Origin of the sequence: Myroides sp. C6-3 (genome assembly GCF_050522425.1) — a bacterium.
In the GTDB taxonomy this organism is placed as follows: Bacteria; Bacteroidota; Bacteroidia; order Flavobacteriales; family Flavobacteriaceae; genus Flavobacterium.
Window position 1 is genome coordinate 1 of record NZ_JBMVQP010000029.1, and the last position, 48,229, is coordinate 48,229.

General features: G+C 35.5%; 49 protein-coding genes, 1 other RNA gene and 1 pseudogene. 20 read left to right on the top strand and 31 right to left on the bottom strand.

Annotated features, from left to right (window positions below; all coding sequences use genetic code 11):
• Positions 1–1,236, bottom strand: a pseudogene (locus ACPDG9_RS12045) (hypothetical protein); the annotation flags it as partial.
• An 889-nt stretch (positions 1,237–2,125) separates the two neighbouring features.
• On the opposite strand from ACPDG9_RS12045, the gene ACPDG9_RS12050 reads away from it, so the two are divergent.
• From ACPDG9_RS12050 to ACPDG9_RS12060, 3 genes are all read left to right on the top strand, one after another.
• Positions 2,126–3,199, top strand: a complete 1,074-nt coding sequence (locus ACPDG9_RS12050; protein ID WP_430527995.1) for a branched-chain amino acid aminotransferase — start codon at positions 2,126–2,128, stop codon at positions 3,197–3,199.
• Positions 3,200–3,298: 99 nt separating this feature from the next.
• Positions 3,299–3,484: a hypothetical protein gene (locus ACPDG9_RS12055; protein ID WP_255493670.1), complete on the top strand. Its 186-nt coding sequence runs from the start codon at positions 3,299–3,301 to the stop codon at positions 3,482–3,484.
• Between the two features lie 30 nt (positions 3,485–3,514).
• Positions 3,515–4,627, top strand: coding sequence for a hypothetical protein (locus ACPDG9_RS12060; protein WP_430527996.1), 1,113 nt, complete (start codon positions 3,515–3,517; stop codon positions 4,625–4,627).
• A 40-nt stretch (positions 4,628–4,667) separates the two neighbouring features.
• Here the strand turns inward: ACPDG9_RS12060 and kdsB are convergent, their stop codons facing one another.
• Together kdsB and ACPDG9_RS12070 are read right to left on the bottom strand one after the other, a co-directional pair.
• Complete coding sequence (gene kdsB / locus ACPDG9_RS12065; RefSeq protein ID WP_430527997.1) at positions 4,668–5,405, bottom strand: 3-deoxy-manno-octulosonate cytidylyltransferase; 738 nt, start codon at positions 5,403–5,405, stop codon at positions 4,668–4,670.
• 80 nt (positions 5,406–5,485) lie between these two features.
• Positions 5,486–6,925: an ATP-dependent DNA helicase gene (locus tag ACPDG9_RS12070; protein WP_430527998.1), complete on the bottom strand. Its 1,440-nt coding sequence runs from the start codon at positions 6,923–6,925 to the stop codon at positions 5,486–5,488.
• A gap of 132 nt (positions 6,926–7,057) precedes the next feature.
• Here ACPDG9_RS12070 and ACPDG9_RS12075 point away from each other — a divergent pair, with 132 nt between their 5' ends.
• Together ACPDG9_RS12075 and rsmD are read left to right on the top strand one after the other, a co-directional pair.
• Complete coding sequence (locus ACPDG9_RS12075; RefSeq protein WP_430527999.1) at positions 7,058–7,849, top strand: DUF3822 family protein; 792 nt, start codon at positions 7,058–7,060, stop codon at positions 7,847–7,849.
• Positions 7,846–8,421: a 16S rRNA (guanine(966)-N(2))-methyltransferase RsmD gene (gene rsmD / locus ACPDG9_RS12080; protein ID WP_430528000.1), complete on the top strand. Its 576-nt coding sequence runs from the start codon at positions 7,846–7,848 to the stop codon at positions 8,419–8,421. Before ACPDG9_RS12075 ends, rsmD begins: the two co-directional genes overlap by 4 nt.
• Before the next feature lie 46 nt (positions 8,422–8,467).
• Here rsmD and ACPDG9_RS12085 read toward each other — a convergent pair whose 3' ends face one another.
• From ACPDG9_RS12085 to ACPDG9_RS12095, 3 genes are all read right to left on the bottom strand, one after another.
• On the bottom strand, positions 8,468–9,442 hold the full coding sequence (locus tag ACPDG9_RS12085; protein ID WP_430528001.1) for a M12 family metallopeptidase: 975 nt from the start codon (positions 9,440–9,442) through the stop codon (positions 8,468–8,470).
• A gap of 332 nt (positions 9,443–9,774) precedes the next feature.
• Positions 9,775–10,090, bottom strand: an RNA gene (gene rnpB, locus ACPDG9_RS12090) — RNase P RNA component class A.
• 61 nt (positions 10,091–10,151) lie between these two features.
• Positions 10,152–10,991, bottom strand: coding sequence for a 1,4-dihydroxy-2-naphthoyl-CoA synthase (locus tag ACPDG9_RS12095; protein ID WP_430528002.1), 840 nt, complete (start codon positions 10,989–10,991; stop codon positions 10,152–10,154).
• Positions 10,992–11,308: 317 nt separating this feature from the next.
• Between ACPDG9_RS12095 and ACPDG9_RS12100 the strand changes: the two genes are divergently transcribed.
• On the top strand, positions 11,309–12,496 hold the full coding sequence (locus ACPDG9_RS12100; RefSeq protein WP_430528003.1) for a serine hydrolase domain-containing protein: 1,188 nt from the start codon (positions 11,309–11,311) through the stop codon (positions 12,494–12,496).
• Between the two features lie 73 nt (positions 12,497–12,569).
• Here the strand turns inward: ACPDG9_RS12100 and ACPDG9_RS12105 are convergent, their stop codons facing one another.
• The 8 genes from ACPDG9_RS12105 to ACPDG9_RS12140 all read right to left on the bottom strand — a co-directional run bounded on the left by ACPDG9_RS12105 (position 12,570) and on the right by ACPDG9_RS12140 (position 19,955).
• Positions 12,570–13,253: a potassium channel family protein gene (locus ACPDG9_RS12105; RefSeq protein WP_430528004.1), complete on the bottom strand. Its 684-nt coding sequence runs from the start codon at positions 13,251–13,253 to the stop codon at positions 12,570–12,572.
• 14 nt (positions 13,254–13,267) lie between these two features.
• Positions 13,268–15,058 carry a TrkH family potassium uptake protein gene (locus ACPDG9_RS12110; RefSeq protein WP_430528005.1) on the bottom strand — a complete coding sequence of 597 codons (1,791 nt, stop codon included), beginning with the start codon at positions 15,056–15,058 and terminating at the stop codon, positions 13,268–13,270.
• A gap of 2 nt (positions 15,059–15,060) precedes the next feature.
• Complete coding sequence (locus ACPDG9_RS12115) at positions 15,061–15,435, bottom strand: DUF3037 domain-containing protein (protein WP_430528006.1); 375 nt, start codon at positions 15,433–15,435, stop codon at positions 15,061–15,063.
• The gene (locus tag ACPDG9_RS12120) at positions 15,422–16,216 is read right to left on the bottom strand and encodes a HipA family kinase (RefSeq protein WP_430528007.1); all 795 of its coding nucleotides are present in this window, start codon (positions 16,214–16,216) and stop codon (positions 15,422–15,424) included. The genes ACPDG9_RS12115 and ACPDG9_RS12120 overlap by 14 nt, the downstream gene beginning before the upstream one ends.
• 164 nt (positions 16,217–16,380) lie before the next feature.
• Positions 16,381–16,779 (bottom strand): hypothetical protein, encoded by a 399-nt coding sequence (locus tag ACPDG9_RS12125; RefSeq protein WP_430528008.1) that lies wholly within the window; start codon positions 16,777–16,779, stop codon positions 16,381–16,383.
• A 118-nt stretch (positions 16,780–16,897) separates the two neighbouring features.
• On the bottom strand, positions 16,898–17,320 hold the full coding sequence (locus ACPDG9_RS12130) for a hypothetical protein (protein WP_430528009.1): 423 nt from the start codon (positions 17,318–17,320) through the stop codon (positions 16,898–16,900).
• Positions 17,321–17,502: 182 nt separating this feature from the next.
• On the bottom strand, positions 17,503–19,191 hold the full coding sequence (gene ettA / locus ACPDG9_RS12135; RefSeq protein ID WP_430528010.1) for an energy-dependent translational throttle protein EttA: 1,689 nt from the start codon (positions 19,189–19,191) through the stop codon (positions 17,503–17,505).
• A 272-nt stretch (positions 19,192–19,463) separates the two neighbouring features.
• Positions 19,464–19,955 carry a hypothetical protein gene (locus tag ACPDG9_RS12140; RefSeq protein WP_430528011.1) on the bottom strand — a complete coding sequence of 164 codons (492 nt, stop codon included), beginning with the start codon at positions 19,953–19,955 and terminating at the stop codon, positions 19,464–19,466.
• Positions 19,956–20,158: 203 nt separating this feature from the next.
• Between ACPDG9_RS12140 and ACPDG9_RS12145 the strand changes: the two genes are divergently transcribed.
• Positions 20,159–20,347: a hypothetical protein gene (locus ACPDG9_RS12145; RefSeq protein WP_430528012.1), complete on the top strand. Its 189-nt coding sequence runs from the start codon at positions 20,159–20,161 to the stop codon at positions 20,345–20,347.
• Positions 20,348–20,518: 171 nt separating this feature from the next.
• On the opposite strand, the gene ACPDG9_RS12150 is transcribed toward ACPDG9_RS12145, so the two are convergent.
• Together ACPDG9_RS12150 and holA are read right to left on the bottom strand one after the other, a co-directional pair.
• A complete protein-coding gene (locus tag ACPDG9_RS12150) occupies positions 20,519–20,707 on the bottom strand; it encodes a CAL67264 family membrane protein (protein ID WP_430528013.1) in 189 nt (62 codons plus the stop codon).
• 7 nt (positions 20,708–20,714) lie between these two features.
• Entirely contained in the window at positions 20,715–21,719 is a 1,005-nt protein-coding gene (gene holA / locus ACPDG9_RS12155; protein WP_430528014.1) for a DNA polymerase III subunit delta, read from the bottom strand.
• A gap of 52 nt (positions 21,720–21,771) precedes the next feature.
• Here holA and ACPDG9_RS12160 point away from each other — a divergent pair, with 52 nt between their 5' ends.
• From ACPDG9_RS12160 to ACPDG9_RS12175, 4 genes are all read left to right on the top strand, one after another.
• Positions 21,772–22,230 (top strand): type I restriction enzyme HsdR N-terminal domain-containing protein, encoded by a 459-nt coding sequence (locus ACPDG9_RS12160; RefSeq protein ID WP_430528015.1) that lies wholly within the window; start codon positions 21,772–21,774, stop codon positions 22,228–22,230.
• 4 nt (positions 22,231–22,234) lie between these two features.
• Positions 22,235–23,242, top strand: coding sequence for a glycosyltransferase family 2 protein (locus ACPDG9_RS12165; protein ID WP_430528016.1), 1,008 nt, complete (start codon positions 22,235–22,237; stop codon positions 23,240–23,242).
• Positions 23,243–23,318: 76 nt separating this feature from the next.
• On the top strand, positions 23,319–24,152 hold the full coding sequence (locus ACPDG9_RS12170) for an OmpA/MotB family protein (RefSeq protein WP_430528017.1): 834 nt from the start codon (positions 23,319–23,321) through the stop codon (positions 24,150–24,152).
• A 171-nt stretch (positions 24,153–24,323) separates the two neighbouring features.
• Entirely contained in the window at positions 24,324–25,280 is a 957-nt protein-coding gene (locus ACPDG9_RS12175; protein ID WP_430528018.1) for a metallophosphoesterase, read from the top strand.
• Here ACPDG9_RS12175 and ACPDG9_RS12180 read toward each other — a convergent pair.
• Positions 25,277–26,248, bottom strand: a complete 972-nt coding sequence (locus ACPDG9_RS12180) for a DUF4421 family protein (RefSeq protein ID WP_430528019.1) — start codon at positions 26,246–26,248, stop codon at positions 25,277–25,279. The genes ACPDG9_RS12175 and ACPDG9_RS12180 overlap by 4 nt on opposite strands.
• Before the next feature lie 8 nt (positions 26,249–26,256).
• Positions 26,257–27,735, bottom strand: coding sequence for a hypothetical protein (locus tag ACPDG9_RS12185; protein WP_430528020.1), 1,479 nt, complete (start codon positions 27,733–27,735; stop codon positions 26,257–26,259).
• 125 nt (positions 27,736–27,860) lie between these two features.
• Here ACPDG9_RS12185 and ACPDG9_RS12190 point away from each other — a divergent pair, with 125 nt between their 5' ends.
• Together ACPDG9_RS12190 and rfbA are read left to right on the top strand one after the other, a co-directional pair.
• On the top strand, positions 27,861–28,265 hold the full coding sequence (locus tag ACPDG9_RS12190; RefSeq protein WP_430528021.1) for a hypothetical protein: 405 nt from the start codon (positions 27,861–27,863) through the stop codon (positions 28,263–28,265).
• 148 nt (positions 28,266–28,413) lie between these two features.
• On the top strand, positions 28,414–29,298 hold the full coding sequence (gene rfbA / locus ACPDG9_RS12195) for a glucose-1-phosphate thymidylyltransferase RfbA (RefSeq protein WP_430528022.1): 885 nt from the start codon (positions 28,414–28,416) through the stop codon (positions 29,296–29,298).
• A 4-nt stretch (positions 29,299–29,302) separates the two neighbouring features.
• Here the strand turns inward: rfbA and rfbB are convergent, their stop codons facing one another.
• From rfbB to ACPDG9_RS12225, 6 genes are all read right to left on the bottom strand, one after another.
• Complete coding sequence (gene rfbB / locus ACPDG9_RS12200; protein ID WP_430528023.1) at positions 29,303–30,325, bottom strand: dTDP-glucose 4,6-dehydratase; 1,023 nt, start codon at positions 30,323–30,325, stop codon at positions 29,303–29,305.
• A gap of 114 nt (positions 30,326–30,439) precedes the next feature.
• Positions 30,440–31,558, bottom strand: coding sequence for a DNA polymerase III subunit beta (dnaN, locus tag ACPDG9_RS12205; RefSeq protein WP_002986677.1), 1,119 nt, complete (start codon positions 31,556–31,558; stop codon positions 30,440–30,442).
• Between the two features lie 80 nt (positions 31,559–31,638).
• Positions 31,639–33,327: a gliding motility-associated ABC transporter substrate-binding protein GldG gene (gene gldG / locus ACPDG9_RS12210; protein WP_430528024.1), complete on the bottom strand. Its 1,689-nt coding sequence runs from the start codon at positions 33,325–33,327 to the stop codon at positions 31,639–31,641.
• The gene (gene gldF / locus ACPDG9_RS12215; RefSeq protein ID WP_430528025.1) at positions 33,327–34,046 is read right to left on the bottom strand and encodes a gliding motility-associated ABC transporter permease subunit GldF; all 720 of its coding nucleotides are present in this window, start codon (positions 34,044–34,046) and stop codon (positions 33,327–33,329) included. The genes gldG and gldF overlap by 1 nt, the downstream gene beginning before the upstream one ends.
• 15 nt (positions 34,047–34,061) lie before the next feature.
• Positions 34,062–34,358 carry a putative quinol monooxygenase gene (locus ACPDG9_RS12220; RefSeq protein WP_430528026.1) on the bottom strand — a complete coding sequence of 99 codons (297 nt, stop codon included), beginning with the start codon at positions 34,356–34,358 and terminating at the stop codon, positions 34,062–34,064.
• A 16-nt stretch (positions 34,359–34,374) separates the two neighbouring features.
• Positions 34,375–35,202, bottom strand: coding sequence for an SAM hydrolase/SAM-dependent halogenase family protein (locus ACPDG9_RS12225; RefSeq protein WP_430528027.1), 828 nt, complete (start codon positions 35,200–35,202; stop codon positions 34,375–34,377).
• A gap of 96 nt (positions 35,203–35,298) precedes the next feature.
• Here ACPDG9_RS12225 and ACPDG9_RS12230 point away from each other — a divergent pair, with 96 nt between their 5' ends.
• Complete coding sequence (locus ACPDG9_RS12230) at positions 35,299–36,285, top strand: PhoH family protein (RefSeq protein WP_430528028.1); 987 nt, start codon at positions 35,299–35,301, stop codon at positions 36,283–36,285.
• A gap of 38 nt (positions 36,286–36,323) precedes the next feature.
• Here the strand turns inward: ACPDG9_RS12230 and ACPDG9_RS12235 are convergent, their stop codons facing one another.
• The 3 genes from ACPDG9_RS12235 to ACPDG9_RS12245 all read right to left on the bottom strand — a co-directional run bounded on the left by ACPDG9_RS12235 (position 36,324) and on the right by ACPDG9_RS12245 (position 39,230).
• Positions 36,324–37,097 (bottom strand): hypothetical protein, encoded by a 774-nt coding sequence (locus ACPDG9_RS12235; RefSeq protein ID WP_430528029.1) that lies wholly within the window; start codon positions 37,095–37,097, stop codon positions 36,324–36,326.
• A 691-nt stretch (positions 37,098–37,788) separates the two neighbouring features.
• Positions 37,789–38,265, bottom strand: coding sequence for a hypothetical protein (locus ACPDG9_RS12240; RefSeq protein ID WP_430528030.1), 477 nt, complete (start codon positions 38,263–38,265; stop codon positions 37,789–37,791).
• 11 nt (positions 38,266–38,276) lie between these two features.
• A complete protein-coding gene (locus ACPDG9_RS12245; protein WP_430528031.1) occupies positions 38,277–39,230 on the bottom strand; it encodes a cytochrome P460 family protein in 954 nt (317 codons plus the stop codon).
• Positions 39,231–39,496: 266 nt separating this feature from the next.
• Here ACPDG9_RS12245 and ACPDG9_RS12250 point away from each other — a divergent pair, with 266 nt between their 5' ends.
• The gene (locus tag ACPDG9_RS12250) at positions 39,497–40,369 is read left to right on the top strand and encodes a LytTR family DNA-binding domain-containing protein (protein WP_430528032.1); all 873 of its coding nucleotides are present in this window, start codon (positions 39,497–39,499) and stop codon (positions 40,367–40,369) included.
• A gap of 185 nt (positions 40,370–40,554) precedes the next feature.
• Here the strand turns inward: ACPDG9_RS12250 and ACPDG9_RS12255 are convergent, their stop codons facing one another.
• Positions 40,555–40,791 (bottom strand): hypothetical protein, encoded by a 237-nt coding sequence (locus ACPDG9_RS12255; RefSeq protein WP_430528033.1) that lies wholly within the window; start codon positions 40,789–40,791, stop codon positions 40,555–40,557.
• 307 nt (positions 40,792–41,098) lie between these two features.
• On the opposite strand from ACPDG9_RS12255, the gene ACPDG9_RS12260 reads away from it, so the two are divergent.
• The 3 genes from ACPDG9_RS12260 to ACPDG9_RS12270 all read left to right on the top strand — a co-directional run bounded on the left by ACPDG9_RS12260 (position 41,099) and on the right by ACPDG9_RS12270 (position 43,594).
• Positions 41,099–42,046, top strand: coding sequence for an isopenicillin N synthase family dioxygenase (locus ACPDG9_RS12260; protein WP_430528034.1), 948 nt, complete (start codon positions 41,099–41,101; stop codon positions 42,044–42,046).
• A 316-nt stretch (positions 42,047–42,362) separates the two neighbouring features.
• Positions 42,363–42,710, top strand: a complete 348-nt coding sequence (locus ACPDG9_RS12265; protein WP_430528035.1) for a translation initiation factor — start codon at positions 42,363–42,365, stop codon at positions 42,708–42,710.
• 11 nt (positions 42,711–42,721) lie between these two features.
• Positions 42,722–43,594, top strand: a complete 873-nt coding sequence (locus tag ACPDG9_RS12270; protein ID WP_430528036.1) for a nucleoside phosphorylase — start codon at positions 42,722–42,724, stop codon at positions 43,592–43,594.
• Between the two features lie 41 nt (positions 43,595–43,635).
• Here the strand turns inward: ACPDG9_RS12270 and ACPDG9_RS12275 are convergent, their stop codons facing one another.
• Positions 43,636–44,337, bottom strand: coding sequence for a pseudouridine synthase (locus tag ACPDG9_RS12275; protein WP_430528041.1), 702 nt, complete (start codon positions 44,335–44,337; stop codon positions 43,636–43,638).
• 104 nt (positions 44,338–44,441) lie between these two features.
• Between ACPDG9_RS12275 and ACPDG9_RS12280 the strand changes: the two genes are divergently transcribed.
• On the top strand, positions 44,442–45,857 hold the full coding sequence (locus tag ACPDG9_RS12280) for an MATE family efflux transporter (protein ID WP_430528037.1): 1,416 nt from the start codon (positions 44,442–44,444) through the stop codon (positions 45,855–45,857).
• Positions 45,858–45,947: 90 nt separating this feature from the next.
• Here the strand turns inward: ACPDG9_RS12280 and ACPDG9_RS12285 are convergent, their stop codons facing one another.
• Together ACPDG9_RS12285 and ACPDG9_RS12290 are read right to left on the bottom strand one after the other, a co-directional pair.
• Complete coding sequence (locus tag ACPDG9_RS12285; RefSeq protein WP_430528038.1) at positions 45,948–46,406, bottom strand: GNAT family N-acetyltransferase; 459 nt, start codon at positions 46,404–46,406, stop codon at positions 45,948–45,950.
• An 80-nt stretch (positions 46,407–46,486) separates the two neighbouring features.
• Positions 46,487–47,203 (bottom strand): CPBP family glutamic-type intramembrane protease, encoded by a 717-nt coding sequence (locus tag ACPDG9_RS12290; RefSeq protein ID WP_430528039.1) that lies wholly within the window; start codon positions 47,201–47,203, stop codon positions 46,487–46,489.
• A 271-nt stretch (positions 47,204–47,474) separates the two neighbouring features.
• Between ACPDG9_RS12290 and ACPDG9_RS12295 the strand changes: the two genes are divergently transcribed.
• Positions 47,475–48,182: a hypothetical protein gene (locus ACPDG9_RS12295; RefSeq protein ID WP_430528040.1), complete on the top strand. Its 708-nt coding sequence runs from the start codon at positions 47,475–47,477 to the stop codon at positions 48,180–48,182.
• Positions 48,183–48,229: the final 47 nt, after the last annotated feature.

Here is a 48,229-nt window from a genome sequence, read left to right on the forward strand (position 1 = left end):
TCCTTTTGGACCACGTAAACCTTCTAATTGCTCCGGTGTAAAGTCCTCATAAGTAAAATCTTTCCCCGCGTCTCCGTCTTCTCCTTTTGGACCACGTAAACCTTCTAATTGCTCCGGTGTAAAGTCCTCATAAGTAAAGTCTTTTCCTGCTTCTCCGTCATCTCCTTTTGGACCTGCTGCTAAATCAACCGTTACCGTTTGGTTTGCTTCGTTTGTATACGTAATTGTTCCATCTCCATTATCAACCAAAGTTGTAAGGGTTTCATTTTCCTTTACAATAGTATTGGCATCTAAATTATGTTGGAAGTCATTTTCATCTGTATAAACAATTTGTCTTGTTGTCGTATTATAAATCAGGGATGTAATCGATTGTTCTACCTTAACTAACTGTTTTAAAACTTGATACAAGTCAAGGTCTGTTCTATTTTGAATTACTTCTGTCAAGTCTCCAATTACATTGATATTGGTTAGCACACCTGCTTCATTGGTATACGTGTATTTACCTGGTTGTGTGCGCACCAACGTTGTAATAGTTTCTCTTTCGCTAAAGAATGTTTCTAAATTCAGCGTTGTGGTTGCTCCACGCTCATCAACAAAAGAAATAATCCCAGTAGTCTGATCTAACGCAATAGAGGTAACTGTTTCGAATGATTTGACAGCGCCTTTTATATCAACTGATACGACTTGATCTTCCTCATTGGAGTAAGTCAACATACCAGTTGTAGAGTCATACCCCAAAACAGTTACGGTCTCATATTGCTCAACGATATCCTCAAAGTTTATTACAACTTTAATTCCATCGTCATTGATGTAATATAATTTATCCCCTTCATAAATTACATTACCTTCAGTTGTTCGAACGATATTTTTAATTAGGTTTTTCACCTTATCGCCTTCCATATTTAAAATCTCTTCGAAATGTTGTACAACGAGAGAAGGAACATCATTTCCGTTTACTAAACGCTGCCAAGCGTCATTATACCAATAGTAATAACCAGGCGTAATAAGTGCATTAGCCGTTGTATTGAATACCATTAAACTATTAAGGTTACCATTCGTTATTGTCGTCTTATCTGTTGCATTTGTCAAAGCAACATTAGGAATTAATAATCCTCGGTTCGTAGCTTCAATCGTCAATTCCGCAGATTTATTTGGGCTATTGGTTCCAATACCCACTTGCGCGTTTGCTGATACTGCCCCCATTAATAGAGCAATTGGTATTAATCTTTTTTTCATAATAATAGTGATGTGTCTAACATTCTTGTGTATAGTAAATGCTAATGCATTATTTCAATACCAAATTTTCACTCTTTATTTCAAATCTAGGATTCAAAAAATTGGCGCAAACTATTTTTTAGTGATTCTAAAAAAACTAAACTCGTCGATTTTAAAAAAGACCATAAATCACAACAATCTAATAAACAAGAAGATATCAACTAAAAAACCTAGACTATCCCCAACCTTTTGGGTAAGTAAAAACTATCCTTTCTTTTTGGTAAGAATGAAAACAATCCAACTTTTTACTGTACTTTTTTGAAGTAAAAAGAGACATTTCCCCCCCTAGTAATTCGGAGAAAAAGTTAAACAAAAGTGAAGTAGCGCCCTTTTGAGCGTTAAATAAATCCAAAAAACAAGAAAAAAAGCGAGAAAAATGAACCTTTATTTCGGCCCTCAAAAATCAATCTATTTAACTAGATAACAATACGCTTTCTTATTTTGGATCAGCTAGCGCTCCAATTCTATTTCAATTATCAAGTGTCTTTCGCTTCCCTTGAAACTAAAATTACCTGACCGTTTCTCTATTGGTTGTACAACCTATGCTATAACCGATATAGAATAAAAAAGAAAAAACTAGAGGAGTTTGAGAAAACAAAAAGAAAGTATACCTCAGTAAATCAAAAAAATAAACTAAAAACAAAGCGTTTACACAAATAAATTCAAAGTATCCTATATTTTCCCAAGTTTTTTTTTGATAATATAATATTTTCTTCAGCTACGTAAATAATCTTTAAATTTAATTGATAAACAGTGAGTTTTTTTGCTATTTTTGTAAGGCAGTAATTCAAAAAAAACTGCATCAACGTTTTATTTAATACAACAACAACTTTTAAAAAAATACTATAAAATGAGTTTAGAAACAAAATTTGAACTTTCTATTGATAAGATAGAAAAGTCTAGAGTCGATTCAATTGATTTCGAGAATGTAAAATTTGGATCTATTTTCACGGATCATATGTTGGTTTGTCATTATAAAGATGGGAAATGGGGAAAAGTGGAAATCAAGCCTTATGGACCGATGAGCTTTGCTCCTTCAATTAATGTTTTCCACTACGGACAAGCTATTTTCGAAGGAATGAAAGCATACAAAGACAATAATGATGACGTATGGTTATTCCGTCCACGCGAGAACTGGGCTCGTTTTAATAAATCTGCAGAACGTATGGCTATGCCACACATTGATGAAGAGCGATTTATTGACGGTTTAAAAGCACTTTTAGATTTAGATAGAGAATGGGTAAGAAAAGGAGAAGGAAATTCTTTGTATTTACGTCCTTTTATGGTTGGTACACACGAAGGTGTTGTAGCTGGTCCTTCTAGCGAATTTATGTTCTGTGTTATTTGTTCTCCTGCACGTACCTATTACTCAGGAAAAGTAAAAGTACAAATTGCAGAGCACTTTAGCCGTGCTGCAAATGGTGGTGTAGGATACACTAAATGTTCTGGAAACTACGGTGGACAATTCTACCCTACGCAATTAGCTCAAAAAGAAGGTTACCAACAAGTAATCTGGACAGATGACGCTACACACACAAAATTAGAGGAAGCGGGTACAATGAACGTATTCTTCCGTATTGGAGATACTTTAATTACTGCTCCTACAAGTGAGCGTATCTTAGATGGTGTTACAAGAAAAAGCTTAATCGATATCGCGAAAAGCAAAGGAATTAATGTTGAAGTTCGCTCTATCGTTGTTCAAGAGTTGTTAGATGCACATGCTAAAGGTGAATTATTAGAAATCTTTGGTGCTGGTACTGCAGTTACAATCGGACAAATTGAAGGTTTTGCTTACCAACAAAAATACTACGAATTACCAAATGTAACAGATGAAGATTCTTATGCTGTCTTGTTAAAAACAAACTTACAAGGTATTCAACAAAAAGCAATTGAAGATACATTCAACTGGACAGAAAAAATATAGTGATCCCTTTTGGACACAATTTCAAGAACGGCAGTAACCCTGCCGTTTTTTTATGCACTATATTGAAGGTTTTTACTTATTTTTGCTAAAATCTTTATTATGTTTACAACAGGTCAAATTCAATTCGCACTTTTTTTTATTATCACATTTACGATCATTTTAATTATTATGTATCGCAAAGACCTCAATCTTCACCGTAAATACTACAAGAATAGATTGTGGATTTTACTTGCGTTTTTGGCCTTTATTGGTTCGCTATTTATCCTCAAAAATGTGTTGAAATAATGCTTTAATCCTTAGTGTCGATTGCTAATTATGAAAATTCTTAAGTATTTCCTTCTTCTAGTTGCTTTGCTATGCGTTTCGCTAGTTGTCTTTGTATTAACTCAAAGTGGCACTTTCAAAATCACAAAATCTTTTGAGCTTGACGCACCTCAACCCATTGTATATCAATACATACAAGATTTAAACAATTGGAATGATTGGATTGAAACTGAACATAACTCCAATGGAGTCTACAGCATTACCCTATCTAATATCGGAGTGTATCAAATTCGAAAAGAATATGAAAAACCGTTTGATAGCATTTCACAAGACATTCTCTACGACAATAAATTATCAAATATTGTCTGGCGTTTTAGCCCCAACGGACAAAAAACCAAAGTAGATTTCCTTTTTGAAGGTACTATCGACCTCAAAACAAAAATACTAACCTTCTTCTCGGGATCTCCAGACCAAGTTGTTGGTCAGGCCGTTGACAATAGCATCAATGCTTTGATCGTATTTTTCATCAAACAGTATAGAGAATATGATTTAGGTACTACAGGTTCAACGAACAAAGAGGCATTTAACTATATCTATTTAAATGGTACTTCAAGTTATACAGCTATCAAAACAACAATTGAAACACTTAATAAACAATTGACCGACTTCTGTTCTTCAAATAATATTACTGTTGATGCTACCCCTCTACTGATTTTAGACAACAAGCCCTTAACGGATAACTTGGAATTTCAATATGGTTTTAGACTTCGAGATTCTGTTTTTTTAAATGAAGAAGAGATCTTCAAACTAGGCCGTTTAGAAGCTACCACTTCCTTCGAAAGTACGCTTACGGGTTATTATTCTCACCTGCCAAAAGCCTTGAGAGAAATTCGTACGATTATTAGTAAATCAGAGGTTTTCACAACTAATCCGACACAGCAGATGATGATTGAATTAAACCAATCTTCACTAAATAATCGTCTACCTTCTACTTGGAAAACAACGGTTTTAATTCCGATTACACCTAACGAAAAACCCTCGGCCGTGTATGACAGTATAAGACATCCGCGTTTACCAGTGTACAAGAAACCAATACGGGTACTGGAGGACTCAACTCCTGCGACTCAAGAAACAAGCCAAACACCTCCTCCAACTGAGGAATAAACCTAAATAAAAAGAGAATCGGTCAGATTCTCTTTTTCATTTATATTCCTTTTGCTATTAGTGCTTTAGCTTCTTCTAAATCTTCTGGTGTATCAATCCCTACCCCAATGTGATGGGTAATTGCCATCTTTATCCGTTTACCATATTCTAAATAGCGTAATTGTTCTAATTTTTCAGTTGCTTCCAAAAATTTCATGGGCCAAGTTGTAAACTCGAGTAACGCCTCACGTCGGAAAGCATAGACTCCAATATGTTGGTAGTACTGTACTTGCGTTTCTTTATCGCGAGGATAAGGAATAACAGAACGAGAAAAATACAAGGCTACTTGATTTTCGTCAACCACCACTTTCACGTTATTAGGATTCTCAATGCGTTCCCATTCGTTAATAGGAGTCATTAAAGAGGCTAAATCGATTTGCTTATCCTGGTCTTCTTTAAAAATTTGAACTAACTTTTCCAAATTGTCCGTATGGACAAACGGTTCGTCTCCTTGTACATTGATTACAATATCTGCTTCAATATCAACCACTGCTTCTGCTATTCGATCACTTCCACTTTCGTGTTCTTTGATACTTCGCACCACTTTTCCGCCATGTTGTTGAATTTCGTCAAAAATCAAAGGTGAATCTGTCACAACAAATACATCATCAAAAAGTCCTGTTGCTACTGTTGCTTCATACGTTCTTCGAATAATGGTTTTACCTCCTAATTCTTGCATCAATTTAGCAGGAAAACGCGTAGAGGCATACCGTGCCGGAATAACCGCAATTACTTTCATACTGGTTTTATTTAGTCAATCAAAGATAAGAGATTTCAATAAGCTCTAACAAAAAATGCACGCTTGTTTTATCGTTTAACCTAATCCAATTGCTCTTCAAAATACTCCTCTTGAAAGCCAATCAAGTACAATTTACTTTTTGCTCGGGTTATAGCAGTATACAGCCAACGAACATACTCTTGATTAATTCCTTCTGGCAAATACGGTTGTTCAATAAAAACGGTGTCCCATTGTCCACCTTGTGATTTATGACAGGTTACGGCATATGAAAACTTCACTTGTAAAGCGTTGAAATACTCATTTTCCTTTACTTTCTGATTCTTTTTATACTTGGAAATTTCATCTTCATAATCTAGTAAAACCTCTTGATACAAGCGATTACTCTGTTCATACGTCAAGGCAGGTGATTCACTCGTCAGCGTATCCAGTAAAATAACAGTATCAAATGGAGCCATTTGATCATAGTCAATCATGCGAATGCGCACCGACGCAAATCGAAAGCCATAGAGTTCGACTGTCTTGTAAATTTGAAGAATTTCGATAATATCACCATTGGCTAAGAAATCCGTTACGGTAGAATCTTTCAACCAATAGTAATTGTTTTTCACAACCATCAACAAATCTCCTGCGGCTATTTCACTTTCTCGATCTAAAATACGCATTCTTATTTGTTGATTATAAGCATTGGCTCGCTTATTGGAGCGTACAATAAACATGGTTTCCTCAGGGCCAGCATTTGAATAGGACGAAAAAATAGCATCTTGAATATCATAACTATCTGTTAGGCGAATAATATCTTTAAATCCATAGAGATTAAACTGAAAAGTATCCATGAAATGAGAATCTAACAACAAGCGCAATTCCGTTGCATTGTAGAGAATCCCGGAATCTTCTTCTTGACGCATGACTTCATCTAACTCAATGTGCTGAATTGGCATATTGTAGTGAAAGCTCAACTGATCCGTATTCAAAGCTGGGCTGACGGTCATATTAATGGGCGGAAGCTGAGCGACATCACCAATCAAGATCAGTTTGCAATTTTGCCCCGTGTATACATAATAGATCAAATCATCTAAAAGCGATCCATGCGGATACATACTACTATCACCCGCTGAACCATCCCCTATCATGGAAGCTTCATCCACAATAAAGACCGTGTTCTTATGCTTATTTTGACGCATCGTATATTGCATTCCTCCACCGTTCTTCAAGGGTTTAGGATAATAGATATACTTGTGTATAGTAAATGCAGGACGTTGCGCATAGCTGCTAATTACCTTAGCTGCGCGTCCCGTTGGAGCAAGCATAACGGCATATTTGTGAATCGAAGGCAACTGATTGACTACGACAGATAATAACGTCGTTTTTCCTGTACCTGCGTATCCCTTTAAAACAAACAACTCGTCTTGTTGATCTGTTGTACTAAATTCCGCTATTTTCTGTAAGAAAATATCTTGTTTTAATGTCAATTCGTACGGAAATTGATGTCGTAATATCTTGTAAAATTCAGTTCCTCTCATGTTCTTATTCTCCTAAATACACCTAAAACATCAAAGATACTAAGCTTTTTAGGCCAAGACTAATATACTCCCTTAAAATTGTTTAAATTTGTCTCTCGCATTCGTTGTCAGAAATTTATAGCTCAACAAACTATGAAGCAAAGCTTAAACAAACTTATCATTCAGGTTTCCCTTCAGAAATTTACGTTTATTATTCAAGAAATTGAATCCAAACGCATTCATCATTTTGTTTCGGAAGGATTGAATCAAAACAAAACAATTGAAGATCAGTTGCATGCGCTCTTTGCTAAACATGAAATTTTAAACACACCTTTTGAGGATGTTTTAGTGCTACACGATAGTAATCTCAATACGTTTGTACCAACAGCTCTATTTGATGAGCAAGCAATGGGATCGTATTTACAATACAACACCAAAGTTTTTTCTTCTGACTTTTTTGCCTTTGATGAGTTAACGGGAAAAGACATCAATAATGTCTATATTCCCTATGTGCAAATCAACAATGTACTGTTTGAAAAACTAGGTTCTTTTACCTATCAAAATATCAACACAGCACTCGTTGAACGCATCCTAACTTTATCAACAGATGAAAGCGAAATTGAAGTTTATGCTTATGTGCAAAAAGATCACTTTGAATTAGTTGTTACCCAAAAAGGAGAACTACTCCTATTCAATTCATTTTTGTATACAACAGCACAAGACTTCATTTACTATCTCTTATTTGTGTATGAACAACTTAAACTAGATCCCGAGCATATTCGATTAAAATTAATCAGTCGAATCGAAAAAGAAGATCCGTTATTTGAACAAGCATACACTTATATTAGACACGTAGATATTTTGGAGGAACAGGCTGCCATTGCGCCTTCACTCCTCTTGCATTATCAAGTACCCAAACAACATTATATTTTATTCCATCTATGAGAATTATTTCAGGAAAATTAAAAGGAAGAAAGCTTAGCCCACCTAAAAACCTACCTGTACGTCCAACAACTGATATGAGTAAGGAAGCCTTGTTTAATATTTTAAACAACCACTTCAACTTCTCTGAACTACAAGTATTGGATCTATTTGCGGGCACAGGAAGTATTAGTTATGAGTTTGCTTCAAGAGGCGTGGAAAATATTGTCAGCATTGATGCGGATTATGGTTGTGTCAATTTTATTAAAAAAACGGCTAAAGATTTTGATCTCAATATCGTTCCCTACAAATCAGATGTGTTTAAATTTATTGAGAAACACCAAGGAACGTATGATATTATTTTTGCGGATCCACCGTATGATTTCACTCAAGAACAATTTGAAAAAATCATTACAGATATCTTAGCAAACAACATCTTAGACGAAGAAGGCATGCTTGTAGTAGAGCATTCTAAATTCACTAAACTAGAGCATATGCCTCATTTCTCTTTTGAGAAAAACTACGGAGGATCTGTCTTTACTTTTTTTGAGTACACGTTTGAGGATGAGGATGAGGATGATACAGAAGAAGAATAAAAAAATCCACACCTAGGTGTGGATTTTTTTATTCCTAACTAGTCGTTTACTGCATCGGTGGTTTTCCAGTCCCATCCCAAATTGGAGGTTCGCCGTTTAATTTTCGCTCTAAATTATCACGCTCTAATTGAGTCATCAATGAATTATCACTTTTATAAACTTGATTATCAATTAAAATTCTCGTTCCACTTGGATTCCTTTTATAAGGAATATAATATGTATTAACATAGCTCCTATCTAACTCAGATAATTGATTATTATCAAAGAAAACGGAACCATCTTTTTTAGTGAGTGTAGGTTGTCCATTTACACTAAAGGTATAGGAATCATATAACATGATTGAATTAAAATCAAATGCTCCAAGTGTCAGGTAGTTTTGGGTTACTCGATCAAAATTATGGTTATGTTCATTGGCTATGTTCGCAACATTTACATCAATATACGCATCTCGATCGGGTCTAGATTGCTCATGAAATAAACCTAAAGCATGTAATATCTCATGCATTATCGTTTTCGAATTAAAGGATACTAGATTAATTATTTGTTGTCCGCCAATACTGCCTATTTGGGAATTATTGACATTACTACTATAAAAAGTAATATAATTATAATTAACACCTAGGCTAGGATTACCTGTAGGTTCACCTGTTGCGTTATAAAATCTAACATTCGTTAGTTCTTCCAATTCATTCATCGCCTGCTGAATAGCGGCTATCTGAAGTGTATTCAAGTTAGAATCAAAAGTAAATCGAACCATTGCCCAATGGGTTCCTTGTGGCAATGCAACAACTTTAGTGTCATAAAAATCTTCCAGTTGCTTTCCGCTTTCCGATGGTAATCCCAAAGGAACTATTCCATATTCAGGTTTAAAAACTCCCTTATATCTTGGTTTATTTTTAAATGCAAAAACATCTCCATATTGATCTAAGCCTTGTAGCTGCTTCTCTGACAACACTAAATCCCCTAAATAAACATACTGATTATCCATTTTTTCAACACGGGCTCCTGATGTTAAAGTCAAAACTTTTGTATTTTCATTTTTGTCATAAACGAGATGCTTCTCTTCTTCGTAAGTGGAGCAACGAACATAAACGAGAATCAATAAAAAAAGGACAATTATCTTCTTCATAACTCATTGTTTTTTAATGTTAATTTTTTCTTTTCTAAAAATAGAACAAAAAAACACAACACTCTGAAATACAATTGAATATAGTAATAAATAGGTGATTTATATTTTATTTTTAAATACTTTTTTTAGATTTAAGTAATGTGTAGACCAAAATCTCAAGTAAGCACAAAAAAAGATTGACTTGCATGCAAGTCAATCTTTTTATTCTTATACATTAATTTAAAAATAAATGCAGATCTATAAGCCGGATTCTGTATGCACCGAAGTGCACCCTTATCATTTATCCAGGCCATCAATTACTCGATGGCTCTATCTGCCTACCCCTAAAGCATCGGGCGAGCAGCCCTCGAACGCTAAATATACATGGCATTTCACCGTATAGAGTTTACCTGATTTCACTACAGCCTTACCTGTACATCCTTTCTGTTGCACTTGTCCTCACGAATTGCTCCGCGGATGGGTGTTACCCACTATACTGCTCTATGGTGTCCAGACTTTCCTCTCGTTTATTGCTAAACCAGCGATAAGGCGATCTGCATAAGGTCGCAAAAGTACAGCTTTCCGCTCGAATGCGAAATAACTATTTACTTTATTTTATCTATTATGGAATCCACTTTTTAGGGAAATTCGGTTTGCGCTTTTCTAAAAATGCATTACGTCCTTCTATAGCTTCTTCTGTCATATAAGCCAAACGCGTTGCTTCTCCTGCAAATACTTGTTGTCCGACCATACCATCATCTGTTAAGTTCATCGCAAACTTCAACATCTTAATAGAAGTTGGTGATTTAGCTAAAACTTCTTGAGCCCACTCGTACGCAGTATCTTCTAATTCATCATGTGGAATCACGGCATTGACCATCCCCATTTCAAAAGCTTCTTGAGCAGAATAGTTTCTTCCTAAAAAGAAAATCTCTCTTGCTTTCTTTTGTCCTACCATTTTTGCCAAATAAGCCGATCCATACCCTCCGTCAAAACTAGTTACATCAGCATCTGTTTGTTTGAAAATAGCATGCTCCTTACTGGCTAAAGTCATATCACATACTACGTGTAAACTATGTCCTCCTCCGACAGCCCATCCCGGAACTACAGCAATTACAACTTTTGGCATAAAGCGAATTAAACGCTGTACTTCCAATATATTCAATCGATGCATTCCATCTTCTCCCACATACCCTTGATGTCCTCTTGCTTTTTGATCTCCTCCGCTACAAAAAGAATAAACACCGTCTTTTGGGGAAGGTCCTTCTGCCGAAAGTAGTACTACACCAATTGAAGTGTCTTCCTGTGCGTCGTAAAAAGCACGATACAACTCACTCGTTGTCTTAGGTCTAAAAGCATTTCGAACTTCTGGTCGATTAAACGCAATACGAGCTACTCCATTACTCTTTTTATAGGTAATATCTTCAAACTCGATAGCCGTTTTCCATTCTATCTTACTCATATCTTAGATTATTTGTGAGTAAAATTACTATTTTTTTACTTGATATCTATACAAAGACTTCGAGAATCCCTCTTCCTCTCTTCCCCTACCTCTAACTTTGTGTGCTCTTTCTTCTCTACCGCAAATTCAACACTTCCCTCTGCTCTTCATTTCCCTCTTCAACTAATCGACTTTTTTACATCTCCCCCTTTAAATTACGCAGTTCGCAATTATTTTAGTTGGAATGTGAAACTTTAATGGGGTTTTTCTTTGAAATTCAATAACTTTTACTAATTTGGTTTTTTCTTTAAAAAATCCCTACAAAGACAGTAAGACTAATGAATACCAAACTCACAATCGCTTTAGTTAGCTTATTAGCTTTAGCTTCTTGCAAACAACAGCAAGACGCTACGATGGATTTAGCCCTGAATATGCCCATCATCAAAGAACACAATGTCTTTATTGAAAAATCCTATGAGACCGCATTTCAAGAACTAAAACCAGAATATATCCTTGAAAAAGGACAACAAATTGAAGATTTTTACAATCAATATATCAATAAAAGTGGCTATACAGGAAGTTTTTTAGTCGCTCAAAATGGAAAAATTTTGTACGAACACTATTCGGGTTATGCCAATAAGAAACAAAATGAAGCCATTACTGAAAATACCCCGATACACGTAGCATCTGTTGGAAAGGTTGTTACGGCAATTACAATTCTTCGCTTGGTTCAAGAAGGTCTTATCCATTTGGATCAGCCAGTTTCAGAACTTATTGATGGTTTTCCCTATGAAGACATCACTATTCGCACCTTGCTAAGTCACCGAAGCGGTTTGAAATATTATGGGTATTACCCTAATGGAAAATGGAGTAGTCAAAATGTAATAACCAACGATCAAGTAATCGATGTCATTAAAAGCAAATCGGTTGCGCTAGATTTTAAACCCAATACGCGATTTACCTATAGCAATACCAATTACGTTGTATTAGCTTCCATTGCTGAAAAAGTAACCGGTAAGAAGTTCAAACAAGTGGTTCGCGATTTAATTTTTGATCCTTTAGAAATGAACCACAGCTTCGTCTTTGATGATATCACACATAAAAGAGAAGTTACGCAATCTTATAATTCAAACTATCGCGAAATGCATTGGGATTATATGGATGGAACTTATGGGGATAAAAACATTTATACGACACCAAGAGATATGCTCAAGCTGGATACAGCCATGTACTCCGATGATTTTTTAAATGCTGACCTAAAAACTCAAATGACTGAAGGTTATAGCTTTGAAAGTAAAGGTATTCGCAATTATGGATTAGGTTTGCGCTTGATCAAAATGAAAAACGATAAAAACTATACCTACCACAACGGTTGGTGGAGAGGGAATACCTCTTCTTATATTCGATTAGCGGACTCTAATGCTTGTATCATCCTCTTTTCAAATAAGTATTCCAAATTAACGTATAAAACGATCGATTTATCTCACTACTTAGGAGATTATCCCGTTGGAAATGTAGAGTTGTAAGTAATAGTACAACTCTTTTTTTTTGAAAGACGGTTAACTGTTAACAGTAATCCGTTAGCAGTTAACCGATAAGCTATTCGCTCAAAATACGCTTGATGTCTTTATTATCACCGTAAATAACCATGATATCGCCTTTGTGTAAAACCGTATCATAAGAAGCTATGCCTTGTACTTCGTGAATTTTTCGCTGTGCACCAAAGAAATTGCGATCTTCGCGTACTTTTAACGTAGTAAGTACCACTAAATTATAATTCGTTCTAAAGCCAATTTCCCCCAAAGTTTTATTGGCAAAACGATCAGAAATAGTTATTTCCACAATACTATAACGTCCATTGATTTCGTAGGAATCAACGACTCCCTTTATACACAGCTTTTTCGCCCAACGCTCTGCTGTTTCTTCTTCTGGATGCACTATTTCATCAACGCCAATTGCCTGTAATACATTCTCGTGCAAAGGGGTAATAGCCCGACTGATTAAGCGCTTAACATTCAGGTTTTTCAACACAGCTGTAGTCATAATATTAGCGCCTTGATCCTCCCCAATAGCAACAATAACAATATCAGTATTCCCCAGTGGCAACCCCGCTACTAAATACTGATCTGTTGAATCCAAGCAGATGGTATGAGATACTTTATCCTTATTGGCATCAACACGAGCCATGTTCTTATCTACCCCAATCACTTCATTTCCTTGCTCCGTTAACTTTTGTGCTAAAGATGCACCAAAATTACCTAAACCGATAATTATATATTTCATCGTAATACTTTCTATTAGTTAATCAAAATCTCTTCTGTTGGATACCTATAATTGGTCATCGTTTCTTTTTTGCTAATTGCAATCAAAAGGGTCAATATACTCACTCTCCCCACAAACATCAACATAATAAGCGTAACCTTACTAGGATCAGCTAAATTAGGTGTAATTCCCGTACTCAATCCCGCCGTACTATAGGCTGAAAAAGCTTCATATGACAGGCGAATAATATCGATATTGGGTTCAAAAAAAGTCAAAGCAAAAAGGGCAATTCCGATAACAAATAAGGATAAAAAGATAATGGCAAAAGCACGTCTTACCGCTGATTCGTCTACTTCTCTTCTATTTACTTCGATGCGCGTTTTTCCTTTGATCAAGGTCCATATGTTCAGTAATGCAATGGCAAATGTCGTGGTTTTAATACCCCCTCCAGTAGAAATTGGAGAGGCTCCAATCCACATGAGTAGCATGAGTATTAAAAAAGTTGGAACTGTAAATAAATTGTTATCCACAGAGGCAAATCCGGCAGTACGAGGCGAAGTAGCCGTAAAGAAAGCTACAACAACCTTTCCAAATCCGTGGTGCTCTGAAAGTGTGTTGTTGTATTCTAAACAATACACTAAAACTGTTCCTCCAATAATCAATCCTGCCGTGGTGATCAAAATAATCTTTGTACTTAAATTAATCACTCGAGGTACATATACACTTGCTTCTTTGAGACTAAACGGCAAAAGGCGATTAACAATTAAATGCTTGATATATTTATACACGTTGTAAACAATAGGAAATCCTAGCCCTCCCATAATAAATAGCCCTGCGATAATTAATTGCAACGGATAATTAAATCGATACTCAAAGGTGTATAAATTCTCTGGTAATGTTGAAAAACCAGCATTACAAAAAGCCGAAACTCCGTGAAATACAGCAAAGAACAATCGATCATAAAGTGAATCAAACACTTGATGTCTCACACTGATAAAAATAGCGATCATCCCAACAAATTGAATACTCCCAGAGATAATGATAATGCGTTTCAACGTAGCAAATACATCTCCTAACTTATCAATAGAAGACACGTCTTTTAAAACTAATTGATTGCCATAAGAAGCTTTTCCTCTAAAGAAATAGCTAAAATAACTGGCAATAGTCATGATTCCCAATCCGCCACATTCCATCAAAAAAATCATCACTGTTTTTCCAAACATGGTAAACTGACTTCCGATATCTACCGTAGACAAACCTGTTACACAAACAGCACTTGTTGCGGTAAAAAGAGCATCAATATACCTCATACTACCAGGAGTAACAGTTGCTTTGGGAAAAGACAACATAAAGGCTCCGATAAAAATAATCAACAAAAAACTGACGATAAACAACTGAGGGGGAGTAAGTTTTGTTTTTTTTAGGTTAAGCTGTAGCATCGAAAACTCGCGAACCAACATGAGAAAAACCGCAAAAAAGATCACAGCATTACTGTCAAAAAAGCGATTGGTATGTTCTGGAAGCCAACGAGCTACAACGAGTGTCAAAAACAATAACACACTAAAGAGATCAAAAATTCTAACCCCTAAACTCAGGTGCTTTTTTTGTCGAAAAGCGCTGTAATACCGATAGATTATTATGGTCATTCCAAAAGTTAAACACACATTATACAAATGGTGTAAATGACTGTGATAATCATTTAATGTATTAAATCCCAAGTCGAAAATTAAAGCAAACAGGGAGATAAAACTAAGCAAGAACGGCAAGCGGACTAACACATACTTGATCTTACTTAAAACGACATCTTTGAGGTAAAATAACGGCATAGCTACAAAACTAATTCTTCAAAAAGTTGGTTAAATGTTTGTTCTGCATCTTCCGTTAATCCACAATGCGTTGGAGAAACTTGGAGGCAAGAACTCTTTGTAGCGGCTAACCATCTAAATCGTTCAGCCGCATCAAAACTAGAAATGGGACTTTCTTTTGCTTCTGCTTGTGCAATAGCAATAAATGCTTGAATGTGCTTTTCTAGAACATCCATATCAATCTCCGTAGAGAAACACCCTAACTTTTCTCGATTCAAATAATAGTGTCCACGCAAGGCTCTCTTTTGCTTGCAAAATAGCAAAAGTCCAATGTTAATAAATTCCCCTCGCTCTACACGAGGAACGAATCGAATCACTGCATACTCATATACCAACATGACGTAATTTTTTTGCTTCATTAACAAATAGCATTGCATTATCGCGTCTTACTTTGAGAAACTGATAATAAACCGTTCGTATTTCTTCTGGATTTAAGTCCGATTCTTCCCAAGTCAACCAATCAACAGGGATTTGTTGTACCACTTCTTGTAATACCTCATCTGTTAATCGCTGAGTAAACGCTTCATTTACCTCCTCTAATTTAGAAGCTTTAGCTAATAAAACGTGATCCTTGATCATAGAAAAAGGCGTCAATGCACGTTCCTCCCAATTGGTAAAAGCATGGTGAAAATAAAAAGAAGCGCCGTGATCGATCAACCACAGTTCTTTATGCCAAACCAACATATTGGTATTGCGAAACGTACGATCGACATTCGTGATAAACGCATCCAACCACACTACCTTTGAAGCTAATTCCTCATCTACAGCATAGGCTTGAGGATCAAAAGTCAATGCGCCAGACAAAAAGTGCAATCCCAAATTTAACCCTTGACTAAACTTGAGCAAATCCTGTATTTCCTCATCAGCCTCAGTTCTGCCGAAAGCTTCGTCTAACGTCACAAACACCAACTCGGGCACAGGTAAGTCAAGTCTTTTTGCGAGCAGTCCACCTAATAATTCGGCAATTAATGCTTTTACTCCATGTCCGGCTCCTCTAAATTTAATTACGTACTTAAATCCGTCATCAGCATCAGCCAAAGCAGGTAAAGATCCTCCTTCTCTCAAAGGAGTAACATAGCGTGTAACCACTACACTTCTCAAATCAAGTGATGTATTCATGATTTTTGTGTTCTTGTTAGTTAAAAGACTTTATGAATTAAAAGTAAGCTTTCTCTTCCTTTTTATCAACTCAAGCCCTATGAAAAGTAAAAAAAGGGATAAATCCCTTCTTTTGTACTATTCATTCGATTGTTTTAGACGTATTGCATCCCCTTTTACAGGGTTTATTTCATTGTTATTTTCGCATCACTTAAGATCTTACGCAACTCACTTTGTTGCTCTTTTGTTTTGAGATTAAAAATTTCTCTAACCTTGCCATTATTCAATTTGACTACAGCTTTTGTAGCCAATCCTTTTGGCATCTTTACATACTTAATAGCTACTTTATCAAGGGTCTCAACTGCTGTTTTTTTGACAAAGTTCTTGTATACCAAAAACAAAAATACAGCTGCAATTATACAGAAAACATAATCCATCTCTTTCGGATTCTTTAAATCCGCCATAAATAAGCGAATCAAAGACATTCCCAAAATAACAGCAGACATCAAACGCGAAGACGTCAATCTTCCTTTATAATTATCCTGAATCAACAATTGTTTAGTTTCCTTATTAAATGACAGCATAGAAAGTGTATGTTTTTATTTCTCAATCCTACAAAGTTAAGTATTTAACTAAGATATTGTTCTTTTTTAACCTTTCCACAAGAGATTCTTTGCGAGCTAATTACTCCTTGCTTGTTCTTCATCTTCGAGAAAAAAAAGAATCAAAAACAGAATCGGAAAAATCCTCTCCATTGGTTAACAATTGTTTCAATAAGGGAACATATCCATCGTATAATCCGCCGTGTTCAAAAACGACTTGCTTGTTCTTTAGGATGTATCCATCGTAAAAAAAAGTGTTCCATTGTCCTATTTTACTGATTACCCCTACTTTCAAATAAGGGTGTTTTCGACTAAAAACCGCCGTTTTCTCATCTAAGAAAAGGACAGAAACATCGAAATTCGTCCAGCAAATTTCATCTATATTAATGGTTACTAACAATAAGCTTTCTTGCTGAAAATCGACAAGTTCAATTGAAGCAAAAGGAAATAAAATTTTTAATTCATCTGTAAAAGCTTGCTTATTTTCCGCATGTAATGCTATAATAACATAAAGGATCTCCATAGACTAACTTCTTTTATTTAAAGCTAAGCAGTAGAAATGTTAATTCCTCATTTTTCACCTTATGAAATGGTTATGTTTTTATTATGCAAAAGAAAGAGGAGAGCGGAAAGGAGAGAGAAGAAGTTTTATCCTTCCTCTTTCTTCTTTCCGCTCTCCTCTCTTTTATGCAATCAGCGCTGTATCTATCGAACTAATTTCTTGTATTTCAAACGCGTTGGTGCAACATCACCTAAGCGTTTCTTACGGTTTTCTTCATATTCAGAGAAAGATCCTTCAAAAAAGTACACTTGAGATTCTCCTTCAAAAGCAAGAATATGCGTACAGATACGGTCTAAGAACCAACGGTCGTGGGAAATAACTACTGCACATCCAGCAAAGTTATCCAAACCTTCTTCTAACGCACGAAGTGTATTGACATCTAAGTCGTTCGTTGGCTCATCGAGTAACAATACGTTTCCTTCTTCTTTTAAGGTCATTGCCAAGTGTAAGCGGTTGCGCTCTCCACCCGATAAAGTAGCTACCTTTTTATTTTGATCCGATCCACCAAAGTTAAAGCGACTTAAATACGCTCTTGAATTTACTTGGCGTCCGCCCATCATAATTAATTCTTGTCCATCACAGAAGTTTTCCCAAATTGATTTCTCAGGATCAATATTCGAGTGTGACTGATCGACATAGGCGATTTTCACTGTATCTCCAATAGAGAATACACCTGCATCTGGCGTTTGTTCTCCCATGATCATGCGGAAGATTGTTGATTTACCAGCACCATTTGGTCCAATAATACCCACAATACCTGCTTGTGGCAAAGTAAAGTTTAGGTTGTCATACAATAACTTATCTCCAAATGCCTTAGCTACACCTTGTGCCTCGATTACATTGGTTCCCAAACGAGGTCCATTAGGAATGTAGATTTCTAATTTCTCCTCTAATTGTTTTTGGTCCTCATTCAACAATTTATCGTAGTTCTGTAACCTTGCTTTTTGTTTGGTTTGACGACCTTTTGCCCCTTGGCGAACCCAATCCAACTCGCGCTCTAACGTCTTACGGCGTTTTGATGCAGTTTTCTCTTCTTGTTCTAAGCGTTTCGCTTTTTGGTCTAACCAAGAAGAATAATTTCCTTTCCATGGAATCCCCTCTCCTCTATCCAATTCCAAAATCCATCCTGCAACATTATCTAAGAAATAACGGTCGTGCGTTACAGCGATAACCGTTCCTGCATACTGTTGCAAGTGTTGCTCTAACCAATGTACAGACTCTGCATCTAAGTGGTTGGTAGGCTCATCCAATAACAATACATCTGGATTTTGTAATAATAATCGACATAAAGCCACACGACGACGCTCTCCTCCCGACAACACTTTAATTGGCGTATCAGGATCTGGTGTGCGTAAGGCATCCATTGCAATTTCTAATTTTGTTTCTAACTCCCATCCACCAGCAGCATCAATCTTATCTTGCAGTAAGGCTTGTTTATCCATTAGCTTTTGCATCTTATCTGCATCTTCATACACCTCAGGTAAACCAAACATATCGTTAATCTCATTGAATTCATCTAGAATAGCCACAATCTCTGCTGCACCTTCTTTTACAATTTCGATTACCGTTTTATCTTCGTCTAATTCAGGTTCTTGCTCTAAATACCCCACAGTATACCCCGGTGCAAATACAACATCCCCTTGGTAATTCTTATCAACACCAGCAATAATCTTCAATAAAGAAGACTTACCTGAACCGTTAAGACCCAAAATACCGATTTTAGCTCCATAAAAGAAGCTCAAATAAATGTCTTTTAAAACTGTTTTGTTTGTTGATGAGTACGTTTTACTCACCTTCGACATGGAAAAAATTACCTTTTTATCGTCTGACATAAAGTAAAAAATTGATTGAATAATGATATGATGCCTTTGTCACTCACCCCGAGCAACAACAAGTACATCGAATACCCCAAAAATACACATTATTACGGAGATAAGAAATAATTTTCAATTAGGAACTGCGATTAATTCAAGACACCACACCTTATTGAAGTAGCCCTAATTACCACCAAAGTCGACAGCGTGAATTCCAAAGACGATTTAAATTGACTAACACGATATTGAAAAAGAAGTTACGCGTTAATTCGTACTTTTTGATCGTCGGTTCAATTAAACAGAACCCACATACACACCGTACAAAAGAAAACAAAAGCGGGAAACATAACTAAATTTTGATAGCGATTGACCGTCATCGGCTCATTTCCACCTAGTTTATACAGACTAATCCCACAGGAAAAAGACAAAATCACAAACAGAATAAGTGTAAATCCATTAGATCCAGAAGAAAGAAGCGGTGTATAATCTCTTGTTGCTGTCTTGACTCCGGCGATTTGTTTAAACAACAAGGTTCGCTTGAGCACAAGAGAGGATCCTCGAATATAATCTTGATCAATTGAAAATCTACCTCCTTTGTTTGTGTAGTAATAATACCCCACAACCTCCCTCGATTTTACTTGTCTTCTGATACCGTAGTATTCAATTGTTTCCTCCGACTGTTGATAGGGCAAAAACACAGCATCAACAAGAAGTAAAACACTAAAGACTAATACAGCAACCATTCCCCAAACGGTGTATCGCCTATTTTTAATATTAAACATACTAATCTACTACTACTTATTACACAATCTTACTTTAAAAAACCTTCTAAACTCTTAAAAACAGTTAACCTACATCTACATTAACATATCGAACACCACAATATGTTAAAGTTTTCGAAAATAACAATTAATAATTCAAAAACACCTATAATAATCAAATATTTCTCACTATATTTAAAAGTATAAAAATCACACAAAATTGTATGGAAAAATTTTTTAGAACGATCCGTTTTAAAGACCTACAAGAGCAGGATGTGGAAACAAACCAATCTGTAGGCGAAAACTTAAATTACCCACTAAGCGAAGCTGAAATACCCGCTGGCTTGTATGTAGAATTAGAAGAAGAAGAAATAGATTATTACGATGAGTACGAGGAACATTTGGGAATTTAAGTCTGTAGGATCTTGTAACTGATTTTCAGTTTTTTAATTAAAACGACAATCAATTACAAGATTTTTTATTTTCCGCTATTCTCAACTGTATTTTTTTTGCATGACATTCAAGTAGAAAGTACAACCTTTTTTTTTATTTCACCTAGAAGTTCTTTTCTCAGTGTGAAACGTTTACACGCGTCCTTTTAGTGCGTTAAACACCCAAGCAATGGCTAAAAATCCTACACCTACCGTAGCAAACCCCCAACCGGCGATTTCGTAATACTTTAGTGTACCTAATGCAATTAACGCAAGTCCCATTACAATCATAAGTAAAGTTGCGTACCCTAAAATTTTGTTCTTATTTAAATTATTTGCCATTTATTTTTTAATTAAAAATTTTTATCAACATTTCCTTCAACAGGTCTCCTTGTGGCAACTGGGATGCGCCAACTCCTTTTCCTTTCAAATCGACTTCTTTCAGATGGGCTATGATTTGACTTACTCGTTTCATCGGATAAGTTTTAAACCCCAATTCATAGTCTTTTATTGCGTACTGAACGATCTTTAAGTTTCTCATCACATTTTGGGGCGATTTATCCTGCAGTCCGTGGTACAATAAAAGCTTAGAAAAATAAGCATAAACAATTCCAATAGTCACAACAAAAGGGTTATTTCGTGGATTCTGCGCAAAGTGATTGGCGATCTTATACGCGTGAAACTGATTTCGGTCAACAATGGCTTTCATCAACTCAAAATTGTTGTAGTCTTTACTAATACCGATATTCTTCTCAATCACTTCTGCTGTAATAGGCTGTCCTTTAGGAAGAACAAGAGCCAATTTATCTAATTCTTTGACAATCTTAGACAGGTCATTTCCGAGAAACTCAATAAGCATAGCTGCAGATTTAGGATCGATACTATACCCGCGTTTGCTCACTGTTTGCTGTAACCACCCTTCAAGTTTATACTCTTTTAAGCGATTACTTTCAAAGAGAACCGCTTTTTTTTGTAAGCTTTTATACAGTTTCTTGCGCTTGTCTATTGTTTTGTACTTATAACAGAAAACCAGTACTGTAGAAGGTTGAGGCTGATTGACATAATCGTCTAACTGTTCAATCGTCTTGGCAAGTTCTTGTGCTTCCTTGACAATGATCACTTGCTTATCTGCCATCAAAGGAAAGCGTTTAGCATTGGAAACGATATCTTGAATGGTAACATCTCTGCCGTATAGTATCATCTGATTAAACCCTTTTTCCTCCTCAGTCAATACATTACTTTCGATATAATCTGCAACATTATCAATATAATAAGGCTCATCCCCCATCAAAAAGTACACCGGTGCTATAGTCTTATTCTTAATATTTCTTACGATTTCTTTGAGTTGTTCCAAAATATAATTTACTTAAAATTGTTCTGTCCGTTTAAACAAATATCTTTGTATTATGCAAAGATTAAACTTTCCATCTTTTAATTTCCGATTCAAAAATAGTGAAAATAAGATATCTATTTTTGATGTGATCCGTAAAAAATTTATTCTGCTAACTCCTGAAGAATGGGTTCGACAACATGTTGTCCATGATTTAATGCAGGTTAAAGGGTATCCTATTTCTTTAATTAGCGTTGAAAAAATCGTCAAGATCAACGGAATGAATAAGCGATATGATGTAGTTGTATTCAAACCCAACGGAGAAATTTCCGTTTTAGTTGAATGTAAAGCCCCGTCAGTGGGCATTACGCAAGATACATTTGATCAAATTGCGCGCTATAATTTTCAGCTACGCGCCGAACACTTATACGTAACAAATGGGTTAAACCACTACTTCTGTCAAATGGATTATGAAAAAGAAAGCTATTTCTTTTTGCGATCCTTACCTGATTATACTACGATAAAAAATGATTAACTCGATGGAAAAACAATTTGCTTTAGTTGTCTTAAATTGGAATGGCAAAAAACTATTAGAGACTTTTTTACCTACTTTGGTCAACTATTCTCCTCAAGCCAATATCTATGTCGTTGACAACGATTCTACAGATGGCAGTCAAGCGCTGATTCACCAAGAGTTTCCAAGTGTACAACTCATACAAAATGACGGGAATTACGGTTATGCCAAAGGATATAATCTAGGGCTTATTTCCCTACGCGAGCCCCTTTTAGTGTTAATTAATTCTGACATTGAAGTAACAGAAAATTGGCTTGAACCGATTGCTCAACTATTCAATGAAGACCCTGAAGTAGCTATTGTACAGCCCAAGATTCTCGATTACAAAAACAAAGCGTATTTTGAGTATGCGGGTGCTGCTGGTGGATATATTGACAAATATGGTTTTCCTTACTGTAGAGGTCGCATTTTTGATACCATTGAAAAAGACGAAGGTCAATACGATGATATCACCTCTATTTTTTGGGCGAGTGGGGCTTGTTTTTTTATTAAAAATGACGTTTTCAAAGCTTTACAGGGTTTTGACGAGACGTTTTTTGCGCATCAAGAAGAAATTGATTTGTGTTGGCGTGCTCAAAATAGAGGGTATAGCATTAAATATTGTGGATACTCAACCGTATATCACGTAGGTGGTGCGACCTTAAACTATGAAAATCCACGCAAGACTTACTTAAACTTCAGAAATTCTTTGATGATGCTGTATAAAAACCTTCCAGCACGTCAAAAATTTAGTACCATTTTTATTCGATTGTGTTTAGATGGAATCGCGGGTATTCGCTTTCTTCTTTTGCTCAAACCCAAACATTGTTGGGCGATTATTCGCTCCCATTTTGCTTTCTACAAACGCATTCCTTCCCTTAGAAACAAGGTTGAATCTGGAAACATTAACAATTATTTTACAGATAAATCAATAATTTATTCGTACTTTGTATGTAGAAAAAGAAATTTCATCGAAACACACAACAAACAATAAATATTTTCTACTCAGATATACTAGAATCACAACGCTTTTGGTATATTTGACTCAAAATTCAATCATTTTTTTATTTATGAAAAAAGTAGTTTTAGGTTTATCTGTTTTGGCTTTGACACTTACGTCATGTGGTACAAAACAAAAAATTGCTGACTTAGAAGCAAAAAACAAAGAGGTACAAGATTTATTAAATACTTGTACGATTCAATTGAACTCTGCTCTTGCTGAGAAAAAAGTATTATCAGAGCAAGTAAACGATTTAAAGAAAAACACATCTGATTTAATTAGCAACGTAGGTAACTTAACCATGTTATCTTCAAAAGGAGCTGATAACTTAGAGAAATCTTTAGAAAGTTTAAAAGAGAAAGATTTAAAAATCACAAGATTACAAGATGCTCTTACGAAAAAGGATTCTGTTACTTTAGCTTTAGTTAAGAGTGTAAAAAAAGAAGTTGGGTTTGACGATCCAGATATTGAAGTTAACGTTGAAAAAGGAGTTGTATACATTTCAATTGCCGATAAATTGTTATTCAAAACTGCTAGCTACCAAGTAAATGATAAAGCGAAAGCGGTGTTGGCTAAAGTAGCTAAAATTGCTAAAAGCAAACCTGATTTTGAATTGATGGTTGAAGGACACACGGATAATGTGCCTATCAAAAACACAATGTTTGAAGACAACTGGGATTTAAGTGTGAAGAGAGCTACTTCTATCGTGAGAGTGCTGCAAAAAGACTTAGGTTTAGATCCTAAACAATTAGTTGCTTCAGGACGCGGAGAATATGTGCCTTTAGTAGACAATGATTCTGCTGAAAACAAAGCAAGAAACAGAAGAACAAGAATCATCTTGATGCCGAAAATCGATCAGTTCTACGATATGATCGAGAAAGAAATGAAAGAAATGAAAAAATAATCATTTGCTATAAAATAAAAAGCCGTTTGACCTATCAAACGGCTTTTTTTATGCACTGGATTTCGCTCTAGTAAAATCCTTCAAATACTCTTGCGTATTTCACTAATAATCCTTACTTTTTAGTTTATAAAATGCGAGTATTAATCCTTGTTTTTTACACCCTTAGAAACTATGAAAAGAATTCCAGAAAATTTTAACAACTTTGATATCATTGGCGATATTCACGGTCATAGCAATGACCTAAAGAAATTATTAGGTGCTCTAGGCTACAAGCTCAAAGGCAATTACTACCAACATCCAGAACGAAAAGTACTGTTTTTAGGCGATTACATTGACCGCGGTGTAAATGTCGTTGAAGTACTCGAAATTGTCAAAAACATGGTAGACAATGGAGAAGCAATAGCCTTAATGGGCAATCACGAATACAATGCTATTTGTTACAATACACTCCTTGCTGATGGAACGTATTTGAGAGAACACAGCAAGAAAAACTTCAATCAACACGCGATTACGATGGCTGCTTTTATGCAACGTCCCAATCAATACAAAATGTATATTGAATGGTTTAAAACACTTCCGCTCTTTTATGAAAACGAATTCCTTCGCGCGATACACGCTTGTTGGGATGATCAAAGCGTAAACTACTTAAAAACGCGTCTTCTTGACAATTGCATAACCAATGACTTACTCGAAGAAGCCAATAGGAAAGGAACGGAGCTGTATCAGGCTGTTGAAATTGTATTAAAAGGAAAAGAAATTGACTTACCCAATAAGCAATCTTTTATTGATAAAGATGGTATTATTCGTCATTCCTTTCGCGTAAAATGGTGGGAAAAGCCACAACAACCCCATACGTTAAGTACGGTAAGTGCTTCCGTAATCAAGCATCACGTTGATGAGCCCATCGATGTTCAACACGTCAATTTTTATCCCACAGATGCTAAACCCGTTTTTTTTGGCCATTATTGGATGAAAGTCAATGCTGCACTTCACCCACTCATTCTAACGTCAAATACCTGTTGTCTCGATTACAGTGTTGCCAAGAATGGACACCTTGTATGCTATCGCTACAGGGGTGAACAAAAGCTGGATTCTAACTCCATCAATTTTATTAAAGAATATAACTAATAGATAAAAGGATCCAACAAATCTATCAAATCATATTGTAAGATTTTCGGATCCTTTTTCATTGAAAACCGTTTGGTTACAAAAAAAGAAACGCGTTTGTTTGACAATTGGGTTGTATAGTTCCCTACTTTTTCAAAATACAAGGCACTAAGTGATGATTTAACTCCAATTCCCCACTCCTCTCCTTGATAAGCGAGATTTAAATCACTCGCCACTTGTCCGTTGACATAGAATATTGTTTTTTTTGTACTGAGATTCTCATCAAAAATGCCATTAATTCCAACACTAAAGGAAAGGGAGGCCAAAAACTTCTTCCACAATACCCAATTGTAAGCATAGCCCACAGTTGGACCAAAACTAAAACTACGACTGTCCTTCCCTTTGATTCCATCACCTAATTCAGGCGTATTTTTAATAACACTTAAAAAACTAGTTCCTCCAATCAACAAAGCCCCTGCCGATTTCTTCTGAATGCTATTCTTGTTATTCGCAGCTCCAATTGAAAACTTATCGGAATTAAATACATAGGTAAATCTTCCTCCATAGAGATTAATTCTCAAATCATCAAAACTCAAGTATGTCTTTGTTGCTTCCTCTTCGCGATAGAAACCTTTGTACTGCTGGAAGTAGAAATCAAGAATAAATGTTTTACTAATTACATGATATTGAAGATCAACCGTTGAACTTTTTCCTTTTTGTTTATCGCGCATACCCGAAAAACCGTGGCTGTAACTCAAGGAGGAATTTTTCCACGAAAAAGCCAAACCGACATTCAAAGGGCGATTGGGCTCAAAAGAAATATCTCGCTCACCTTCTTCGTAACTCAAAGACAAGAACTCCTGGCTCAAACTCGGTGTTACTCCATAGGTATGCTTATACGTTCCAATGTAAAGTGAATCGACTTGTGCAAGGCTGTACGTAAAACAGAACAAGCTGAACATCAAAATACAGATTTTTTTCTTTCTCATCGTGTATATTAAGTAAATAACTCTTCTATCCCTTGAATACCATCGCGCTGACATATAATGCGATAACGCTTGTATTCGGTATGATTTTCATACTCAATCTGCGAAATGAAATTGATGTAATACACCTTATCTGCATAAAATCCAATGACTTGATCATTATGCTCATCTAAACTGAGTACGGGTACTTTTGGATTATCCATCCGCTGCAATAAACGCGTCAGATTAAACCGAAAAATATCGTGAACTCCCTTGAAAAAATAAGTACTATTTTTCATCATTTCTCCACGATCTAGCGAAACTTTTTTGCGATACAATAGTATTTTTTCATTGTGAATGCGGTTTTCTACTTCTAACAATACAGATCGATTGCGTATGTTTAAGATTTCTGACGGAACTTTTTCGTCTGTGATAAAATCCACTGCCTCTTTAATCCAACCGATTTTTTTTCCCTTTACGCTAATTTGAGTTTTATTATCAAAGTATTTTCCCCCTAATTTTCCAGCAAAATAGAAACGCGTTAGCTCTTTAATCCGATCTTTTAACATGTATCCCACTACGAGAGCAACAAATAAGGGCATCGTAAAATTGCCATACTTTTGTTGAAAGGAAAAAGCAATCACAGTAGCAAATATCATAGAGATTCCCGCAGCAATACTATAATATACCTGTTGAACAAACACACCATCACTATCCTTTTTTTTATTGGATTCCAATAACAAATCAGACTCAACGTACTTATTCAGCATAGCATAGCGATAAATTACCGACTGATTTAGCCCTTGCTCATTAACCTTAATAAAACTATAGCCCTTGCTCTTCATATACGCTTGTTCGGTTAGTATTAACTCTTTCACTTGCTGCTGTAACAACTGAAATCGCTCATCCGTTGTGAGCGTCAATCGATCCAACAACAAAAAGCTATAACGCAGTAACGTATAGGATAAGTATTCATCAGCAAAACTAAAGTAGTTAAAATACTCTTTTCCCACAACTTGTTCATTCTGATGTAAACTTTCCTTTAATGCTCTATACTTCTCTCGAATAGCCCTACATGCCGAGACATACGACTGGATTAAGGCGACGTGATTGTCTGTTTTGGTTTGCTTGAATTCCGTAACCGCATTGCGCAAGGCACTTCTAAAAATAGCCATGAACATTTTAAGCTGGTATTCAATTTCATAAATATGTTGGTTATTTTCTTCTCTCAACAAATCCTGGGTCGCAGAGCTTAAATTAGTAAAGGGAATTGCGCCCTCGTCAACAAGAGCTGTCAACGCATAAACAGGAGTAATAAATCGAACTTTAGATTTCACATCTGAATAAAACTTATCTTTCGAATAATTCGATTTATTAATATCCAATGTATTGGGAACGAAAATCCACGTATTAATGGTAAAATCACTTTTATGTTGTTCTGTTCCTTTGATAAAGCCCACCTTCATTTCCAACGTATAAGCATCATGGGATCTAACTTTAATATCTAGCATTTTACTTTTTTTAAAAACTATACCATTATCTACTATACCATTATTTTAACAATAGAGGGCATACTAATTGAGCTGCAATAAGAAAACAGCCGTCTTACAAATTTAATTATAAAATTCACATAACTATGCCTTTATTCTCCAACAAATTCAGACAAAACCTTTCTAATCTTCGAAAAGAAAAAAAGAATTGCTACATCGCATATCATTTACTAGCCTATTTAGAACACCCTAATATCACTCCCCTTGGTTTTTATATTTTCTTGGATAATTTAAGTATAAAAAACTCACTTAGTTTTAAAAAAACAGCTATAATTCTGCTAGTTGATTTAGGCTATTGCATTTTGCAGCATCAAGCTACTCTACGACACAACCTCGAGGATTTAGAAAAACTTGGAATTTTATTTCAAATCCAAACTGTTGATTATAAAAAACAGTTAAAACAGCTGAAGACTGATCCTCCTAAAATAGAAGATAAATGTCGTTTCAAGCAGGAAATGGAACAAGTGTTAAGACGCACTAACTTTTTATAAGGCTACATAAAACAGATCTACTTTCTTAGCAAATACCTGCTTCTTTTTACAAAGTTTTTGGTCCAATGTCTTTGTAAACGAAAATCTTTACTTATCTTTCAAGTTCCTTTTGGAGGTAGAAACTCCTGGGATAAAAATACGCAATACTATGAAGGGAATTATATTGGCTGGTGGTTCTGGAACGCGATTACATCCTCTTACCTTATCGATTTCAAAACAATTATTACCCGTTTATGACAAACCAATGATTTACTATCCACTATCTACACTTATGTTGGCTGGTATTCGCGATATTCTCATTATTTCTACTCCACGAGATTTACCTTTATTTGAATCGTTGCTAGGAACTGGAGAGCACCTAGGTATTTCACTTTCCTATGCAGTACAACCGTCTCCGGATGGAATTGCGCAAGCCTTACTTATTGCTGAAGCTTTTATTGGGACAGATTCCGTTTGCTTGATTTTAGGAGATAATATTTTCTATGGCAATGATCTAAAGAACAAATTACAACAAGCAATTACAACGGTAAAAGAAGACAACAAAGCAGTTGTATTTGGCTATACAGTCAAAGATCCTCAACGCTATGGCGTGGTAGAATTTGATACAGCAAACAAGGCCATTTCCATTGAAGAAAAACCTACAAATCCCAAATCAAGTTTTGCTGTTGTTGGTTTGTACTTCTATCCCAATAATGCAGTTGCCTATGCAAAAAAACTTCGCCCTTCTGACAGAGGAGAGCTTGAGATTACGAGCTTAAACAACTTATACCTAACCGAAGGTCATTTAGTCGTTCAGCCCTTAGGTCGTGGATTTGCTTGGTTAGACACCGGAACTCATGAATCGCTTGTAGAAGCTACCGAATTTGTCAAAACTGTCGAAAAGAGAACAGGACTTAAAATTGCGTGTTTAGAAGAAATAGCCCTGTACAAAAAATGGATCTCTATCGAAACATTAACGCATCATATCACTCCTTTTAAAGGAGAGTATTACGACTATATACGAGAAAACATTCGCTATATGCAGGAGAAATAGCCACTTATTTTTTTTGCTCAATCGCGGCAATCCAATCTTGATTTTCCATATACCACTCGACTGTTTTCTGTAGTCCTTCCTCAACATCCACAGCAGGCATCCAACCCAAAGCTTGCAGTTTTGATGCATCTATAGCATATCGATAATCATGCCCTTTTCGATCCTCAACAAAGCGTATCAGTTGCTTGCTCCTTCCTTGTGGTTGTCCTAATCGAGCATCTACTAGTTCACACAAAAGATGAATAAGGGTTATATTTTCTAACTCATTAAATCCACCTACATTATACGTTTCTCCAAGTTTTCCATGAGTCAAAATAAAGTGAATGGCCTCCGCATGATCCTGAACATATAACCAATCGCGAACATTCTCTCCTGTTCCGTATACAGGGATATTTTTTTGCTGAAGAATACACTGTATCGTCAAGGGAATTAGTTTTTCCGGGTATTGGTTAGGCCCATAGTTATTAGAACAATTACTAATCAAATAAGGCATTTGATATGTTTCTCCATAAGCACGTACAAAGTGATCTGAACTTGCTTTAGAGGCTGAATAAGGCGAATTAGGTGCATAAGATGTTGTTTCTGTAAACAACCCTTCTTCTCCTAATGTTCCATATACTTCATCTGTACTAATGTGATAAAACACTTTTCCCAACCAGTTATTCTCCCATAAGCGACGAAAGGCATTGAGCAACACAACGGTCCCGATCACATTTGTTGTTACAAAGGCTAAAGGATCTACAATAGAACGATCTACATGTGACTCCGCTGCTAAATGAATGACTTGAGTAAACTGATAGGTATCAAACAACTGATTGACAAAAACTTCCTCTCTAATATCCCCCTGAATGAACTTAAAATTAGGCGCATGCGCAATATCATTTAGGTTGTCCAAATTACCCGCATAGGTCAATAAATCGAGTGTAACGATAAGATCATTGGGATAAGTTGTAACAAACTTTCGTACGACATGGCTTCCTATAAATCCAGCACCACCGGTAATTAAAATGCATTTTGAAGGTTTCATTTGCGTTGCGATATAATCAATTGATAACAAATATAGGCATAAAAAAGCTACGTATACCAAGGTACACGTAGCACAATGAAACAAAAAAGGCCTATTTACATAGACCTTTTCGTATTAGTTATTTAACATAACAGGCATTACAAGCATCGTAACTGCTTCTCCATCTTCTAAACCATCTACTGGTGTTAGGATACCTGCTCTGTTTGGCAATGACATTTCTAACTGAATCTCATCCGATTGAAGGTTATTCAACATCTCCAATAAGAATCTTGAGTTAAATCCGATTTGCATATCATCTCCTTGGTAATCACAAGTAAGACGTTCGTCTGCTTTATTTGAGTAATCGATATCTTCTGCTGAGATATTTAACTCTGTACCAGCAATACGCAATCTGATTTGGTGTGTTGTTTTATTCGCGTAAATAGCCACACGACGAACAGAATTTAAGAATTGAACTCTGTTCAACAATAATTTATTTGGATTTTCCTTTGGAATTACTGCTTCGTAATTTGGATATTTTCCATCAATCAAACGACAAGTTAAGGCATAGTTATCAAAAGTAAATTTCGCATTTGAATCGTTAAACTCAATAACTACATCTGCGCCTGATGCCATTAAGATATTCTTTAAAATATTCAAAGGTTTCTTCGGCATGATAAAACTAGCTTCACTTGGTGAAGTAATATCTGTACGAGAATACTTAACTAACTTATGTGCATCGGTTGCAACGAAAATCAATCCTGTTGGTGCAAACTGGAAGAATACACCAGACATTACAGGTCTTAAATCGTCATTACCTGCTGCGAAAATGGTTTTGCTAATAGCAGTTGCCAATACCCCAGCTGACACTTCTGTTCTCGATGGATCTTCTAAACTCTCTGCTTTAGGGAATTCATCTCCTGCAGAGTAAGCTAAAACGTATTTTCCTACATCAGAACTAATTTCAATCGTATTGTTTTCCTTTACTGAGAAAGTCAATGGTTGCTCAGGAAATGTTTTCAATGTTTCCAACAATAACTTAGCAGGAACAGCGATACTTCCTTGACTAGTTGACTCTATCTCTAGGCTAGCAGACATTGTTGTTTCTAAGTCAGAAGCTGAAACTCTCAAGATATTATTATCCAATTCAAACAAGAAATTGTCTAATATATGTAATGTATTACTACTACTAATAACACTTCCTAATACCTGTAATTGCTTCAACAAATAGGAACTCGATACTATAAACTTCATATTAAAATATTTTTATATGTAAAAGGCTTTACACCTACAAATATATTCGTTTAACTTCAATAATAAAAGCAGAATTTGCACTACTTTTTAACAAAAGCCTTTCTTTTAAAGAAAGAAAACAAAAATCCAAGAACTAAGAGAACGGCAATTGGAACTCCTAACACAATAAATTGAATTGTAGAATACTTTTCAAATACCCTCATCTTATCGAGCACCGGAATTTTAACTTCCTTAGTACGAAGGTTAATCAATCCTGAATCGTCTAAAAGATAGTTAACCGAATTAAATATAAACTCTTTATTTCCGTACAGTTTATTCGTCCATTTATCATAGCCCAACTCCATTGGTTGGTACTCTTGATCCAATTGATTTTTGATGATATCACCATCGCTAATCACGATCATTTTTGTTTCTTCACTTCTGTTTTTTGCATTTGACAGCGCAAAAGGCAACACTCTATTTTCAAAAACAGACCTAAATTGACCTTCTAACAAAACACCTAGGATGTAATTTCCTTTCTCCTCATAATGTTCAGGAGTAGCTTCTTCATTAATCATACTGAGCGTAATCTCATTAGGTGTTCCAACAGTCAAAGAATAGGGAGAAGATTGTAAAAGTACTGTTTTCTTAATTCCATTTTTCAAGGTATCAATAGGAGAGGTAAAATCTAGTCGAACTCCTTCGATATTTTTTACGATCGGGTGGTTGGATTCTGGATATACAAAAGGAGCAAACTTCCAAATAAATTCTCCATATTGTGTTTCGCTACCTTGTCGTCCTAATGCTAATTTAATCGGTGTTGCAACCTCATCTTTCACGAGTACAGGATTTACACGAACTCCGTATTTAAACAGCATTTCTCCTAGTGACTGATCTTTAGGATAAGCAAATAAAGATCCTTTCACGCGTAAACTATCAAAGTCAGCCTGAACTTGATCCAACAGCCACAGTGTTTTTCCGCCGTTCATGATGAATTGATCCAAAACCTCAATTTGCTTATCATCAAAGGGGTTGGTTGGTTTAGCTACAATAGCTAAATCAAACTCTTTTAGCTGTTCTAGCGTTTTTTCAGGTGCTGTAGCAACAGAATCTAAGGTAAAAGGCGCAAGGTGATAGCTTTCTCCTGCCGTCATTAAAAAATCAGCTATATATTGATCTTCTAACTGGCCATTGCCTTTTAGTATAGCGATTTTTTTTGATTTTGGTGCATTTACTTTTGAGATCGCCTCAGTAAAAGCATATTCTAAATGCTGAATTGAAGTCAATACTTTTTCCTCTGTATTGGCTCCAATCATATTTTTAAGCAATTGTACTTTGACCATCTGCTCTCCTTTGGTAACAAAAGCCCAAGGAAAAACAAGAGATTGCGATTGAATTCCTTTATTGTTAACCGTTAGGGTAACTGGTTTAGCTCCTAACTCATATAAATTGCCAACGATTTGATCTTCTGTTCCCCCTCCCTCTTCTAAGGGATTGACAAAGCGAAATAGAATATTTGGATTTTCTGCACTGAACTCCTCTAATAACTGACGAGTTTCGCCCTGTAACTTGACAAATTCCTGAGAAAATTGTCCCTCTAAAAGCACCTCTATTAAAATAGGTTCTTCTACGCGATCAATAATTTCATTGGTAATAGGCGAGAGTGTATAGCGCTTATCTTGCGTTAAGTCGAAACGATGAGGCACATACGTTCCAATACCGTTTAACAATACAATTCCAGCAATAAAACTCCCAAGTTGAACAAGGTTTTTCTTTGTTTCTCTTTTCATTATTTGCGCAATTGATTAATTCGGAAAACAGTTAAACTCAAAAACAGGGCTGAAAAAGAAACAAAATACAATAGATCTCTTGTGTCAATTACCCCTCTAGATATGCTGCTGAAATGAGCATTAATTCCCAATTTGCCTATGCCGTGAAACGCCTTAACTCCATCTAGCATCATCAAGCCATACGAAGCAAGTAAGCAAAATAGCACAGCTAAGATAAAAGACACCACTTGATTACTCGTCAAAGAAGAGGCAAAAATCCCCATTGAGACATAAGCTGCACCGAGAAAAACAAGTCCTAAATAAGAACCTATTACACTTCCCATATCAAAAGTTTGCCCAGCTAACAAATAATTTTGCAAGACCCAAACATAAACGAGAGTTGGCAAAACAGCTAAAACAACGAGAACCAATACGCCAAAAAACTTCCCTAGAACAATTTGCCAAGGCGACAAAGGTTTGGTCAAAAGCAATTCTATAGTTCCCTGTTTGATCTCTTCTGAAAAACTTCGCATTGTTACAGCGGGAATCAAAAATAAGAAAACCCAAGGAGCTAAAAAGAAAAAAGGAGATAGATCAGCAAAACCACTTTGAGGAATGTTGTAGTTTCCGTCAAAAACCCAAAGAAATAGTCCATTGACAACCAAAAAAACGACAATCACTAAATAGCCAATAGGCGAACCAAAAAAGGATTTTATCTCGCGTAAACACAGTGCTTTCATACAATATAAGTGCAATTAGTTTAATGTAGCGTATTTATCTACGCTCCACGCTTCTGCTTTTTCTTTAAATAACGTCTTGAAATACGGCCAAACCTCTCCAAATAGGGTTGACTTTTTATACGTATCTAAATCTGATTCTTCCGACCAATAGCTATAGGTAAAAAATATATTAGGTTGGTGTTTATCACGGTAAACTTCTAAAAATTGACAACCAGGAAAGTTGCGAATTTGGGTTTTATATTTTTCAAAATGATTCAAAAAATCATCAATTCTATCCTCTTGTAAGGTAAGTTTTACGATGCGTACAAACATATTTTTTTACTTTAGATTAGGTTTCACTAAATTCAATAAACAGTTGATCTTCCAAATGCACCCCTAAAAGTGTTCGAATAGATCCACCCGGTTCATTTGTTGTTGAATACATAATAGCCACAACCAATTGACCAACTTCATTAAATAAAGCCAATAATTCACCTGCTTTATTCATCAATTCACTTGGGTCATTGACATTAAAATCGGCATAGTATTCATTTATTTTTGTAATTGTACGATTTTTTATTCGAATACCAAAGTTTCTCCCTTGCCCTACTTGCTCAAATAGTTCTCTTGAAATATTGGTTACTAAATTTCCAAACTTGTCTTCATACACATACGTACCTATAATGAGATTAGGTTTGACTGTAAGATTATCAAGCAACAAATTCATTTTATACAGCGCCTCAATTGGCTGACCAATGGTCTGTAACTCTTTTCCTTCACACAATTGATACGCACAATACACAAAAACATCATTGGTACTCATTCCTTCAATATGGTTGATAGCTACAGCTTCTTCGAATTCATGTGTTCCCAAAGCAACGGCAATAGCACCATTGTCTGTCCCAATAAAATAGTGATCTTGATATTTTACGCAAATAGCAGCTGAAAAAGGCAAAATTGCCGAAGCAACAGATAAAATGTGAATGGTTCCTTTTGGAAAATGACTATACGCCATGGAAAGCACAAACCCTGCATCGGCCACGCGATAATTTCGCACGCCATGTGAAATATCAACTACATTACAATTTTGAATATTAGAATATATTTTCCCCTTTAAAACCCCTACATAATAATCTGTATATCCAAAATCAGTTGTTAATGTAATTATTCTCTGCATTGTTTTTTAGTCTCTGTTTTTATAAGAAAAATCAATTTTTTATAGTAGATTTGAAATACAAAATTAGACTATTTTTTTAATTAATTCGTATTAGTATTGAACGAAAGAATAATAGAACTATCGGAAATCAGCCCTAAAGAGTTTTGGGGACCTCAAGACTTACATTTAGACGTCTTAAAAAAACTTTATCCTCGTGTAAAAATAATAGCAAGAGGGTCACTGCTAAAAATCTACGGAGAAGAAGAAGTATTAGATGAGTTTGAACGCAAATTCGTCCGTCTGCTTAAATACTTCACACGATACAATAAAATTGACGAAAATGCGATCGAGCGCATTGTTATGGATAGTGATTTACAACAAACAACGGCCTTGGATGATGTATTGGTTCACGGTGTTGGGGGTAAATTAATCAAGGCAATGACGGCTAACCAGCAGAAGTTAGTCAAATTTGTAGAGAAAAACGACATGGTGTTCGCCATAGGACCTGCGGGTACGGGAAAAACTTATACTGGGGTTGCTTTGGCTGTCCGTGCTTTAAAAAACAAAGAAGTTAAACGCATTATTCTAACACGTCCTGCGGTAGAAGCTGGAGAAAATCTAGGTTTCTTACCTGGGGATATGAAAGAGAAGCTAGACCCCTATATGCAACCATTATACGATGCCTTGCGCGATATGATTCCACCTCAAACCTTGGAGGACTATCTCTTCAAGGGCGTTATTCAAATTGCACCTTTAGCTTTCATGCGTGGAAGAACCTTAGACCATGCTTTTGTCATTTTAGATGAAGCCCAAAACACAACGCATTCTCAAATGAAAATGTTTTTGACGCGTATGGGTAAAAATGCAAAGTTTATTATTACAGGAGATCCTGGACAGATTGACTTACCGCGTAAAGTATCTTCTGGTCTAAAAGAAGCCATTGAAATTTTAAAAGACGTTGAAGGAATCGGTATGTTGTATTTGGATGACAAAGACATTGTACGTCACAAATTGGTAAAACGAATCGTCAATGCCTACAAAGTAGTAGAGGACAGACGAGATACCATCAAACCAGATGATATGAAAAAGGTTGAAAACAATTAAGTTTTCAACCTTTTTTATTCAATTATTTACTCCCAAATTTACACGTTATAGGTGTCTCTAAAAAACTGTAGTTTTACATCTTCCCCTATAAACAAATTTAAATCATCTCCATCTAATTCGTAACGATCACATTCTTCTAAAATTTCAAGTAGTTCTTTTTCTTTACTTTCATTTAGAGACACATAATCCGGAGAGAGAACAATTTTAAAAGCGATACTATCACCTTCACAACGGAGATCGCCGTAAATCATGTGATTTCCACCACTTCCTGAAAAGCTGCGTGTATTGACATCAATACAAACCAAGGGAATTTGATTAATTCCCAACTCTTCTATTTTTTTATTTTCAAATGCTTTAAACACCCAATTCCCAGATAAATTCTTATCGTATAAATAATGTCCAAAGCACGCAAAGTCATTTTCTACGCCATCTTTCTTATTTAAACTCACTGCAACGGAATGATCAAATCGACCATCTAAAAAAGAACGAGCACTATCGTCCTTATAGATTACAATTTCAATTTTTTCGTTAGCAGTAGCCGAACGATACACTCTACCTTCCCCCTCTATCAGTGGTTCTTCATAAGGAAAAACAATTTTTACATTAGGTTTTAAACTAGCGTAAACAATTCCCTTTTTGCTAATAGTAATTGTTTGTAAAGAATCTTGTGCTAGTATTTTAAAAAAAACCCCCTCTGAATCTTCTTTCTTCAAGAGATCCAGTTGTTTTGTATCATTTTCTTTCTGTCCTTTTTCAGTTAAATTATCACTTCCACAAGAGGGAAATAATGAAACAGTTAAAGCCAATATCATATTCTCAATCTTTTACGTTACAAAGATAAACCCAAACAACATACCAAAAAAAACCAACTTTTTTTATTTAGTAATAATTTAACTTTTATTACTCATTATTTTAGAGTTTCAAGTATAAATTTAAATAATTAATTAAAAACAAAAAAAACAATATCACATAAAAATAAACAATAAAATCAAGATTTTAACAAAAACACAAAAACCAACATAAAAAACACGAATAAAGAGTAATTAACATTTTTAACGTAGCATCATCCACTTCCCCTTAATAAAAACAAAAAAACAAATGTTTTATTTTACATTTTGTCGATCCTAAGGTTATTGTTTCCCCAAAACAAGGAACAAATAGGAATTATATCTACACTGAAACGAAAAACTAATCTTCTGATTGTGTACACCTTTTCAACACTTTTCTTTTTGCTCAGAAGAGAAACGCTCATAAAAATTGGACTTTCTCTTTCTCTTTCAAGTCCTTTCTTTTCTTTAACCACAATTTCAACACCTTGCTCTACTAAATCCAATGCTATAGAACCTCTTATTGTTACCTATTGCGAAATTATAACACAACGTCTAAAGCCTATACACCTTCTCCCTCACTTGAAAACAATAATGTAAAAACAACGCATGCCTCAAAGACGTCTATCGTCCCTTTGGGAATATCCTAGTTTACTCTTACCGCTTCAACCTGTATTCATCGGGGATGAATAGCCATTTTCATTCCTTTTAGATAGGCAATTCTTTTCTGTATATCCAATCGGGTCAACCTTTGTTTTTGATCATAATCGAAACAGTAATATTGGGTATTTTTAGCTGTAATTTCAATCCGTTCAATAATCGTTATGCGGCTGGGAATAGTTGCACCAAACCAATATTCATCTTCTTTCAACTTCCAAGTAATACCATATAATATCGAACCTATTGGATAATTGCCCGTTCTGTTGTTTTTCAGATAATCAAAAGCAATTTCATTTCCGTATAAAACAGTGGTCAAACTATCATCTGGATGAATATTCATCGTCAGTATGTCAAATAAGAAAAAATCTTTGGGCAGCTCTTTACGATAATATGAAAGGGAATCTTTCTTTAGGTCTACGTCTTTACTTTCGGAAGTACACCCCTGTAAATAAAAAACGGTTAAGATTAATACGAGATATAGTTTGTGTTTCATTTTTTATGTATTTAAAATAAATTGGTTAAAAATATCGGCTTGGTGAAAGTATAGTCCATTTCTTTGACTGGAGTATGGCAAGAAATACACTCTCTTGTAAAGGATTCATTTTGTCCATAAGGTTTCAATTCAATACCTTTCCAACGAGCCCAACCCCAACCCGCTGTTTGGGCATATTTTTTGGCGTCTTTAATCATAAATTCCACCTGTGCAAATTCTCCTGTAGAAATAGTACCATCGGGATTGGTCATTTGTTTCCAACCAGCTTTAGCCAGAATAGCGCCGTCTGGCCATGGATTTACCGTACCTTTCTTAATCGCTTCAACCACAATATCATTTCCGTAAATTATGCGCATTGTTCCATTGTCAAAGCGATCTGTAATACTGATTGCACTCCAATTTTGATAATCTGGAATATAGGCTATACCATTAGCCACGGGACTTACTGCATTTTTCAATGCTCCATTGTTTTGAGAAAAAAGATCCGAAAACTGCTTATCGACTTGACTCATTTGGGTGTTATCGAACTGTTTTCTCGGTGTTCTTGTCAAAAGATACTTTTTAAAAACCAAAAGATCTTCTTCTGATAATTTTGCCTCCCTATGTATAGCGGTATAGGATAACAACGGCATTTCTTTTGCTAAAATTTTATTCAGTGCATAGTAGAGTTTACCATTTTGCTCTACTGTTGACAGTGAATCCCATGTTGAAAAATCCAATACTGCTCGTCCTTTGCGTACATGTTCATCAACAAGAAAATTAACAGGTGTGAATTTATCGTACCATCGCAAATTTGTCGCTTTAGAATGGCAATCAAAACAAGAATTTCTAATAATAGCATTCACTTCCTTGGGCAGTCCTGTTAAGTCATTAATCGCTTTATATTCTAGCTCTTGAGGCTTGATCAATTGGATAAAACCGATACAAACAGCCAATATAAGCAGCCCTAAACTCACTTTTTTCATTATTTTAATTATTCATTTATACACAGTCAAAATTACTTCGAACACACTGATCGCAGATTGATCTAATAGCTAAAAGGGAAGAAAAAGCAGCTAAAAGGGAAGAACAACCTTTAAAAGGGAAACGCACGCGATTCACAAAAACAGACAATCCAACTTTTTTAAAAAACAAACATAAAATTGCATCAAAACACAAAAAACTCATAAAAACACCTTATAAGAATTGCCTGAATAGTGGAATTAATATTTTAGTCCCTTCAATTTCAACAATGAAAAAAACAAAAAACTATATCGTCTTATTTACTGTCCTTGCACTTATTACTTTAGCATGCGCTAGCGTGCATCTCAGCTTCCATTACGCAGCAATCCGTCAAGCCTGTTTGAAGCAAAAACTAGAAGTAAAACAAAGAGAGGTACAAAGTTTAGTCCCAGTCCAAAATACGCAGTTTCAAGCAGGTATTCCGCTACAAAGGAGTACTAAAAAAATGGAGAATGGAATTCCCCATACCAATACAACGCTTAATTTTTTGTGTGCCTACAACACAGAAAGATTAGAAGAGAGACTAGTGCGTCCACCCCATACAGAAAATGTGCAACTGCATCTAGAGCACTTAAACCTTCTTTTGGGGTTAGAAGCAGTACTCTTAACAGCTACTATTGTGGCACTTAGCTTTGGAGTGAGCCAACGCATGTATCAAAAATATGAAGAAGAAGTCAATATAAAAATAGCAGATCTATACACAAAAGTCTACAAGCTCAGTGTAGGTCCCCCACAAACAATCCCCGCTAAAAGTCCGGATAAAGTAAAAAAACGATTGATTTCCTATGTAAAAGATGAAATTATAACGATTGATACCACTTGTATAGCGTATATAGCTCTTGTCCAACACACTATTTCTGTATGCACTACTCAGAATGAAGCATACAATTTAAATACCAGCTTAGATGATTTAATGAAAGAATTGGACAACGATTGTTTTTTTAGAGCAAATCGTCAATATATAATCAATATCAATGCTATTGAAAACATTTGGGTATATGGTCGTAATCAATTGCGAATAGAAACAAAGCCTAAATGTACTGACCCTATTATTATTAGTAAAAACAAAGTATCAGAATTTAAAAAATGGCTTGATCAATAAGGAGTTACATTTTCTGTAAACCTGTATTTTTATAAAATTACTTTCGCAACCAAGCGGTTCAGTGATCTACTTCTCAAATACCCTATTTTCATCCTTTTTTATACTACAAAACTGTTCAGACTTAAAAAAGAAACCAAACTGAGACAGTTTAATGTAAGGATTGGGAAAGAAAGAGAACAACAGCTTTACAGCAGTGTTGTTTTATAGCCCGTTTGACGTAAACAGAACATCAAATCCTCTTCGTTATTGCTAATACAATAAACGCGAATCGTTGAATTGTCCGTTTTTTGAAAAATAGGTTTGAAGCTTTTAGGTAAACTAGCATAAAATGGATCCATTTCTTTTAACTCATATTTTGGATCTATATCTACTGTCACTAGGACCACAAATTCACTTGGTTTTAATACAATTGGTAATTTCATATCTCTTATTTTTTATTTATTTCTATCGAAATTTAAAAAAAAAAACAGACAATTCATATTTTACATTAAAAATACTTGTTTAATGTCAACTAAAAACATAGTAAAAAAGGAACGCTTGTGAAGTTTAATTCAATTTTATTAACGATATATGTTCAAAAAATAAAAATTGTTCATTTTTATAGAAAAGAATGTTTCTTATTTTTCATTTGTTGTACTATATTAAATAAATGTTATTCTTCTCTACTATAAGCTATTTTACCTACTTTTGTTTCCTATAAAACAGTAAGAGCAACTAACAACTTAGAAGATGCAAAACATTCCTAGTGTTAACTTACGTGATTTCCTATCGGATGACCCGGTACGTAAACAAAAGTTTGTAAATGAAATCGGCCAAGCCTACGAAGAAATTGGATTCGTAGCATTAAAAGGACACTTCTTAGACGATCAACTTGTTGAGAATCTGTATACAGAAGTTCGCAATTTTTTCAACCTTCCTTTAGAGACCAAAGAAAAATACGAAATCCCAGGCATTGGTGGCCAAAGGGGATATGTATCCTTTGGTAAAGAACACGCCAAAGGTCGTTCTGAAGGGGATCTAAAAGAGTTTTTCCACTTTGGACAATACGTCGAAGACAACCCTGAATTGGAAAAGAGCTATCCGGCTAACGTTTTCGTTGAGGAATTGCCTCAATTTAATCCCATTGGAAAAGAGACGTATCAAATGTTAGAAAAAACAGGAGTTTACGTTTTACGTGCATTGGCAATCTACTTGGGACTTGATGAATTTTACTTCGATAAATTTGTCAAAAACGGAAACAGTATTCTAAGACCTATCCACTACCCTCCTATTACGGATGAACCTAAAAATGCAGTTCGCGCCGCTGCTCACGGGGATATCAACTTGATTACCTTACTAATGGGAGCACAAGGTAAAGGATTACAAGTTCAAAATCACAAAGGAGAATGGATTGACGCCATTGCTGCGGAGGATGAACTAGTAATCAATGTTGGAGATATGTTATCTAGACATTCCAACAACCGATTAAAATCAACCATCCACCAAGTGGTTAACCCGCCTAGAGAACTATGGAGTACGTCGCGTTATTCTATTCCTTTCTTTATGCACCCGATAAGTGAAATGCCACTAAATTGCTTAGACAATTGCATTGACGAAGCAAATCCTAAGAAATTTGACGATATCACAGCAGGTGAATTCTTACACCAACGTTTAGTTGAATTGGGATTAATTAAATAGTTTTTTGGTGAGAGGAAAAGGGAGAGAAGAGAGAGGAAATTGTAGCACTGCGTAAATCGAAACGCAGTGAAGATTCATCGAATATTATAATAAATATAAAATAGGTGAGATATATTCATCGAATACCGGAATAGAATATAAGTCTAGTGAGAGACATATTAACTCGGTGAGAGAATACCTCTCTCCTCTATCTTCTTTCCACTCTCACCCTTTTCCTCTCTCCTCTCTCTATTAAATATTCTTTCAACTCAACAAGGAAATCCGTATCTTTGAGTTAAACCCGTACAATTTAAATCCAAAAATCCAAAATAGAATAATGGCAAAGAAAATCAGCAGTTTAGAAGACTTAGGTGGTTTTGTTTTTTCAACAAACAAGGACTTTGAATTCAGTCAAGAAGAAGTAATGGATACACTATCTCCGAATGAACAACGATTGGAAGCTCATTTAGACAGAAAAAATAGAGGCGGAAAAATCGCCACCATTATTAAAGGTTTTGAAGGAAACGACGATGATTTAAAAGCTTTGGCCAAAGACTTAAAGACACTTTGTGGAGTTGGAGGAAGCGCTAAAGAGGGTGAAATTATCATTCAAGGTAATTTTCGCGATAAAATCATGGAGTATTTACAGAAAAAAGGCTACAAAGTAAAACGTGTAGGCGGTTAATAATAAAAACTATGAAAATAAAATCATCCGAACTCATTTTAAATCCTGATGGTAGTGTTTACCATTTGAATTTAAGACCTGAACACCTAGCGGAGAATATCATCTTCGTAGGAGATCAGAATCGCGTAGATCGCATTTCAAGACATTTTGATTCGATTGAATTTTCAACGCAAAAAAGAGAATTCAAAACGCATACAGGCACTTATAAGGGCAAGCGTTTTTCCGTAATTTCTACGGGAATTGGTCCTGATAATATCGATATCGTTGTCAACGAAATTGATGCTTTATTTAATATTAATCTAGAAACAAGAGAAATTAAAAAAGAATTGACGTCTGTCAATATTGTTCGTATTGGTACTTCAGGCTCTCTACAGGCAGACATTCCGGTAAACAGCTTTGTTCTATCTCAATATGGGTTGGGTTTAGACAATATGATGCGTTCGTATCTTATTGATGATATTACCGATTATGCGATGGAAGAGGCCTTCATTGCTCATACACAATGGGATTTGAGAAAAGGACGCCCTTATTTCATTCAAAATAGCCCTTGGTTAGAAGAAAAATTGAGCAGTGATCAAACCTTTAAGGGTATTACGGGAACTGCAGGTGGATTCTATGGACCACAAGGTCGTGTGTTGCGCCTAGCAATTCAAGATCCAGCATTGAATCACAAAATTGACAATTTCAAGTTTAACGACTACCGTATTACCAATTTTGAAATGGAAACTTCTGCCATTTACGGTTTAGCAAAACTGTTAGGACACCAGGCTGTTTCATTGAATACCATCATCGCCAATCGCGCGAATGGAACTTTTTCTGAAGATCCGTACGCAGCAGTGGACCAACTGATTCTTTATACTTTAGACAAGCTAAGCGAAATATAAGATCGCTTCTTTATACTAAAAAGCTCAGCCTAGCTGAGCTTTTATTTTTTATAATACCCCTGGAGATCGAACCCCAAATGCACATTATATTTTTCATATTGTTCATCTAAGGTTGCACTTAGGTGAATCTGTTCTTGTGTAACAGGATGTTCAAAAGTAAGTTCTACAGCATGTAACAACATCGCGGTTAGCCCAAATCGATCCAACCACAACTTATTTTGCTTGTTACAACCATGAGGTCTACTTCCCAAAATGGGATGAAAAATATGTTTAAAATGCTTGCGCAATTGGTGTTGTCTTCCTGTTTCGGGATAGGCTTCAACCAGCGAATAACGCGAGGTTTCATGCTTACCAAATGGAATATCTACCTCAACGCGTTGGAGTGTTTTATAATACGTTTTTGCCTCTTGTACTTGTCCACTGTCATTCGTCAATGCATAATCAATCGTTTCCTCCTCCGCAGCATATCCTCGCACAATAGCAATGTACTTTTTCTCTACTTGTCTTGTGGCAAAAATAGCATTGAGTTGTTTTAAAACTTCTTTATTCAATGCAAACAACAATACACCCGATGTTTTGCGATCCAAACGGTGTACAGGATAAACATATTGTCCAATCTGATCGCGTAAAATCTGAATGGCATACTCCTGAATATCACTCGCTATAAAAGACTTGTGTACCAGTAAATCTCTGGGTTTATTAATAGCAACTAAATACTCGTCCTGATACAAAATTTCTAACATGCCACAAAGATACTTCATCTGCACTACTACTAAAACCATTGGTATAATTTATCGTTCTTTTTTTTTAAATAAATACTACATTTGCTTACTTTTTTTACCGCTATATGACGACTCAAGTACAAACTAAAACGGGTGTTTTAGCACTGATTAAACAATCCTTTTCGAATGAAAACCTCGATTTAACAAAAATCCCCACCAACAGGGCCGTACTGCTATTGGCGATCCCTATGATGTTTGAAATGCTAATGGAGTCGGTTTTTGCTTTAGTGGATTTGTATTTTGTTGGACACTTAAAAGAAAGTGCTTTTGCCATACAAACCGTAGGGCTTACAGAGTCTTTGCTATCGATAATATACGCCATTTGTATCGGAATCAGCATGGCTGCAACTGCTATTGTTGCGCGTCGTATTGGAGAAAAAGACAAAGAACAAGCATCAATTAATGCTGCACAAGCCATTTCTATTGCAACGTTCATCACCGTTATCTTGAGCGTACTTGGCTTTATTTACGCCAAAGACTGGTTGATTTGGATGGGCGCATCAGAAGAATCAGCCGAATATGGGTATGGTTATACGCGTATTTTATTGGTTAGTTGTGTATCCATTATGATGCTCTTCTTGATTAATGGTATTTTTAGAGGTGCAGGAAATGCTGCAATTGCCATGAAAAGTTTATGGGTTGGCAATATTTTCAACATCATCCTCTGCCCCATCCTCGTACGTGGCTGGTGGATATTCCCTGAAATGGGATTAGACGGTGCTGCTTATTCCACGGCTATAGGACGAAGCGTTGGTGTTTTATATCAGATTTACTACTTAACTCGAAAGGATTCGCTTATTCAACTGAAATGGCACTACTTCAAAATACAAATAGACAAGGTATGGCATATTTTAAAGATTGCTATTCCCGGTATGGTGCAATACATGATTTCTACTTGTAGTTGGGTAATTCTCGCTCGTATTGTTGCACAAAGCAGCGGAGAAATTGGTTCCTCTGGCTTCTTAACTTGTCTTCGATTGATGGTCTTCTTTATTTTACCAGCCTGGGGATTGAGTAATGCCGCTTCTACACTCGTAGGACAACACTTGGGAAATAAAGATCCACAGCGAGCTGCACAATCCGTAATGATCACACTCAAGTACAACGTGATCTATATGCTCGCCGTAACAATCATCTTCTTTACGATGGCGAATTACCTAGCGTCAATTTTCACGACACAGGAAGACATTAAAGCAGTGGCTATTCTATCCATGTATATTGGTGCTAGTGGATTTATCTTTTATGGCGTGGGCATGACCTTAATGAATGCTTTTAATGGTGCTGGTGACACATTAACTCCTTCTATACTGAATTTTGTTGGATTTTGGTTGTTCCAAATTCCACTCGCCTATGCCCTAGTCTACTATTTCAACTGGGGAGCTGAAGGTGTATTTATCGCTATTCCAGCAGCAGAAACGCTTATTGCTGTTTTAGCTTTTTTTGCTTTTAGAAGAGGAAAATGGAAGCTGAAACAGGTGTAAAATGGTTAACAGTTGACAGTTTACGGTTGACAGTAGATTTTGCTATAATAAATGTGTCTTCTTTCAAACAACAAACAACGAACAAAAAAATTAACTGTTACCTTTTCTAATCATATCTACATGGGGTATACCATCTTCTAAATATTCTTCAGACGCAGGTTCAAACCCAAAAGAGCCGTAAAATTTCTTTAGATACGTTTGAGCGCCAATTTGAATGGGTTGCATACCAAATTCTTCCTCAATTTTTTCAAGAGTCAAATCAATTAAAATTCGTCCTAAGCCATCTTTTCTATGTGCTGCATGCACGACAACTCGGCCAATTGAAATTTCCTTATAACTCAAGCCAGGGGGAACAATTCGAGCATAAGCAACTACTTTACCACCTTGTGTTGCAAATACGTGCAAACAATTTTTGTCTTTTCCATCTAATTCTGGATAAGGACAATTTTGTTCTACTACAAAAATATTGGTACGCAATTGCATGATATCGTACAATTCATCTATGGTCAATTCTTCAAATGCTTTGGTGTGCCAATGGATGCTATTCATAACTTCGTGTATTTAGAACAAAAGTAAAAAAATATACCTATTTCTATACCATGTCTGGTTTAGATTTCTAAAGGCCCTGTTTAATACATCATCATTACATAAACACTAACTGCAAAGCCGTTGTTTAGTGCGTGAAAGAAGTAACCGTACCAAAAACCAAAGCGCATGCGCAAATAGCCCATACCCAATCCCAATATAAACTGTGGCAAGATAATTAAAGGGGTAAGTAAAATTACACGCAGAGGGAATTCTTCAAAATTAAAGATATGAATAAGTGCAAATGACAAAGAGGAAATATAAAAGATCAAGGGAAAATTCAATGACCACCAATTTGCAACACTAGAGCGGTATTTAAAGCAAAGTACGAGAAAGATCACCATGAATAAACTAGAAAAAACATAAAGGTACAAGGTTACATTGTCGCTAATTTTTTCAGTGAATTGAGACGCTACTTGTGTCATATAGGCAACAAAGGCAATCATCCCAACAATGGCATTTCTCAAGCGAAAACGCAGAGCTAATCGAAAGGCTATTTCTTCTAGAAAAGGACCTACGATCACGGCAAATGCAACAAATCCCCAAATGCCAATTTGCTCCATAACTTCTTCAAAGCGACCGTGCATGGGAATATCCACAAGGGAATCTAAAAAAGCCCCTCCAAAAATGATGAATACAAAGAGACAAAGCCATAACTGGAAGGTTAAGCGAAAAGCGCTTTGCTTATTATTTTTGGTAGTTTGTATTTGTGGTTTCTTTAGAAAAGACAAAAAATCAATCAACAATTCACGTGTAGACATGCGTATTCTTATTTGTGCTCAAGGTACTAAAATAAATATCAACGGTAAAACAACAGCTGTAAGTTGTGCTTTACTCCTATATCATCATGGTACAAACCTCTCCTAACTCTTTTATTTTCAACAAATTTATTTGAATATTTAATTAACTTATTTTGATCACTTTAGTCCTTTTTTGTTAAGTTTTAGAGTCTTGTTTTTTAGTAGAGGATTTGTGTGTTAAATTCATATCTGTATCACAACAAATGATCATCAACGAAATGAATTTTACGCTATGAGAAACAAAAACAGCCCTAATGTAATAATCAAGAGGAATGAGGTTTTCTTGTTGTTTTTTATTTTTTATAGCATAGCAATAGCAGCTCAAACAAAAGAACTAAAAATAAAGATTTACGATTCATCTTATCTCCCTATTGAAGAAGTAGTCTGCTTTAATGTTTCTACTACAGAAGAAGTAAAAACCAACCCACAAGGTGAAGTAGTTCTTCGTGGAACGAATGGATCTAGTTTCTTTTTTTTTAAAGAAAAATATATCGGTAAACAGTATAGTTGGGAAGAATTAAATGAAAACCCTAGTTTAATTCTAGAGCAAGACAATCAAACCTTATCAGAATTGTTCATTTATGTTTCCCCTGCAAAAAACGATGCCGGTCGTATTACATACAAAATTAATAAGCAGCTTTTAGGAGAAAATCCTACCGTGTTTCAAGTAATAGAAAACATCCCCTTATTTTTTATAAAGGGAGAAAAAATAAACTACAAAGGAAGAGAGGTAACGCTAATTGTTAATGGAAAAAAAACGATTGGAAAAATAGAAAATATCGACCCTAAAAACATTGAATCGATTGAAATTATTCCCTATGGGCATTCCGCTTATGGTAATACTGGTGAACCTGTATTGAACATTATACTGAAAGAAAATGTACTCAATTATTTTAGAGAAGATTTATCATGGATATCCAAACGAAATCTGGACAATTAGTTAAGCAGCTTTATTACTATTTATTATTTGATTAAATTCGTTGATTG

Excerpts from the sequence above, each read along its gene's own strand:
- ACPDG9_RS12050 (WP_430527995.1), top strand. The coding sequence starts at position 2,126 with ATGAGTTTAGAAACAAAATTTGAACTTTCTATTGATAAGATAGAAAAG.
- ACPDG9_RS12055 (WP_255493670.1), top strand. The coding sequence starts at position 3,299 with ATGTTTACAACAGGTCAAATTCAATTCGCACTTTTTTTTATTATCACA.
- ACPDG9_RS12060 (WP_430527996.1), top strand. The coding sequence starts at position 3,515 with ATGAAAATTCTTAAGTATTTCCTTCTTCTAGTTGCTTTGCTATGCGTT.
- kdsB (WP_430527997.1), bottom strand. The coding sequence starts at position 5,405 with ATGAAAGTAATTGCGGTTATTCCGGCACGGTATGCCTCTACGCGTTTT.
- ACPDG9_RS12070 (WP_430527998.1), bottom strand. The coding sequence starts at position 6,925 with ATGAGAGGAACTGAATTTTACAAGATATTACGACATCAATTTCCGTAC.
- ACPDG9_RS12075 (WP_430527999.1), top strand. The coding sequence starts at position 7,058 with ATGAAGCAAAGCTTAAACAAACTTATCATTCAGGTTTCCCTTCAGAAA.
- rsmD (WP_430528000.1), top strand. The coding sequence starts at position 7,846 with ATGAGAATTATTTCAGGAAAATTAAAAGGAAGAAAGCTTAGCCCACCT.
- ACPDG9_RS12095 (WP_430528002.1), bottom strand. The coding sequence starts at position 10,991 with ATGAGTAAGATAGAATGGAAAACGGCTATCGAGTTTGAAGATATTACC.
- ACPDG9_RS12100 (WP_430528003.1), top strand. The coding sequence starts at position 11,309 with ATGAATACCAAACTCACAATCGCTTTAGTTAGCTTATTAGCTTTAGCT.
- ACPDG9_RS12105 (WP_430528004.1), bottom strand. The coding sequence starts at position 13,253 with ATGAAATATATAATTATCGGTTTAGGTAATTTTGGTGCATCTTTAGCA.
- ACPDG9_RS12110 (WP_430528005.1), bottom strand. The coding sequence starts at position 15,058 with ATGCCGTTATTTTACCTCAAAGATGTCGTTTTAAGTAAGATCAAGTAT.
- ACPDG9_RS12115 (WP_430528006.1), bottom strand. The coding sequence starts at position 15,435 with ATGTTGGTATATGAGTATGCAGTGATTCGATTCGTTCCTCGTGTAGAG.
- ACPDG9_RS12120 (WP_430528007.1), bottom strand. The coding sequence starts at position 16,216 with ATGAATACATCACTTGATTTGAGAAGTGTAGTGGTTACACGCTATGTT.
- ACPDG9_RS12125 (WP_430528008.1), bottom strand. The coding sequence starts at position 16,779 with ATGCTGTCATTTAATAAGGAAACTAAACAATTGTTGATTCAGGATAAT.
- ACPDG9_RS12130 (WP_430528009.1), bottom strand. The coding sequence starts at position 17,320 with ATGGAGATCCTTTATGTTATTATAGCATTACATGCGGAAAATAAGCAA.
- ettA (WP_430528010.1), bottom strand. The coding sequence starts at position 19,191 with ATGTCAGACGATAAAAAGGTAATTTTTTCCATGTCGAAGGTGAGTAAA.
- ACPDG9_RS12140 (WP_430528011.1), bottom strand. The coding sequence starts at position 19,955 with ATGTTTAATATTAAAAATAGGCGATACACCGTTTGGGGAATGGTTGCT.
- ACPDG9_RS12145 (WP_430528012.1), top strand. The coding sequence starts at position 20,159 with ATGGAAAAATTTTTTAGAACGATCCGTTTTAAAGACCTACAAGAGCAG.
- ACPDG9_RS12150 (WP_430528013.1), bottom strand. The coding sequence starts at position 20,707 with ATGGCAAATAATTTAAATAAGAACAAAATTTTAGGGTACGCAACTTTA.
- ACPDG9_RS12160 (WP_430528015.1), top strand. The coding sequence starts at position 21,772 with ATGCAAAGATTAAACTTTCCATCTTTTAATTTCCGATTCAAAAATAGT.
- ACPDG9_RS12165 (WP_430528016.1), top strand. The coding sequence starts at position 22,235 with ATGGAAAAACAATTTGCTTTAGTTGTCTTAAATTGGAATGGCAAAAAA.
- ACPDG9_RS12170 (WP_430528017.1), top strand. The coding sequence starts at position 23,319 with ATGAAAAAAGTAGTTTTAGGTTTATCTGTTTTGGCTTTGACACTTACG.
- ACPDG9_RS12175 (WP_430528018.1), top strand. The coding sequence starts at position 24,324 with ATGAAAAGAATTCCAGAAAATTTTAACAACTTTGATATCATTGGCGAT.
- ACPDG9_RS12180 (WP_430528019.1), bottom strand. The coding sequence starts at position 26,248 with ATGAGAAAGAAAAAAATCTGTATTTTGATGTTCAGCTTGTTCTGTTTT.
- ACPDG9_RS12185 (WP_430528020.1), bottom strand. The coding sequence starts at position 27,735 with ATGCTAGATATTAAAGTTAGATCCCATGATGCTTATACGTTGGAAATG.
- ACPDG9_RS12190 (WP_430528021.1), top strand. The coding sequence starts at position 27,861 with ATGCCTTTATTCTCCAACAAATTCAGACAAAACCTTTCTAATCTTCGA.
- rfbA (WP_430528022.1), top strand. The coding sequence starts at position 28,414 with ATGAAGGGAATTATATTGGCTGGTGGTTCTGGAACGCGATTACATCCT.
- rfbB (WP_430528023.1), bottom strand. The coding sequence starts at position 30,325 with ATGAAACCTTCAAAATGCATTTTAATTACCGGTGGTGCTGGATTTATA.
- dnaN (WP_002986677.1), bottom strand. The coding sequence starts at position 31,558 with ATGAAGTTTATAGTATCGAGTTCCTATTTGTTGAAGCAATTACAGGTA.
- gldG (WP_430528024.1), bottom strand. The coding sequence starts at position 33,327 with ATGAAAAGAGAAACAAAGAAAAACCTTGTTCAACTTGGGAGTTTTATT.
- gldF (WP_430528025.1), bottom strand. The coding sequence starts at position 34,046 with ATGAAAGCACTGTGTTTACGCGAGATAAAATCCTTTTTTGGTTCGCCT.
- ACPDG9_RS12220 (WP_430528026.1), bottom strand. The coding sequence starts at position 34,358 with ATGTTTGTACGCATCGTAAAACTTACCTTACAAGAGGATAGAATTGAT.
- ACPDG9_RS12225 (WP_430528027.1), bottom strand. The coding sequence starts at position 35,202 with ATGCAGAGAATAATTACATTAACAACTGATTTTGGATATACAGATTAT.
- ACPDG9_RS12235 (WP_430528029.1), bottom strand. The coding sequence starts at position 37,097 with ATGATATTGGCTTTAACTGTTTCATTATTTCCCTCTTGTGGAAGTGAT.
- ACPDG9_RS12240 (WP_430528030.1), bottom strand. The coding sequence starts at position 38,265 with ATGAAACACAAACTATATCTCGTATTAATCTTAACCGTTTTTTATTTA.
- ACPDG9_RS12245 (WP_430528031.1), bottom strand. The coding sequence starts at position 39,230 with ATGAAAAAAGTGAGTTTAGGGCTGCTTATATTGGCTGTTTGTATCGGT.
- ACPDG9_RS12250 (WP_430528032.1), top strand. The coding sequence starts at position 39,497 with ATGAAAAAAACAAAAAACTATATCGTCTTATTTACTGTCCTTGCACTT.
- ACPDG9_RS12255 (WP_430528033.1), bottom strand. The coding sequence starts at position 40,791 with ATGAAATTACCAATTGTATTAAAACCAAGTGAATTTGTGGTCCTAGTG.
- ACPDG9_RS12260 (WP_430528034.1), top strand. The coding sequence starts at position 41,099 with ATGCAAAACATTCCTAGTGTTAACTTACGTGATTTCCTATCGGATGAC.
- ACPDG9_RS12265 (WP_430528035.1), top strand. The coding sequence starts at position 42,363 with ATGGCAAAGAAAATCAGCAGTTTAGAAGACTTAGGTGGTTTTGTTTTT.
- ACPDG9_RS12270 (WP_430528036.1), top strand. The coding sequence starts at position 42,722 with ATGAAAATAAAATCATCCGAACTCATTTTAAATCCTGATGGTAGTGTT.
- ACPDG9_RS12275 (WP_430528041.1), bottom strand. The coding sequence starts at position 44,337 with ATGTTAGAAATTTTGTATCAGGACGAGTATTTAGTTGCTATTAATAAA.
- ACPDG9_RS12280 (WP_430528037.1), top strand. The coding sequence starts at position 44,442 with ATGACGACTCAAGTACAAACTAAAACGGGTGTTTTAGCACTGATTAAA.
- ACPDG9_RS12285 (WP_430528038.1), bottom strand. The coding sequence starts at position 46,406 with ATGAATAGCATCCATTGGCACACCAAAGCATTTGAAGAATTGACCATA.
- ACPDG9_RS12290 (WP_430528039.1), bottom strand. The coding sequence starts at position 47,203 with ATGTCTACACGTGAATTGTTGATTGATTTTTTGTCTTTTCTAAAGAAA.
- ACPDG9_RS12295 (WP_430528040.1), top strand. The coding sequence starts at position 47,475 with ATGAGAAACAAAAACAGCCCTAATGTAATAATCAAGAGGAATGAGGTT.